Annotated in this window: 53 protein-coding genes and 1 other RNA gene (1 of these 54 running past the window's edge); 42 read left to right on the top strand and 12 right to left on the bottom strand. The window is 63.6% G+C overall.

The window, feature by feature from the left end; genetic code table 11:
- From ubiE to PBR20603_RS00195, 16 genes are all read left to right on the top strand, one after another.
- Positions 1 to 614, top strand: the 3' portion of a protein-coding gene (gene ubiE / locus PBR20603_RS00270; protein WP_039369785.1) for a bifunctional demethylmenaquinone methyltransferase/2-methoxy-6-polyprenyl-1,4-benzoquinol methylase UbiE. Its footprint begins 121 nt before the window's first position; only the last 614 of its 735 coding nucleotides appear in the window; the start codon falls outside the window, past its left edge; it ends in the stop codon at positions 612 to 614.
- A 221-nt stretch (positions 615 to 835) separates the two neighbouring features.
- On the top strand, positions 836 to 1822 hold the full coding sequence (locus tag PBR20603_RS00265; protein ID WP_150557572.1) for a Tim44 domain-containing protein: 987 nt from the start codon (positions 836 to 838) through the stop codon (positions 1820 to 1822).
- Positions 1823 to 1968: 146 nt separating this feature from the next.
- Positions 1969 to 2604: a ubiquinone biosynthesis accessory factor UbiJ gene (locus PBR20603_RS00260; protein WP_174977727.1), complete on the top strand. Its 636-nt coding sequence runs from the start codon at positions 1969 to 1971 to the stop codon at positions 2602 to 2604.
- A gap of 3 nt (positions 2605 to 2607) precedes the next feature.
- Complete coding sequence (gene ubiB / locus PBR20603_RS00255) at positions 2608 to 4167, top strand: ubiquinone biosynthesis regulatory protein kinase UbiB (protein WP_150557570.1); 1560 nt, start codon at positions 2608 to 2610, stop codon at positions 4165 to 4167.
- The gene (locus tag PBR20603_RS00250; protein WP_425495780.1) at positions 4107 to 4871 is read left to right on the top strand and encodes a methyltransferase domain-containing protein; all 765 of its coding nucleotides are present in this window, start codon (positions 4107 to 4109) and stop codon (positions 4869 to 4871) included. The genes ubiB and PBR20603_RS00250 overlap by 61 nt, the downstream gene beginning before the upstream one ends.
- 373 nt (positions 4872 to 5244) lie before the next feature.
- On the top strand, positions 5245 to 6690 hold the full coding sequence (locus PBR20603_RS00245; RefSeq protein WP_150557568.1) for a high affinity choline transporter 1: 1446 nt from the start codon (positions 5245 to 5247) through the stop codon (positions 6688 to 6690).
- Positions 6691 to 6853: 163 nt separating this feature from the next.
- The gene (locus PBR20603_RS00240) at positions 6854 to 7192 is read left to right on the top strand and encodes an FmdB family zinc ribbon protein (RefSeq protein ID WP_150557567.1); all 339 of its coding nucleotides are present in this window, start codon (positions 6854 to 6856) and stop codon (positions 7190 to 7192) included.
- Between the two features lie 114 nt (positions 7193 to 7306).
- Positions 7307 to 7951: a DUF502 domain-containing protein gene (locus PBR20603_RS00235; protein ID WP_150557566.1), complete on the top strand. Its 645-nt coding sequence runs from the start codon at positions 7307 to 7309 to the stop codon at positions 7949 to 7951.
- Positions 7952 to 7998: 47 nt separating this feature from the next.
- Positions 7999 to 9801 carry an aspartate--tRNA ligase gene (gene aspS / locus PBR20603_RS00230; RefSeq protein ID WP_150557565.1) on the top strand — a complete coding sequence of 601 codons (1803 nt, stop codon included), beginning with the start codon at positions 7999 to 8001 and terminating at the stop codon, positions 9799 to 9801.
- 306 nt (positions 9802 to 10107) lie between these two features.
- Positions 10108 to 10572: a dihydroneopterin triphosphate diphosphatase gene (nudB, locus tag PBR20603_RS00225; RefSeq protein WP_150557564.1), complete on the top strand. Its 465-nt coding sequence runs from the start codon at positions 10108 to 10110 to the stop codon at positions 10570 to 10572.
- 18 nt (positions 10573 to 10590) lie between these two features.
- On the top strand, positions 10591 to 11748 hold the full coding sequence (gene clsB / locus PBR20603_RS00220; RefSeq protein ID WP_150557563.1) for a cardiolipin synthase ClsB: 1158 nt from the start codon (positions 10591 to 10593) through the stop codon (positions 11746 to 11748).
- A gap of 213 nt (positions 11749 to 11961) precedes the next feature.
- Positions 11962 to 12555, top strand: a complete 594-nt coding sequence (locus PBR20603_RS00215) for a TetR/AcrR family transcriptional regulator (protein ID WP_042114608.1) — start codon at positions 11962 to 11964, stop codon at positions 12553 to 12555.
- Between the two features lie 48 nt (positions 12556 to 12603).
- On the top strand, positions 12604 to 14391 hold the full coding sequence (locus PBR20603_RS00210) for an acyl-CoA dehydrogenase C-terminal domain-containing protein (protein ID WP_150557562.1): 1788 nt from the start codon (positions 12604 to 12606) through the stop codon (positions 14389 to 14391).
- Positions 14392 to 14408: 17 nt separating this feature from the next.
- Positions 14409 to 16853, top strand: a complete 2445-nt coding sequence (locus tag PBR20603_RS00205; protein WP_150557561.1) for a 3-hydroxyacyl-CoA dehydrogenase/enoyl-CoA hydratase family protein — start codon at positions 14409 to 14411, stop codon at positions 16851 to 16853.
- Positions 16854 to 16870: 17 nt separating this feature from the next.
- Positions 16871 to 18070 (top strand): acetyl-CoA C-acyltransferase, encoded by a 1200-nt coding sequence (locus tag PBR20603_RS00200; RefSeq protein WP_150557560.1) that lies wholly within the window; start codon positions 16871 to 16873, stop codon positions 18068 to 18070.
- A 152-nt stretch (positions 18071 to 18222) separates the two neighbouring features.
- Positions 18223 to 18990 carry an enoyl-CoA hydratase gene (locus PBR20603_RS00195; RefSeq protein ID WP_150557559.1) on the top strand — a complete coding sequence of 256 codons (768 nt, stop codon included), beginning with the start codon at positions 18223 to 18225 and terminating at the stop codon, positions 18988 to 18990.
- A 95-nt stretch (positions 18991 to 19085) separates the two neighbouring features.
- On the opposite strand, the gene PBR20603_RS00190 is transcribed toward PBR20603_RS00195, so the two are convergent.
- Positions 19086 to 19505, bottom strand: coding sequence for an acyl-CoA thioesterase (locus PBR20603_RS00190; protein WP_150557558.1), 420 nt, complete (start codon positions 19503 to 19505; stop codon positions 19086 to 19088).
- Between the two features lie 195 nt (positions 19506 to 19700).
- On the opposite strand from PBR20603_RS00190, the gene PBR20603_RS00185 reads away from it, so the two are divergent.
- The 7 genes from PBR20603_RS00185 to PBR20603_RS00155 all read left to right on the top strand — a co-directional run bounded on the left by PBR20603_RS00185 (position 19701) and on the right by PBR20603_RS00155 (position 27657).
- Complete coding sequence (locus PBR20603_RS00185) at positions 19701 to 21605, top strand: ABCB family ABC transporter ATP-binding protein/permease (protein WP_150557557.1); 1905 nt, start codon at positions 19701 to 19703, stop codon at positions 21603 to 21605.
- A gap of 176 nt (positions 21606 to 21781) precedes the next feature.
- A complete protein-coding gene (locus PBR20603_RS00180; RefSeq protein ID WP_150557556.1) occupies positions 21782 to 22738 on the top strand; it encodes a LysR family transcriptional regulator in 957 nt (318 codons plus the stop codon).
- Between the two features lie 285 nt (positions 22739 to 23023).
- Positions 23024 to 24310 carry a Glu/Leu/Phe/Val family dehydrogenase gene (locus PBR20603_RS00175; protein ID WP_150557555.1) on the top strand — a complete coding sequence of 429 codons (1287 nt, stop codon included), beginning with the start codon at positions 23024 to 23026 and terminating at the stop codon, positions 24308 to 24310.
- Between the two features lie 165 nt (positions 24311 to 24475).
- On the top strand, positions 24476 to 25384 hold the full coding sequence (locus PBR20603_RS00170; RefSeq protein WP_150557554.1) for a glutamate/aspartate ABC transporter substrate-binding protein: 909 nt from the start codon (positions 24476 to 24478) through the stop codon (positions 25382 to 25384).
- A 109-nt stretch (positions 25385 to 25493) separates the two neighbouring features.
- Positions 25494 to 26234 (top strand): amino acid ABC transporter permease, encoded by a 741-nt coding sequence (locus tag PBR20603_RS00165; RefSeq protein ID WP_150557553.1) that lies wholly within the window; start codon positions 25494 to 25496, stop codon positions 26232 to 26234.
- Positions 26234 to 26914, top strand: a complete 681-nt coding sequence (gltK, locus tag PBR20603_RS00160; RefSeq protein WP_150557552.1) for a glutamate/aspartate ABC transporter permease GltK — start codon at positions 26234 to 26236, stop codon at positions 26912 to 26914. Before PBR20603_RS00165 ends, gltK begins: the two co-directional genes overlap by 1 nt.
- A complete protein-coding gene (locus PBR20603_RS00155) occupies positions 26911 to 27657 on the top strand; it encodes an amino acid ABC transporter ATP-binding protein (RefSeq protein WP_150557551.1) in 747 nt (248 codons plus the stop codon). Before gltK ends, PBR20603_RS00155 begins: the two co-directional genes overlap by 4 nt.
- A 92-nt stretch (positions 27658 to 27749) precedes the next feature.
- Here PBR20603_RS00155 and PBR20603_RS00150 read toward each other — a convergent pair whose 3' ends face one another.
- Positions 27750 to 28580 (bottom strand): class II glutamine amidotransferase, encoded by an 831-nt coding sequence (locus PBR20603_RS00150; RefSeq protein WP_010805087.1) that lies wholly within the window; start codon positions 28578 to 28580, stop codon positions 27750 to 27752.
- A 193-nt stretch (positions 28581 to 28773) separates the two neighbouring features.
- Here PBR20603_RS00150 and pyrC point away from each other — a divergent pair, with 193 nt between their 5' ends.
- The 3 genes from pyrC (at position 28774) to rnpB (ending at position 31139) form a co-directional block, all read left to right on the top strand.
- Positions 28774 to 29811: a dihydroorotase gene (gene pyrC, locus PBR20603_RS00145; RefSeq protein WP_150557550.1), complete on the top strand. Its 1038-nt coding sequence runs from the start codon at positions 28774 to 28776 to the stop codon at positions 29809 to 29811.
- Between the two features lie 26 nt (positions 29812 to 29837).
- Positions 29838 to 30638, top strand: coding sequence for a DUF3025 domain-containing protein (locus tag PBR20603_RS00140; protein ID WP_246174299.1), 801 nt, complete (start codon positions 29838 to 29840; stop codon positions 30636 to 30638).
- A gap of 91 nt (positions 30639 to 30729) precedes the next feature.
- Positions 30730 to 31139, top strand: an RNA gene (gene rnpB / locus PBR20603_RS00135) — RNase P RNA component class A.
- A gap of 68 nt (positions 31140 to 31207) precedes the next feature.
- On the opposite strand, the gene PBR20603_RS00130 is transcribed toward rnpB, so the two are convergent.
- Positions 31208 to 31630 (bottom strand): OsmC family protein, encoded by a 423-nt coding sequence (locus PBR20603_RS00130; RefSeq protein WP_150557549.1) that lies wholly within the window; start codon positions 31628 to 31630, stop codon positions 31208 to 31210.
- A 652-nt stretch (positions 31631 to 32282) separates the two neighbouring features.
- Here PBR20603_RS00130 and rplM point away from each other — a divergent pair.
- From rplM to erpA, 4 genes are all read left to right on the top strand, one after another.
- Entirely contained in the window at positions 32283 to 32711 is a 429-nt protein-coding gene (gene rplM, locus PBR20603_RS00125) for a 50S ribosomal protein L13 (RefSeq protein ID WP_010805091.1), read from the top strand.
- Between the two features lie 9 nt (positions 32712 to 32720).
- Positions 32721 to 33116, top strand: a complete 396-nt coding sequence (gene rpsI, locus PBR20603_RS00120) for a 30S ribosomal protein S9 (protein ID WP_010805092.1) — start codon at positions 32721 to 32723, stop codon at positions 33114 to 33116.
- Between the two features lie 182 nt (positions 33117 to 33298).
- Positions 33299 to 34342 carry an N-acetyl-gamma-glutamyl-phosphate reductase gene (gene argC / locus PBR20603_RS00115; RefSeq protein WP_150557548.1) on the top strand — a complete coding sequence of 348 codons (1044 nt, stop codon included), beginning with the start codon at positions 33299 to 33301 and terminating at the stop codon, positions 34340 to 34342.
- A 97-nt stretch (positions 34343 to 34439) separates the two neighbouring features.
- The gene (erpA, locus tag PBR20603_RS00110) at positions 34440 to 34805 is read left to right on the top strand and encodes an iron-sulfur cluster insertion protein ErpA (protein WP_010805094.1); all 366 of its coding nucleotides are present in this window, start codon (positions 34440 to 34442) and stop codon (positions 34803 to 34805) included.
- 104 nt (positions 34806 to 34909) lie between these two features.
- Here the strand turns inward: erpA and PBR20603_RS00105 are convergent, their stop codons facing one another.
- Positions 34910 to 36094 carry an anhydro-N-acetylmuramic acid kinase gene (locus PBR20603_RS00105; RefSeq protein WP_150557547.1) on the bottom strand — a complete coding sequence of 395 codons (1185 nt, stop codon included), beginning with the start codon at positions 36092 to 36094 and terminating at the stop codon, positions 34910 to 34912.
- 101 nt (positions 36095 to 36195) lie between these two features.
- Complete coding sequence (locus PBR20603_RS00100; protein WP_150557546.1) at positions 36196 to 37566, bottom strand: M23 family metallopeptidase; 1371 nt, start codon at positions 37564 to 37566, stop codon at positions 36196 to 36198.
- Positions 37567 to 37765: 199 nt separating this feature from the next.
- Here PBR20603_RS00100 and tyrS point away from each other — a divergent pair, with 199 nt between their 5' ends.
- The 4 genes from tyrS (at position 37766) to PBR20603_RS00080 (ending at position 41072) form a co-directional block, all read left to right on the top strand.
- Positions 37766 to 39010 carry a tyrosine--tRNA ligase gene (gene tyrS, locus PBR20603_RS00095; RefSeq protein WP_150557545.1) on the top strand — a complete coding sequence of 415 codons (1245 nt, stop codon included), beginning with the start codon at positions 37766 to 37768 and terminating at the stop codon, positions 39008 to 39010.
- Between the two features lie 40 nt (positions 39011 to 39050).
- On the top strand, positions 39051 to 39518 hold the full coding sequence (dtd, locus tag PBR20603_RS00090; protein ID WP_150557544.1) for a D-aminoacyl-tRNA deacylase: 468 nt from the start codon (positions 39051 to 39053) through the stop codon (positions 39516 to 39518).
- Between the two features lie 151 nt (positions 39519 to 39669).
- Positions 39670 to 40296 (top strand): YbhB/YbcL family Raf kinase inhibitor-like protein, encoded by a 627-nt coding sequence (locus tag PBR20603_RS00085; protein ID WP_150557543.1) that lies wholly within the window; start codon positions 39670 to 39672, stop codon positions 40294 to 40296.
- Positions 40297 to 40355: 59 nt separating this feature from the next.
- Entirely contained in the window at positions 40356 to 41072 is a 717-nt protein-coding gene (locus tag PBR20603_RS00080; RefSeq protein ID WP_150557542.1) for a histidine phosphatase family protein, read from the top strand.
- 66 nt (positions 41073 to 41138) lie between these two features.
- On the opposite strand, the gene PBR20603_RS00075 is transcribed toward PBR20603_RS00080, so the two are convergent.
- The 3 genes from PBR20603_RS00075 to ruvC form a co-directional block, all read right to left on the bottom strand.
- Positions 41139 to 42125, bottom strand: coding sequence for an oxygenase MpaB family protein (locus PBR20603_RS00075; RefSeq protein WP_425495774.1), 987 nt, complete (start codon positions 42123 to 42125; stop codon positions 41139 to 41141).
- 30 nt (positions 42126 to 42155) lie between these two features.
- Positions 42156 to 43226 (bottom strand): Holliday junction branch migration DNA helicase RuvB, encoded by a 1071-nt coding sequence (ruvB, locus tag PBR20603_RS00070; protein WP_150557541.1) that lies wholly within the window; start codon positions 43224 to 43226, stop codon positions 42156 to 42158.
- Positions 43227 to 43305: 79 nt separating this feature from the next.
- A complete protein-coding gene (ruvC, locus tag PBR20603_RS00065; protein ID WP_150557540.1) occupies positions 43306 to 43848 on the bottom strand; it encodes a crossover junction endodeoxyribonuclease RuvC in 543 nt (180 codons plus the stop codon).
- 297 nt (positions 43849 to 44145) lie between these two features.
- Here ruvC and PBR20603_RS00060 point away from each other — a divergent pair, with 297 nt between their 5' ends.
- From PBR20603_RS00060 to PBR20603_RS00050, 3 genes are all read left to right on the top strand, one after another.
- Positions 44146 to 44562 (top strand): CopD family protein, encoded by a 417-nt coding sequence (locus tag PBR20603_RS00060; protein ID WP_150557539.1) that lies wholly within the window; start codon positions 44146 to 44148, stop codon positions 44560 to 44562.
- A gap of 80 nt (positions 44563 to 44642) precedes the next feature.
- The gene (locus PBR20603_RS00055) at positions 44643 to 45263 is read left to right on the top strand and encodes a 2-hydroxychromene-2-carboxylate isomerase (protein WP_150557538.1); all 621 of its coding nucleotides are present in this window, start codon (positions 44643 to 44645) and stop codon (positions 45261 to 45263) included.
- Positions 45264 to 45335: 72 nt separating this feature from the next.
- Positions 45336 to 46316, top strand: a complete 981-nt coding sequence (locus PBR20603_RS00050) for an NAD(P)-dependent oxidoreductase (protein ID WP_150557537.1) — start codon at positions 45336 to 45338, stop codon at positions 46314 to 46316.
- Positions 46317 to 46382: 66 nt separating this feature from the next.
- Here PBR20603_RS00050 and PBR20603_RS00045 read toward each other — a convergent pair whose 3' ends face one another.
- Positions 46383 to 47228: a MurR/RpiR family transcriptional regulator gene (locus tag PBR20603_RS00045; protein WP_150557536.1), complete on the bottom strand. Its 846-nt coding sequence runs from the start codon at positions 47226 to 47228 to the stop codon at positions 46383 to 46385.
- Positions 47229 to 47632: 404 nt separating this feature from the next.
- On the opposite strand from PBR20603_RS00045, the gene edd reads away from it, so the two are divergent.
- From edd to PBR20603_RS00020, 5 genes are all read left to right on the top strand, one after another.
- Entirely contained in the window at positions 47633 to 49468 is a 1836-nt protein-coding gene (gene edd / locus PBR20603_RS00040) for a phosphogluconate dehydratase (protein WP_150557535.1), read from the top strand.
- A gap of 36 nt (positions 49469 to 49504) precedes the next feature.
- Positions 49505 to 50131, top strand: a complete 627-nt coding sequence (eda, locus tag PBR20603_RS00035; RefSeq protein ID WP_150557534.1) for a bifunctional 4-hydroxy-2-oxoglutarate aldolase/2-dehydro-3-deoxy-phosphogluconate aldolase — start codon at positions 49505 to 49507, stop codon at positions 50129 to 50131.
- A gap of 114 nt (positions 50132 to 50245) precedes the next feature.
- A complete protein-coding gene (locus PBR20603_RS00030; RefSeq protein ID WP_150557533.1) occupies positions 50246 to 51601 on the top strand; it encodes a GntP family permease in 1356 nt (451 codons plus the stop codon).
- 78 nt (positions 51602 to 51679) lie between these two features.
- Positions 51680 to 52213, top strand: a complete 534-nt coding sequence (locus PBR20603_RS00025) for a gluconokinase (RefSeq protein WP_150557532.1) — start codon at positions 51680 to 51682, stop codon at positions 52211 to 52213.
- Between the two features lie 49 nt (positions 52214 to 52262).
- Positions 52263 to 53603 carry a THUMP domain-containing class I SAM-dependent RNA methyltransferase gene (locus tag PBR20603_RS00020; RefSeq protein ID WP_150557531.1) on the top strand — a complete coding sequence of 447 codons (1341 nt, stop codon included), beginning with the start codon at positions 52263 to 52265 and terminating at the stop codon, positions 53601 to 53603.
- Between the two features lie 78 nt (positions 53604 to 53681).
- Here PBR20603_RS00020 and PBR20603_RS00015 read toward each other — a convergent pair whose 3' ends face one another.
- From PBR20603_RS00015 to PBR20603_RS00005, 3 genes are all read right to left on the bottom strand, one after another.
- On the bottom strand, positions 53682 to 54818 hold the full coding sequence (locus tag PBR20603_RS00015; protein WP_150557530.1) for a hypothetical protein: 1137 nt from the start codon (positions 54816 to 54818) through the stop codon (positions 53682 to 53684).
- 163 nt (positions 54819 to 54981) lie between these two features.
- Positions 54982 to 55743 carry a 5'-methylthioadenosine/adenosylhomocysteine nucleosidase gene (locus tag PBR20603_RS00010; RefSeq protein WP_150557529.1) on the bottom strand — a complete coding sequence of 254 codons (762 nt, stop codon included), beginning with the start codon at positions 55741 to 55743 and terminating at the stop codon, positions 54982 to 54984.
- A 101-nt stretch (positions 55744 to 55844) separates the two neighbouring features.
- Positions 55845 to 56030, bottom strand: a 186-nt coding sequence (locus PBR20603_RS00005; protein WP_150557528.1) for an NAD(P)(+) transhydrogenase (Re/Si-specific) subunit beta, incomplete at its 5' end; no start/stop codon positions are given.

The raw sequence follows: 56030 nt of genomic DNA, 5'->3' as shown, positions 1-56030 counted from the left end.
GCGGCCTGCACCGGATCTGGAAGGCTTTCACGATCGGACGCGCCGCCGTGCGCCCCGGCTTCAAGGTGCTCGACATCGCCGGCGGCACCGGCGACCTCTCGAAGGCATTCGCCCGCGCCGCCGGCCCGACTGGCGAAGTCTGGCTCACCGACATCAACGAATCGATGCTGCGCGTGGGCCGCGATCGCCTGCTCGACGCGGGCATCGTCACCCCGGCCCTGCTGTGCGACGCCGAGAAACTGCCATTCCCGTCGAACTATTTCGATGTGGTCACCGTGGCGTTCGGCCTGCGCAACATGACCCACAAAGACGCCGCCCTCGCGGAAATGCGCCGTGTCATCAAGCCGGGCGGCAAGGTGATGGTGCTGGAGTTCTCGAAAGTCTGGCAACCGCTGGAAAAGGCGTATGACGCCTATTCGTTCAAGGTGCTGCCGTGGCTGGGCTCGCGCATTGCAGGCGACGCCGAGAGCTACCGCTATCTGGCTGAGTCGATCCGCATGCACCCGGACCAGGAAACGCTCAAGACGATGATGGAAGAGGTCGGTCTGGAGCGCGTGGAATACCACAACCTGACCGCCGGTGTGGTCGCGTTGCATATCGGACGCAAGTTCTGACGCGTTGGGAAACTAAGCGCTCACTTACCTGATTCGGCCCAGCGCCCCGGGTTGCGGAAAAATGCCGCGCCGGGGCGTTTCTCTAAGTACAAGCTAATTCTGCTGTGGCAGAATCGGTCGTCGCCTTGCCTGGTTTCAGTACGTAAAAAAATACGCTGAACCATTCGGGTTGACGCCTGTCTGTAGACAGCAACCTATAACTCCACGGAGAGACCAGAACGATGTTCCAGTTCCTGAAAAACAAGCTGTTGTTGGGCGTAGTGGCCGGCGTATTGGCGGTCGGCATGACGATCGCGGACGCCGATGCCAAGCGCGTTGGCGGCGGCCGGAGCATCGGCAAGCAGTCCAACACCGTGACGCAACGTCAGCAAACGCCGCAACAACCGACGCAAGCCGCGCCGGGCGCCGCACCGCAGCAAGCCGCTCCGGCGGCGGCAGGGGCGGGGGCCGCAGGGGCAGCCGCGGCCGCCAAGCCGGCCAATCGCTGGCTCGGCCCGATCGCCGGTCTGGCCGCAGGCCTCGGTATCGCGGCGCTGCTGTCGCACTTCGGTATGGGCGGTGCGTTTGCCAGCATGATGGCTAACGTCATCATCATTGCGCTGATTGCTTTCGCTGTCATGTGGCTCATCCGCCGTTTCCGCGGCAATAAGTCGCAGTCGCAGACGCCGGCCTATGCAGGCGCGGGCAACGACGCGTCGAACAACGCCCTGCGTCAGTCGTGGGACAGCCAGCAGCCGCCGTCGTCGCAACCGGCGCCGTCGGCTCAGCCGCCGCTGTCGGCCGTGCCGGCAGCCGCTGCCGGTGCCGCAGCCGCCGCGCCTGCCGCCCCGTTCGGCGTGCCGGCCGGGTTCGACGCTGAGGGTTTCCTGCGCAGCGCCAAGGTGTACTTCAACCGTCTGCAAGCCGCATGGGACAAGGGCGATCAGGCCGATATCAACGAGTTCACCACGCCGCAGATGTTCGCGGAAATCAAGATGGACCTCGAAGAGCGCGGCAAGTCGACCAACCGTACGGACGTCGTGCAACTCGACGCTGAACTGCTCGGCATCGAGCAGTCGGCCACCGAGTACATGGCAAGCGTTCGCTTCTCGGGCCTGATCCGCGAAGCCGAAGGCGCACCGGCCGAGCCGTTCAACGAGGTGTGGAACCTGACCAAGCCTGTGGCTGGCAGCGGCGGATGGGTGCTCGCCGGCATTCAGCAGCTCTAAGCCTAGCGACGTTTTTGGCGTAACCTGCCTTACAATGAGAGCCCGCGTTCGAAGCGCGGGCTCTTTTGTTTTTGCCGTCCGTAATTCATTGCCGGGCGGCGTCTTTCGGTGCGACCGGTGTTCAGCGCCGGCCGGCCGCCAAGCCCATGACCGTAGCCGCCAAAGCCTTTGCCGCCACCGTGAACCATTTGCTTGCCCGTGAACCGTGGGCACGCGAACGTTTGCGCCATCATATCGGTGCGTCTGCCCGGCTCGCGATGTCGGCGATCGACCTGCGCCTGCGCGTGGGCGACGACGGCTATCTCGCCGCCGCCGAAGCCGATCTGCCTTGTGACGTCAGCATCTCGGTGCCACCGGCGGCGCTTGCCGATTTCGCCGGCGGGGGGCAGGCCGCCGTCATGCGTCACGTCAAGATCGAAGGCGATGCCGAGTTTGCCAACACGGTGTCGTATCTTGCCCAGCACCTGCGCTGGGAGGTGGCCGAAGACTTGAGCAAGGTGATCGGCGACGCCGCCGCCCATCGGGTGACGCAGACCGGCAAGGCCGTCGTGGCCAGCGCCCGGCGCACGGGCGACACGCTGGCTCGGTCGCTTGCCGATTACCTCGTAGAAGAGAATCCGCTGCTCGTGGCGCGCCCGCGCCTGGACGCGATGCGCGCCGACATCGGCACGTTGCGCGACGACCTCGCGCGGCTGGAGAAGCGTATCGAGAAGCTCGAACGCCAGAAGGGCGTGCGCGATGGCGCACCTACCTCGGCATCCCGCACTCAAGGAGGCCGCTGACCGATGCGTCTCCTGCGCCTTATCAAGATCTTTTTCGTCTGCTACCGATACGGGCTCGACGAGCTGGTGCTCTCCAGCATTCCCCATCCCTTGGCGCGCGGGCTGCTGCGTGTACTGTCGTTCGGACGCAGCGGGCTGAAAGCCCCGCGCGGCGAGCGCTTGCGTCTCGCGCTCGAATCGCTGGGCCCCATCTTCGTGAAGTTCGGGCAGGTACTCTCGACGCGTCGCGACCTGATGCCGCCCGATATCGCCCAGGAGTTGGCGCGTCTGCAGGATCAGGTGCCGCCGTTCGATCCCGAGGTGGCGCGCGCCACGATCGAGAAGTCGTTGGGGCGACCGCTAGAAGAGGTGTTCGTCGAGTTCGAGCGCACGCCGGTCGCAAGCGCATCGATAGCCCAGGTGCATTTCGCACGCATTCGTCATGGCGAACATGCGGGCAAGGAGGTTGCCGTCAAGGTGCTGCGCCCGAACATGCTCGGCGTGATCGACAGCGATCTGGCACTCATGCGCGATCTGGCCGGCTGGGTGGAACGGCTGTGGCCGGACGGCAAGCGTCTGAAGCCGCGTGAAGTCGTCGCCGAGTTCGACAAGTATCTGCATGACGAACTGGACCTGATGCGCGAAGCCGCCAACGCGGCGCAGCTTCGTCGCAACTTCATCGACTCGGGCATGCTCATGGTGCCCGAGATCTACTGGGAGTTCAGTTCCAGCTTCGTCCTCGTGATGGAGCGTATGCACGGCGTGCCGATCAGCCAGATCGACGTGCTGCGCGAGGCGGGCGTGGATCTGAAGAAACTCGCCCGTGAGGGCGTCGAGATATTCTTCACGCAGTTCCTGCGCGACGGCTTTTTCCACGCCGACATGCACCCGGGCAATATTCTGGTCAGCCTCGACCCCGCAACGTTCGGCCGCTATATCGCGCTCGACTGCGGCATCGTGGGTGCGCTCTCCGAATTCGATAAGAACTATCTCGCGCAGAACTTCCTCGCGTTCTTCCGTCGTGACTACCATCGGGTGGCGTCGCTGCATCTGGAATCGGGCTGGGTGCCGCCGGACACGCGCGTCGAAGAACTGGAAGGGGCGATTCGCGCCGTATGCGAGCCGTATTTCGACCGACCGCTCAAGGAGATATCGCTCGGGCTGGTGCTCATGCGTCTGTTCCAGACGTCGCGCCGCTTCAATGTCGAGATTCAGCCGCAACTCGTGCTGCTGCAAAAGACGCTGCTCAATATCGAAGGGCTCGGTCGTCAACTCGATCCGGATCTGGATCTGTGGAAGACAGCCAAGCCGTTCCTGGAGCGATGGATGGCCGAACAGATCGGCCCGCGCGGCTGGCTCGAACGCCTGAAGGCCGAAGTGCCCCAGTGGAGCAAGACCATGCCGCAACTGCCGCGCCTCATCCATCAGGCGCTCGCGGCGCATGCACGTCCGCAGGACGACACGCTGCTGCTTGCCTTGCTGCACGAGCAACGCCGCACCAACCGGCTGCTGACGGGCGCGTTCTGTCTGGTGGGCGGGGTCGCCATCGGCGTGCTGACGGCGTTCGTCTGGCTCTACGGTTGATTCTCGAACAGGAGCCGCCTGTGCCCGCCGCTCGAAAGATACACTTCACACCCGCCGCGCCTCGCGGCGATGACCGCCCGGATGCGGGCGGTGGACTGGCGCCGCCGGTGCCGTCATTTTCCCATCGCGATCCGTCGCGCGCGGAATTCTGGGACGAGCGGTTCGCAAACGCGTTCATGCCCTGGGATGCCGCGGGCGTGCCTCAGGCGCTGCGTGACTTCGTGGCGGCCGAGGGGGCGCCGCGCGCCACACTGATCCCCGGCTGCGGTGCGGCCTACGAAGCCGCCTGGCTCGATGCCCAGGGCTGGCCCGTGCGGGCGATCGACTTCGCGCCGGTCGCCGTTGCGTCGGCACAGGCCCAATTGGGGCCGCGTGCGTCGCTCGTGGAACAGGCCGATTTCTTCACCTACACACCGCCGTTCGCGCTCGACGTGGTCTACGAGCGCGCGTTTCTCTGTGCCTTGCCCCGCACGCTCTGGCAGGACTACGCCCGCCGCATGGCGCAACTGCTGCCGCAGGGGGCGCGTCTGGCCGGGTTCTTCTTCCTCAAGGAAACGCAGAGGGGCCCGCCGTTCGGTATCGCGCCCCAAGCGCTCGATGCACTGCTGACCCAGGATTTTGTCTGCGAAGCGGATCGGAAGGTCGACGACTCGGTGCCGGTCTTCGCCGGGGCCGAACATTGGATGGTCTGGCGCCGCCGCTGATCCGCAACCTGCTGTTGTGTTGGCGTGAGCGCAACCAAACGCTTACGACAACTGCACGTAAGTCATCCGAGACGCTGGGTATTTCCCGATATTTGCCACGATCCGCGAGGGGAATTGTGATTTTTTCCCCGCGCGTCTCGCACGCCGCTATAATCGGCCGAAAATTTTTTCGCCAGGTGGCAAAAACGGGCGCCCCCGAGCGCTGAATCGCATCAGCCCCGTCATGCACGACCTGATTTTCTGTTGCCCGGAAGGCTGCGGCCCAAGGCTCGGTATCGTTAGCTCGCGCGGCGGCTTCATGCGGCCGGATCGCGCCCGCGTCTGACGCCGCCACGCCCTGACCGTCGCCCTGGGGCTTGGCTGGGGCCGCGTTATGCTGATCTGGTTTGTCATTCTGTATTGGGTCATTTCGGTGGCCATCGGGCTGTTGGCCGCCCTCAAGGTCCGCAATACCAAAGATTTCACTGTCGCTGGCCGCCGTCTGCCCTACGGTATGGTCGTGGCCGTCGTGTTTGCCACATGGTTCGGCTCGGAGGCGGTGCTCGGCATTCCCGCCACCTTTATCGGCGAGGGGCTGCGCGGCGTGGTCGCCGACCCGTTCGGTTCGTCGATGTGTCTGGTCCTCGTGGGCATGTTCTTCGCCCGCAAGCTGTATCGCATGAACCTCATGACGATCGGCGACTTCTACAAGCTCAAGTACAACCGCACGGTCGAATTGGTGACGAGTATCGCCATCGTGATTTCGTATCTCGGCTGGGTCGGCGCGCAGATCAAGGCGCTGGGTCTCGTATTCCACACGGTCTCGGGCGGTGCGATGTCGGAGCCCACGGGCATGATCATCGGCGCGGTTTCGGTGCTGGCCTACACGTTGCTCGGCGGCATGATCTCGGTGGCGGTGACCGACTTCATTCAGATGATCATCATCGTGGTGGGGCTGGTATATATCGCCGTGGTCGTCTCGGGCATGGTGCCCGGCGGGGCAAGTGCCGTGATCGCGCACGCGTCCGAGGCCGGCAAGTTCGTATTCCTGCCGGAGATGAATCCTGCTGACGTGCTGGCGTTCATCGCGGCCGGCGTCACCATGATGTTCGGGTCGATTCCGCAGCAGGACGTGTTCCAGCGCGTGATGTCATCCAAGTCCGAGAACATCGCGGTCTCCGGCTCGGTGACGGGCGGTGTGCTCTACTTCTTCTTCACGTTCATCCCGATCTTCCTCGCCTACTCGGCGCTGCTGATCGCCCCGTCGATGGTGCAGAAGTATATTGGCACCGACCCGCAACAGATTCTTCCGCAGTTGGTGCTCACTAGTGTTCCTATCGTTGCGCAGGTGATGTTCTTCGGGGCGTTGCTCTCGGCGATCAAGAGCTGCGCGTCGGCTACGCTGCTGGCCCCGTCGGTGACGTTTGCCGAGAACATCATTCGCCCGATGCTCAAGGGCCGCATCGACGACAAGCACCTGCTGCGCCTCATGCGTATCGTCGTGCTGTGCTTCACGGCGCTCGTGCTGGTGTACGCACTGAATTCGAAGGCGTCGATTTTCCAGATGGTCGAGAGCGCATACAAGGTCACGCTCGTGTGCTGCTTCGTGCCGCTGGCTTTCGGTCTTTACTGGAAGCGCTCAAGCTCGTTGGGCGGTACGCTGGCCGTATTCTGCGGGCTGATCGTCTGGATCGCCTGCGAAGCCCTGGCGCCCGAGGCGCTGGTGCCGCCGCAACTGGCCGGTCTGCTGGCGTCGATCACCGGCATGGTGGTCGGCTCGCTCCTGCAACCCGCGTCGGAGCGTGGCCAGCCGCCGGAGCAGCAGATTTCGACGATCTGACGGTGTCCGGCGACAGGATGCGTGCCCGCTACGCCAAATGCGGGCACGCGTCCTGTCTTGATCTTGCGCGTCTGCGGCCCCATATATCTCCGACAAATCCCGAAAGCCTTGTGAAGCGGTTATAATTCAAGGCTTTGCGCGCCTTTTTTCGTCGGAAAGAATCATGCCTATCTACGCCTATCGTTGCGAAACATGCGGTTTCGCGAAGGATGTGCTGCAAAAAATGAGCGATGACCCGCTCTCCCAATGCCCGGAATGCGGCAAGGACACGTTCCGCAAGCAGGTCACTGCGGCCGGGTTCCAGCTCAAGGGATCGGGATGGTATGTGACTGACTTCCGCGGTGGATCGGGCGGCGCGAGTGCGCCGGCTGCGGGCGCGGCGTCGACGTCGCCGGCGCCGGCGGCTTCGTCGGGCGAGGGCGCCTCGTCGGCATCGTCGTCCGGCGGCGAGTCGTCGAGCACCCCGGCGGCTAGCTGTGGCGGCGGTTGCGCCTGCCACTGAGCGAGAACATGACAGTGCACGCCGAGCCTGGCGGCCTGGCGTGCGATAGTACCGATAGCCTCACCGTTGCACCCCGCTGATAACCCGTAGCCGCCAATATTCGCGAGTCCTGCCATGAGCGTTAGAAAACCCGCGCTGAAGACGATTTTCCTCACCGGCCTGCTGGTGCTGGTGCCGCTCGCCATCACGCTGTGGGTATTGGGCCTGATTATCGGCACGATGGATCAGACCCTGCTGCTGCTGCCGGATGGATGGCAGCCGTCGCACCTCATCGGCATGCGTGTGCCGGGCTTCGGCGTGGTGGTCACGCTGGCGTTCGTTTTCGTCGTCGGTCTTCTGGCGCATAATTTCATCGGCCAGAAGCTGGTCGGCTGGTGGGAGGCCGTTCTGACGCGCATTCCCATCGTTGGACCGTTGTATGGCAGCGTCAAGCAGGTATCCGACACATTGCTCTCGAGCAGCGGCAACGCGTTTCGCAAGGCGTTGCTGGTGCGCTATCCGCACGCGGATTCCTGGACCATCGCCTTCCTGACCGGCGCGCCGGGCGGCGATGTGGTCAATCACTTGCAGGGCGATTACGTGAGCGTCTATGTCCCGACGACGCCGAACCCGACGTCAGGCTTCTTCCTGATGATGCGGGCGAGCGATGTCGTTGAACTCGACATGTCGGTCGACGCCGCCCTCAAGTACATCGTATCGATGGGCGTGGTGGCGCCCGCCCACAACCCGCGCCAGCAACGTCCCGGTCCGCTCCTTTGAGCCACCGGGAATCGCCGGCGCCATTTTTTGAAAATCGGAACAGCAAAATGTCCATGCGTACCTCCTACTGCGGTCTGGTGACCGAGCAACAACTGGGCCAAACGGTCAAGCTTTGTGGCTGGGTCAATCGCCGCCGTGATCACGGCGGGGTCATCTTCATCGACCTGCGCGATCGCGAGGGTCTGGTGCAGGTCGTGTGCGATCCGGACCGCGCAGAGATGTTCAAGGCCGCTGAAGGCCTGCGCAATGAGTTCTGCGTGCAGATCACGGGCCTGGTGCGCAGCCGTCCGGCCGGCACCGAGAACGCCAACCTGACGAGCGGCAAGATCGAAGTGCTGTGCCACGCGCTGGAAGTGCTCAACCCGTCGGTCACGCCCCCGTTCCAGCTCGACGACGAAAACCTGTCGGAAACCACGCGCCTCACGCATCGCGTGCTGGATCTGCGTCGTCCGCAGATGCAATACAACCTGCGCCTGCGTTACAAGGTGGCGATGGAAGTGCGCAAGTATCTCGACGCGCAAGGCTTCATCGACATCGAAACGCCGATGCTCACGAAGAGCACCCCGGAAGGCGCGCGTGACTATCTGGTGCCCTCGCGTGTGAACGCCGGCATGTTCTTCGCGCTGCCGCAGTCGCCGCAGCTCTTCAAGCAATTGCTGATGGTGGCCGGCTTCGACCGTTACTACCAGATCACCAAGTGCTTCCGCGACGAAGACCTGCGCGCTGACCGTCAACCGGAATTCACGCAGATCGACTGCGAAACCTCGTTCCTGTCGGAGCAGGAAATCCGCGATCTGTTCGAGAACATGATCCGCCACGTGTTCAAGGAAGCGATCGACGTGGATCTGGACGCCAAGGTGCCGGTCATGGAGTACTCGGAAGCGATGCGTCGCTTCGGCTCGGACAAGCCCGATCTGCGCGTGAAGCTCGAGTTCACCGAGTTGACCGACGTGATGGGCGACGTGGACTTCAAGGTGTTCTCGGTGCCGGCCACGACCGAAGGCGGCCGCGTGGTTGCGCTGCGCGTGCCGGGCGGCGCAGAGATCTCGCGTAGCGAAATCGACGCTTACACCGAGTTCGTGAAGATCTACGGCGCGAAGGGGCTGGCCTGGATCAAGGTCAACGAAGTCGCCAAGGGCCGCGACGGTCTGCAAAGCCCGATCGTCAAGAACCTGCACGACGCTGCGATTGCCTCGATTCTCGAGCGCACCGGTGCGCAAGACGGCGACATCATTTTCTTCGGCGCCGACAAGGCCAAGGTCGTCAACGACGGTATCGGCGCGCTGCGTCTGAAGATCGGTCACTCGGAATTCGGCAAGAGCCACGGCCTGTTCGAAGCCGGCTGGCGTCCGCTGTGGGTCGTCGACTTCCCGATGTTCGAGTACGACGAGGAAGATGCCCGCTGGGTCGCTTGCCACCACCCGTTCACGAGCCCGAAGGACGAGCACATCGACTACCTCGAGACCGATCCGGGCAAGTGCCTGGCGAAGGCCTACGATATGGTGCTGAACGGCTGGGAAATCGGCGGCGGTTCGGTCCGTATCTTCCAGGAAGACGTGCAGAGCAAGGTGTTCCGCGCGCTCAAGCTGGGTGAGGAAGAAGCGCGTGCGAAGTTCGGCTTCCTGCTCGACGCGCTTCAGTACGGTGCGCCGCCGCACGGTGGTATCGCCTTCGGCCTGGACCGTATCATCACGATGATGGCCGGCGCCGATTCGATCCGCGACGTGATCGCGTTCCCGAAGACGCAACGTGCGCAGGATCTGCTCACGCAGGCACCGTCGCCGGTCGACGAGCGTCAACTGCGCGAGCTGCACATCCGTCTGCGTCAACCGGAAGCGCCGAAGGCCTGATAGCCGTACCGCACCGCACGGCAAGCCGGCTAGCGCCGGCGTGCCGACGATCTCGAACCCCCTTGTCCGAAAGGCGAGGGGGTTTTCGTTTTGGGGCGTGAAAAGGACTGTCAGTGCCAACGCGCATTTTGCGACGGGGCGACGAGACGACGAGGCGGCACGGTGCTGACCCCCCCGTCCGGATTGATACGCGGCATTGGAGTAACGAGACCGCACCATTGCCCATTACAATGAGGCGCTCGAGCCGGATCTCGTGTCGCCGGTTTCCCGTTGTTCAAGAGTCGATTTCAAGCCACCGCCGCCTGCATGAAGCCCTTCAAGATTCCCGAATCCGTGCTCGTCGTGATTTATACGCCCGCGCTCGACGTCCTGCTCATCGAACGTGCCGATGCCGAGAATTTCTGGCAGTCGGTCACCGGCAGCAAGGATCGGCTCGATGAGCCGCTGGTCGAGACGGCTGCGCGCGAGGTTTTCGAAGAGACCGGCATCCGCGTGGCGGACGGGACGGCAGTGCCCTCGACCGCCCTGACCGACTGGCATCACGAAATTCAGTACAACATCTATCCGCGCTGGGCGCATCGCTATGCGCCGGGCGTTACGCGCAACACGGAACACTGGTTCGGTCTGTGCGTGCCCGAGAACACCGCAGTGACGCTCGCTGCGCGCGAACATGTCGCCTATGAGTGGCTACCGTGGGAGGCGGCTGCCGCCCGCTGTTTCTCACCTTCGAACGGCGATGCCATTCGGCAGTTGCCGTTGCGCGTGCGCTAGCCGCTGCATCGCGCGCCAATGAGCAAGTATCTTCCGTTCTCCCACGATAACGACCTGACGCTGCTCTATCTCGGTCAGAACTACTTCACTGCGCTTGTCGCGGCGATCGACAACGCTACGCGCGAAGTGGCGCTCGAGACGTACATCTTCGAGGCCGATGAGGCCGGGCAGCATGTCTCTGCCGCGTTGCAACGCGCCGCGCAACGCGGCGTCGCGGTGCATGTGATCACCGATGGCATTGGCACCAGCCGCCGCCTGCCGCTTTTTACCGACTGGCGAGAGAGCGGGGTGATGCATCGAATCTACAATCCGCGTTTGTTCGGCAAGTTCGGTTTCTCGCGTACGCACCGCAAGCTCGCCATCGTCGATCGCGAGGTGGCGTTCGTCGGCGGCATCAACATCATCGACGACTTCAACGGCGGGGGTGGCACCCGGATGAGCGACCCGCGTTGGGACTTTGCCGTGCAATGCCGCGGCCCCATCGTGGCCGAGATCGCCATCGCGTTTCACATTCAGTGGCTGCGCCTCGCGCCGGGATATCTGGGCACGCCGTTTCGTCACAGGCGCCACGGGCAACGTGGACGCCTGAATGCCCCTTACGCGGGTCAGGCCGCGTTCGTCGCGCGCGACAATCTGCATAATCGCCGCGCGGTCGAAAAGGCCTATCTGATGGCCCTGGGGCGCGCGCGTCATGAGGTGTGGCTGGCGAACCCCTACTTCGTGCCCGGCCGGCGGCTGCGACGCGCACTGACACAGGCGGCAGAACGCGGCGTGTCGGTGCATCTGCTGATCGGTCGCAAGGAGTTCCGTCTGCTCGATACGGCTGTGCCGTGGTTGTACGCCAAGCTGCTCGACGCCGGCGTGCGCATCGGCGAGTACGACATGCGTCAACTGCATGGCAAAGTGGCCGTGGTCGACGATGTCTGGGCGACCGTCGGCTCTTCCAATCTCGACGCCTTGTCCCTGTTCCTGAATCACGAGGCCAATGTGGTCGTGCTCGACGACCCGGTGGTCATCGAGCTGCGCGACCATATCCGCAAGGCCTTCGCCGAGGCGCGTCTCATCGACCCCGACCGGTATGGCGGACGCTCGCGCTGGCGGCGCTTCCGTCAGTGGACGGCCTATCGGCTCTACCGCCTCGTGATGAAGGTGCTCACGCGCGGCAAGTACGACTGATTCCTGAGCGTCTGCCGCGCGGCTTCCCGTTGGCCTGCGCCCCCGGCCAGCCCTTGCGCAGACGCCGCCGAAGCCCCGCCCGCCAAGGATACCGATTAGGTATTCCGATCTAATAAATTCCTTGTTCGCCCATGGGTGTCCCCCAATAATAGGACGGCCGTTCGATTTTTTGGTTAGCATCGGGGAACGGATAACGATAGCGATGCCATACACATGCGAAAGGGTGAACAAACACGTGCCGCAATCCTGAATGCCGCGCTGGAGCTGGCGGGGCGGGATGGACTCGAGGGGCTGACGATCGGCTTGCTGGCCGACCGTATGCAAATGAGCAAAAGCGGCGTCTTCGCGCACTTCGGTTCGCGCGAAGACTTGCAGATCGAGGTGCTGATGGAATACCACCGGCGTTTCGAGGAAGAGGTGTTCGCTCCCAGCATGGAAGCGCCACGCGGCCTGCCGCGACTCAGAGCGCTGGTGGATCGCTGGATGGACAAGCGCATTCGCGAAGTGACGACGGGCTGCATCTATATCAGCGGTGCCGTCGAGTACGACGATCGCGCGGCCAGTCCGGTGCGTGAAGCCTTGGTGAAGAGCGTGCGGTTGTGGCGATCGGCCCTGCTGCGCGCCATCACGCAAGCGAAGGAGGAGGGACATCTGCGTGCGGACACCGATCCGCGCCTGATGCTCTTTGAAATGTACAGCCTGACACTCGGCCTGCATCACGACGCGCGCTTCCTCCGGGAGCCAGGTGCCGTCGACATGACCCGGGTGGCACTGGAAAAACTGATTTCGTCTTATCAGCGCGGGTGAGGCGCGAGCCGTCCGCGATTCAATTCGATTTGTTCGGAGGAGTAGGTCATGGGACAGTACAACGCGCCGCTGCGCGACATGCAATTCGTGATGCACGAACTGCTGGGCGTGGAAAACGAATTGAAGGCATTGCCGAAGCACGCGGACATCGATGCCGACACCATCAATCAGGTGCTGGAAGAGGCTGGCAAGTTCTGTAGCGAAGTGGTCTTCCCGCTGAATCAGGTGGGCGATCGCGAGGGTTGCAAGTACGAGGGCGACGGTGTCGTCACCACGCCGACCGGTTTCAAACAGGCTTATCAACAGTACGTCGAGGCCGGCTGGCCCGCACTGGCGTGCGATCCCGCGTTTGGCGGGCAAGGCCTGCCGCAGGTCATCAACAATGCCCTGTATGAAATGCTCAACTCGGCCAATCAGGCATGGACGATGTATCCCGGCCTGTCGCACGGCGCCTACGAGTGCCTGCACGCCCACGGCACCCCTGAGCAACAAGCGACCTATCTGCCGAAGATCGTCTCCGGCGAGTGGACCGGCACGATGTGCCTGACCGAGCCGCATTGCGGCACCGATCTGGGCATGCTGCGCACGAAGGCCGAGCCGAACGGCGATGGCTCGTACGCCATCTCCGGCACGAAGATCTTCATCTCCGCTGGCGAGCACGACATGGCCGCCAACATCATCCACCTTGTGCTGGCGCGTCTGCCGGATGCGCCGCCGGGAACGAAGGGCATCTCGCTGTTCGTCGTGCCGAAGTTCATCCCCGACGCGAATGGCGCCCCGGGTGAGCGTAACGGTATCAAGTGCGGCTCCATCGAGCACAAGATGGGCATTCATGGCAATGCCACCTGTGTGATGAACCTCGACGGCGCGAAGGGCTGGCTGGTCGGCGAACCGAACAAGGGCCTGAACGCCATGTTCGTCATGATGAACGCCGCGCGTCAGGGCGTTGGCATGCAGGGGCTGGGGCTGACGGAAGTCGCTTATCAGAACTCGCTGGTCTACGCGAAAGAGCGTATTCAGATGCGCTCGCTCACCGGCCCGAAGGCACCGGACAAGCCGGCCGACCCGATCATCGTGCATCCCGACGTGCGTCGCATGCTGCTCACGCAAAAGGCCTATGTGGAAGGTGGCCGTGCTTTCTCGTACTGGACTGCGCTGCACATCGACAAGGAACTGTCGCACGGCGACGAAGCCGAGCGTCGCGAAGCCGCAGATCTGGTCGCGCTGCTCACGCCGATCATCAAGGCTTTCCTGACCGACAACGCCTTCGAATGCACGAACCACGCGATGCAGATTTACGGTGGCCACGGCTTCATCTCCGAGTGGGGCATGGAACAGTACGTGCGCGATGCGCGTATCAACATGATCTACGAAGGCACCAACTCGATTCAGGCACTCGACCTGCTTGGCCGCAAGGTGCTCGGCGACATGGGCGCAAAGCTCAAGAAGTTCGGCAAGCTCGTGCAGGACTTCGTCGAGGCCGAAGGCACGAAGGAAGAGATGCAGGAGTTCATCAATCCGCTCGCGGATATCGGTGACAAGGTCCAGAAGCTGACGATGGAAATCGGCATGAAGGCGATGGCCAATCCCGACGAAGTGGGCGCCGCGTCCGTGCCGTATCAGCGCGTGGTCGGTCATCTCGTGTTCGCCTACTTCTGGGCACGCATGGCGCGTATCGCGCTCGACAAGCAAGGCAGCGGCGACAAGTTCTACGAATCGAAGCTCGCCACGGCGCGTTTCTACTTCGCCAAGTTGCTGCCCGAGACCGCGTCGCAAATTCGCATGGCCCGTGCCGGTGCGAAGACGCTGATGGAAGTCGACGTCGACCTGTTCTGAGAGCGGAGGAGATCACCGTGAGCCAAACCAACAAACCCCTGGTAGTACGCAAGGTCGCCGTGCTGGGCGCCGGCGTGATGGGTGCGCAAATCGCCGCGCACCTCGTCAACGCGAAAGTGCCCGTTGTCCTGTTCGATCTGCCGGCCAAAGAAGGCCCGAAGAACGGCATCGTCACGCGCGCTATCGACGGCCTGAAGAAGCTGAGTCCTGCGCCGTTTGCCGACAAGGCCGACGCGCAATACATCGAAACGGCGAACTACGAGGATGACCTCGAGAAGCTCGCCGGCTGCGACGTGGTGATCGAAGCGATCGCCGAGCGCATGGACTGGAAGCACGACCTGTACAAGAAGGTCTCGCCGCATCTGGCCAAGCATGCGATCTTTGCATCGAACACGTCGGGTCTGTCGATCACCGAACTCTCGGAAGGCTTCGACGCCGACCTGAAGTCGCGCTTCTGCGGCGTGCACTTCTTCAACCCGCCGCGTTACATGCATCTGGTCGAGCTGATTCCGACCGCGACGACGGCGCCGGCGATTCTCGATCAACTCGAAACGTTCCTCACGTCCACGCTCGGCAAGGGCGTGGTGCGCGCGAAGGACACGCCGAACTTCATCGCCAACCGCGTTGGCGTGTTCTCGATCCTGGCGGTGTTCGCCGAAGCGCAAAAATACGGCATTCCGTTCGATGTCGTTGACGACCTGACCGGCAGCAAGCTCGGCCGCGCCAAGTCGGCCACGTTCCGCACGGCCGACGTGGTCGGTCTGGACACGATGGCGCACGTCATCAAGACGATGCAGGACGGCCTCAAGGACGATCCGTTCGCCCCGACGTACGCTACCCCGCCCGTGCTCAAGGCACTCGTGGAGAAGGGCGCGCTGGGTCAGAAGACGGGCGCCGGTTTCTACAAGAAGGAAGGCAAGGTCATCAAGGTGCTCGATCCGCAATCGGGCGAGTACGTGGAGTCGGGCAAGAAGGCCGACGAGATGGTCGTGCGCATTCTGAAGAAGGCGCCGGCCGAGCGCCTGCGTCTGCTGCGCGAATCGACCAATCCGCAAGCCCAGTTCCTGTGGGCCGTATTCCGTGACGTGTTCCACTACATCGGCGTGTATCTCGAGCAGATCGCCGACAATGCGCGCGAAGTTGACTTCGCGATTCGCTGGGGCTTCGGCTGGAGCACCGGTCCGTTCGAAGACTGGCAGGCTGCCGGCTGGAAGGACATCGCACAGTGGGTGCAAGAGGATATCGACGCGGGCAAGGCCCTGTCTAACGCGCCGCTGCCCAAGTGGGTCACGTCCGGCAAGGTTGCCGAGGCAGGCGGTGTCCACACCGCTGAGGGTTCGTATGCCCCGGCCAAGGACGCTTTCGTGCCGCGCAGCACGCTGCCGGTGTATCAGCGCCAGGTGTTCCCTGCATCGCTCGTGGGCGACGCCAGCGCCGATCCGCGCAAGTTCGGCAAGACCATCGAAGAGAACGACGCCGTGCGCCTGTGGGTCGACGAGACCCCGGGCCAGGACGATGTGCTTATCGTCTCTTTCAAGACGAAGATGAATACCATCGGGCCGGCCGTCATTGACGGTCTGACCCGCGCTATCGATCTGGCCGAGCAGCAATATCGCGGCGTGGTCGTGTGGCAGCCGACATCGCTCAAACTCGGCGCGCCGGGGGGGGCGTTCTCTGCCGGCGCCGATCTGGAAGCGGCCATGCCCGCGTTCATGATGGGCGGCGCGAAGGGGATCGAGCCTTTCATCAAGAAATTCCAGGACGGCATGATGCGCGTGAAGTACGCGCAGGTGCCGGTCGTCTCGGCGGTCTCCGGCATTGCGCTGGGTGGCGGCTGCGAACTGCTGCTGCATAGCGCGAAGCGCGTGGCGGCGCTCGAGAGCTACATCGGCCTCGTGGAAGTCGGCGTCGGCCTCGTGCCGGGCGGCGGCGGCCTGAAAGAGGCGGCGATCCGGGCGGCCGAAGCGGCGAGCGCGGCGGGCAGCGTGCAGTATCTCCAGTTCGTGACCAAGTCGTTCACCAACGCCGCGATGGCGAAGGTCTCCGCCTCGGCGCTCGACGCCCGCGACATGGGTTATCTGAAGCCGACGGACACGATCGTCTACAACGTACACGAACTGCTGTCCGTCGCCCGCAACGAAGCGCGTGCGCTGGCCATCTCCGGCTATCGTCCGCCGCTCAAGCCGGCCGGCATTCCCGTCGCCGGTCGTTCGGGTGTTTCGACGATCAAGGCGTCGCTCGTGAACATGCGTGACGGCAACTTCATTTCGGCGCACGACTTCCTGATCGCCTCGCGCATTGCCGAAGCCGTGTGCGGCGGCGACGTGGAAGCCGGCAGCCTCGTGAACGAAGAATGGCTGCTGGCGCTCGAGCGTCGTGCCTTCATCGAATTGCTGGGCACGTCGAAGACCCAGGAACGCATCATGGGCATGCTGCAAACCGGCAAGCCGGTGCGCAACTAAGCCGATCGGAGACTGACATGAGCAAACAACTGCAAGACGCCTACATCGTTGCCGCCACGCGTGCGCCGATCGGCAAGGCACCCAAGGGCAGCTACAAGAACACCCGTCCGGACGATCTGCTCGCGACCATCCTCAAGAGCACGCTCGCACAGGTGCCGGATCTCGATCCGAAGGTGATCGAAGACGCGATCATCGGCTGCGCCATTCCCGAAGCCCAGCAAGGCCTGAACGTGGCGCGCATCGGTGCGCTGCTCTCGGGGCTGCCGAACACGGTGGGTGGGGTGACCGTCAACCGTTTCTGCGCCTCGGGCCTGACGGCGCTCGCCATGGCCGCTGACCGTATTCGTGTGGGCGAAGCCGACGCGATGTTCGCCGGCGGCGTGGAAAGCATGAGCATGGTGCCGATGATGGGCAATACGCCGTCGCTCTCACCGTCGATCTTCGAGCGCGACGAGAACGTGGGCATCGCCTACGGCATGGGGCTGACGGCCGAGAAGGTCGCGCAACAGTGGGGTGTGACGCGCGACGCGCAGGACGCCTTCGCTCTGGCCTCGCACCAGAAGGCGATCAAGGCCCAGCAGGCGGGCGAGTTCACGAACGAAATCACGCCGATCGAGATCGTCGAACGATTCCCGAATCTGGCGACGGGCGAAGTGTCGATCAAGACACGCACGCTGTCGCTCGACGAAGGCCCGCGTCCGGATACGTCGATCGAAGGGCTGGGCAAACTGCGTCCCGTGTTCGCGAACAAGGGCTCGGTCACGGCCGGCAATAGCTCGCAGACGTCGGATGGCGCGGGCGCGCTGCTCGTCGTGAGCGAAAAGATCCTCAAGCAGTTCAACCTCACGCCGCTCGCACGCTTCGTGTCGTTCGCCGTGCGCGGTGTGCCGCCGGAGATCATGGGCATCGGTCCGAAGGAAGCCATTCCGGCCGCGCTGCGCGCCGCAGGCCTCACACAGGACCAGATGGACTGGATCGAACTGAACGAAGCGTTTGCGGCGCAGGCGCTGGCCGTCATCAAGGATCTGGATCTCGACACCAGCAAGGTCAACCCGATGGGCGGTGCGATTGCGCTGGGCCACCCGCTGGGCGCGACCGGCGCGATCCGGGCAGCGACCGTGGTGCACGCGCTGCGCCGTCACAACCTGAAGTACGGCATGGTGACGATGTGCGTGGGGACCGGCATGGGCGCTGCGGGGATTCTCGAGCGCATGTAAGCGGGGACGTCGTCGGCAGATAGCTTGCAGACAACGGCTCAAGGCGCCGGGGTGCGGTTTCGCAAATGCGTGGCCGCCCCCGGCGTTGTCATCTACAGCGGGCGATGATCCGGCTTGTCCGGATTCGCGGCAAACCCGAGGAGACACAAACGATGGAAGACGTATTGGTGCAGCGTCAGGGCGCCGTGCAGGTGCTGACCTTCAATCGAGCACACAAGAAAAACGCGATTACCGCGGCGATGTATCAGGCCCTCGCCGAGGGCATTGCCCAAGCGGAGGCCGATCCGTCGCTACGCGTGATCCTGATTCAGGGGCAGCCGGAGGCCTTTTCGGCAGGCAACGATCTCGAGGATTTCCTGAAGCACCCGCCGAAGGACGAGAATGCGCCGGTATTCCAGTTCCTGCGTGCGATCAGCCAGGCGACCAAGCCGATCGTCGCGGCCGTGGCGGGTAATGCGGTCGGTGTCGGCACGACGCTGCTGCTGCACTGCGACGTGGTGTACGCGGCCGAAACGGCGCGATTCTCGTTGCCGTTCTCACAACTGGCGCTGTGTCCTGAGGCGGCGTCGAGCTGGCTGTTGCCGCGCGTGGCGGGTTACCAGCGTGCCGCCGAGAAGCTGCTCTTCGGCGAGCCGTTCGACGTGAACGAGGCGGTGGCGATGGGTTTCGTCAATCGTATCGTGCCAGCGGCCGAACTGGCGGACTACGCTGCGAAGCGCGCCGCGCAGTTGGCCGCCATGCCGGCGGGATCGCTGCGCGTCACCAAGCAGTTGATGAAGGGCGACAGCGCACGCGACGTACAGCAGCGTATTCAAGAGGAAGCGCTGGAGTTCGGCAAACGGCTTGTTTCGCCCGAAGCGCGCGAAGCCTTTACGGCGTTCTTCGAGAAGCGTAAGCCCGATTTCAGCCAGTTCTCGTAACCGAGGCCACCGCCGGGCACATCGGCTGGGTGGCAAAAGCATGAGCGCCGCACGTCTCGTTTCGCGAGGCGGCGGCGCTTTTCGTTGGCGCTGGTTCAACCCAGCGTTTCGAGCTTGGGCAGCGGACGCGGCCGGCGGTCTTCGTCGGTCGCCACGTAGGTCACCATGGCTTCGGTGACTTTGACGATCTCGTGCGACAAACGCATGCGCTGCGCATACGCCTCGACGTAGACGGTGATCGAGGTATTGCCCGTCTTCACGATTGTGGCGTAGAAGCTCAACAGATCGCCGACGAACACCGGCTCCTTGAACAGGAACGAGTTGACGGCGATGGTCGCCACGCGGCCGTTGGCGCGCTGGGCGGCGGGGATCGAGCCGGCAATGTCGACCTGCGACATGATCCAGCCACCGAACACGTCCCCATGGGCGTTGGCGTCGGCGGGCATTGGCAGCACGCGCAACGCCAGTTCTTTTTCTTCGGGCAGGGCCGTGAGGGCAGGGGTCGGGGTACTCATGAGATTCCTTGCGTGAGCCGGAAACAGCGCGGAAGACGGGCATTGGCAGGTGGCACCGGTCATTCCGAGGGCCTCCACGGGCGGGAGGGCCGCCCGGCGTCGGCTCAGCATGAGACGCCGGGTTCTGCGAAAATACGCCATCGACGATTTTAGCGGAAAGCCCTCTCGCGAGCCGGACGCCGCCCCAACTCCATCATGAGACGTTTCACTCCGGCCGAGCCTGCGCCGGCGGCTTCGGGTGCCTCGAAGCCGCCTCGCGGCGACTGGCAAGTCATCAAGTCGCTGTTTCCCTACCTGCTCGAATTCCGCGGACGCGTCACGCTGGCCCTGTCGTGCCTCATTCTGGCCAAGGTGGCCAACCTCGGTGTGCCGATCATCATGAAGCACATCGTCGATGCGCTCGGCCCCGTGGCGTCGCTCTCGGCGACGGCCCGCGCGACGGGCGATCCGAGTCTGATCGTGGTGGGCAGTCTCGGCCTGCTGGTCGTCGCTTACGGGATCGTGCGCCTGTCCACATCGCTCTTCACCGAGTTGCGGGAAATCCTGTTTTCGAAGGTCACGGAGAGCGCCGTGCGGCAAATCGCGCTCAAGGTGTTCCGTCACCTTCACGCGTTGTCGCTGCGTTTTCACCTGGAGCGCCAGACAGGCGGCATGAGTCGCGATATCGAGCGAGGCACGCGAGGCATCCAGTCGATGATCTCGTATTCGCTCTACAGCATTCTGCCGACGCTCATCGAAGTGACGCTCGTCCTCGGCTTCTTCGTCGTGCGTTACGACGCTTTTTACGCCATTGTCACGCTAGTGGCGCTGGTGTTCTACATCGTATTCACGGTGAAGGTCACGGAGTGGCGAACGCACTTTCGCCGCACGATGAACGAACTCGACTCGAAGGCCAATGCCCGCGCCATCGATTCGCTCATCAATTACGAGACGGTGAAGTACTTCGGTAACGAAGCGTTCGAAACGCAGCGTTACGACGAGAATCTCAAGCGCTATCGCGCCGCAGCGATTCGCTCGCAGAACTCGCTTTCCGTGCTGAATTTCGGGCAGCAGGTCATTATCGCGAGCGGGCTCATTCTGATTCTCTGGCATGCCACTCAGGGGGTAATGAGCGGACGCATGACGCTTGGCGATCTGGTGCTCGTCAACACGTTCATGTTGCAGCTCTACATTCCGCTGAACTTCCTCGGTGTCATCTACCGCGAACTCAAGCAGGCGATGACCGACATGGATCGCATGTTCACGCTGCTCGACGTCAACCGCGAAGTGGCCGATCCGCCGGGCGCGCAGCCGCTTGTCTGCCACGGCAGCACCGTGCGCTTCGATCACGTGAATTTTGGCTATGAGGCGTCGCGCCAGATCCTGCATGACGTCGATTTCACTGTCGCGGCAGGCACCACCACGGCCGTCGTCGGACATAGCGGCTCGGGCAAATCGACGCTCTCTCGTCTGTTGTTCCGCTTCTACGACGTCGGCTTTCCCGGCGTGCCCGCAGGGCGCATCACCATCGACGGTCAGGACATTCGCGATGTGACGCAGGATTCGTTGCGCGCGGCCATCGGCATCGTGCCGCAAGACACGGTGCTGTTCAACGACACCATTTACTACAACATCGCGTATGGCAATCCGTCCGCCTCGCGCGAGGAAGTGATGGCGGCGGCGCGCGCGGCGCACATTCACGATTTCATCGAAAGCCTGCCGGCCGGTTACGAGTCGATGGTCGGTGAGCGCGGCCTCAAGCTCTCCGGGGGAGAGAAGCAACGCGTGGCGATCGCCCGCACCATCCTCAAGAATCCGCACATTCTGATTTTCGACGAAGCGACCTCGGCACTGGATTCGCGCTCCGAGCAGGCGATTCAGTCGGAGCTGCGCAACATTGCCCGCGAGCGCACGACGCTGGTCATCGCACACCGCCTCTCGACGGTCGTGCACGCGGCGCAGATCATCGTGCTCGACAAGGGACGTATCGTGGAGCGCGGCACGCACGACGAGCTGCTGCGCGCCGAGGGGCTGTATGCGCAGATGTGGGCGTTGCAGCAGCAACGTCGAGGCGGGGAAGGGGATGCCGAGGCGTCGCATTTTGCCACGGTCGTTTCCTGAGCCCCGGCGGGACGAAGACGAACGAGGCGAAGGGCTGCGAAGGGCTGCGAGGGGCGGCGAGGGGCGGCGAGGGGGGCGAGGCGTCGGTGCAGCGCCGGATGATGGGCGCAGGCCTGTCATCCGGGCGGGCGATTGAGTAGACTAGCGCGCTGACATCGCCGACGCGGGAGTACCGCATGGAAATCAAATGGCTCGAGGACTTCGTGTCGCTCGCCAAGACGAACAGTTTCAGCCGTTCGGCCGAGTTGCGTCATGTGACGCAGCCGGCGTTCTCGCGCCGTATTCAGTCGCTCGAGGCGTGGCTCGGCAGCGAACTCATCGACCGTTCCAGCTACCCGACGCGCCTCACCCCGGCCGGTGAGGTGTTCTACGAGCAGGCGCTCGCACTGCTCTCTCAGGCGCAGGAAGCCCGCGCCTTGCTGCGCGAACAGCGGTCGGCCGATCATTCGGTGCTCGATTTCGCCGTGCCGCACACGCTGTCGATGACCTTCTTCCCTCGCTGGCTCAAGACGCTGGAAAAGCGCTTGGGCCTGCTGCGCAGCCGTCTGCGCGCGCTCAATGTGCACGATGCGGCCATGTCGCTGACCGACGGCGGCTGCGATCTGCTGATGTGCTACTACCACCCGAGCCAGCCGCTGCAACTCGATGCGGCACGCTACGAGATGATCGTGCTCGGCAGCGAACGCTTCAGCCCCTACAGCGCCCCAACGCCGCAAAAGCGCGCCCGGTTCAAGCTGCCCGGCACGCCCGACGCCCCGGTGCCCTACCTCGCTTACACGTCAAATGCCTATCTGGGACGCATGGCCGATCTGCTCGCCGGCGACGCGTCGAGTCCGCCGCATCTGGACAAGGTATATGAGACGGATATGGCCGAGGCGCTCAAGGCGATGGTGCTGGCCGGACACGGCGTCGCCTTTCTGCCGGAAAGCGCAGTGGTCGACTCTGTCGCACGGAACGAACTGATCGATCTCGCCCCGCCGGGCAAGGCGGCGGCGCCGTGGCATCTGGATATGGAAATCCGCCTGTACCGCGACCGTCTGGCCTATACCGACGCCAGCAATCGGCGCGAGCGCGCCAAGCGCGACGTCGTCGAAGCGTTCTGGCAGGCTGTGCGCGATCAGGTCAAAAGCTGACGCCGCGTCGGTCCCAGGGCTTTGCCCCGGGGCATTTCCCATCCTTGCCGGGAAAGCCCTGTCCCAAAGCCGGGGCTCGCCGATGCCCGGCCGTTTGACCGTTTTCGCAGGCATTCGCGTGGCATAAGGGCGAAATAGCCGTCAGGTCAAAACTATGCACGAAATGCATAGATGCATGTTTATTCGGCATTGGATTGTTCTTTGGGGTTCTTTGTAAAGTGCGAGCCATTCGTGTCGCAAGCACGTGTGTGCGTGCGGCGCTGATTGAAGCCGGAGAATCCAACGATGTCGCAAACGTCACATGCCTTGCCTTCTTACCTCGACGCCGAGCACCTCGGCCCGTGGGGTAACTACCTTCAACAGGTCGATCGCGTCACCCCCTATCTGGGTTCGCTCTCGCGCTGGGTCGAAACCCTCAAGCGCCCGAAGCGTATCCTGATCGTCGACTGCCCCATCGAACTCGACAACGGCACCATCGCCCATTTCGAGGGCTATCGTGTCCAGCACAACACCTCGCGCGGCCCCGGCAAGGGCGGCGTGCGCTTCCACCAGGACGTCACGCTTTCCGAAGTCATGGCCCTGTCGGCCTGGATGTCGGTCAAGAACGCGGCCGTGAACGTGCCGTACGGCGGCGCCAAGGGGGGTATCCGTGTCGACCCGCGCAAGCTCTCGCGCGGCGAACTCGAGCGCCTGACGCGTCGTTACACCAGCGAAATCAACATCATCATCGGGCCGACGAAGGATATTCCGGCGCCGGACGTCAACACCAATGAGCAGATCATGGCGTGGATGATGGACACCTACTCGATGAACGAGGGGTCCACCGCCACGGGCGTTGTGACTGGCAAGCCGATCTCGCTGGGCGGCTCGCTCGGCCGTCGCGAAGCGACCGGCCGCGGCGTGTTCGTGGTGAGCTGCGAAGCGGCTCGCCGCCTGGGCATGGACGTGCGCGGTGCGCGAGTGATTGTGCAGGGCTTCGGCAACGTGGGCGGTATCGCCGCCCGTCTGTTCCATGAGGCGGGCGCGCATGTCATCGGTGTGCAAGATCACACCGGCACCATCTACAAGTCGGACGGCCTCGATGTCGCGAACCTGCTCAAGCACGTGGCCGAGACCGGCGGTGTGGGCGGCTTCCCGGCAGCCGAGACCATCAAGGACGACGAGTTCTGGTCGCTCGACTGCGAATTCCTGATTCCCGCGGCGCTGGAAAACCAGATCACCGAGAAAAACGCCGACAAGATCCGTGCGAAGGTCGTGGTCGAAGGCGCCAACGGCCCGACGACGACGGCTGCCGACGATATTCTGCGCAGCAAGAACATTCTTGTCGTGCCGGACGTCGTGGCCAACGCTGGCGGCGTGACGGTCTCGTACTTCGAGTGGGTGCAGGACTTCTCGAGCTTCTTCTGGACCGAAGAAGAGATCAACCACCGTCTGGAGCGCATCATGCGCGAGGCGTTCGATGGGGTGTGGAACGTGGCGCAGGAACACAAGGTTTCGCTGCGCACCGCCGCATTCATCGTGGCGTGTACCCGTATTCTGCAAGCCCGTGAGATGCGCGGCCTGTACCCCTGATCGGGCGGTGCTGTCGAGCTAAGTAGTAATACGCATTAATGCGTAAAAACAGAATGTTCGGGGCGATTTACGTCAAAAAAGACGTACGTTCCGGACATTCGAGAATAAAAAAATGGGCAAATGCAGTGCTAAAATGCATTCGTTTTGTGCCAAGGAGACCAAGGAATGACCCTCTCGAAAATTGCGTTGGCGATGTGCTGCGTGGGCCTGATGGCAGGTGCTGCTCAGGCGCAGGAAAGCGGTACCCTCAAAAAAATCAAGGACACAGGCATTATCTCGCTGGGAAACCGCGAGTCGTCGATCCCGTTCTCGTTCTATGACAACAACCACAATGTCGTCGGCTACGCCAACGACGTGGCCATGGCCATCGTGGCTGAAGTCAAGAAAGAACTGAAGCTGCCGAAGCTGGACGTCAAGCAGACCCCGATCACGTCGCAGAACCGCATTCCGCTGGTTCAGAACGGCACGATCGACATCGAGTGCGGTTCGACCACGAACAACGCCGAGCGTCAGAAGCAGGCTGCGTTCTCGAACACGTTCTTCATCATCGGCACGCGTTTGCTGGCGAAGAACAGCTCGGGCATCAAGGATTTCGCCGATCTCAAGGGCAAGAACGTCGTGACCACGGCGGGCACGACCTCTGAGCGTCTGCTGCGCGAGATGAACCAGAAAGAAAACCTGGGCATGAACATCATCAGCGCCAAGGACCACGGCGAAGCCGCCATCACGCTGCACTCGGGCCGCGCCGTTGCCTTCATGATGGATGACGCCCTGCTCGCCGGTGAGCGTGCCAAGTTCAAGGACGCCAAGGACTACAGCATCGTCGGCAAGCCGCAATCGTACGAAGCCTACGGCTGCATGATGCGCAAGGACGATCCGGCCTTCAAGAAGCTGGTCGACAAGGCTGTTGCTGACTACCAGAAGTCGGGCCAGGCGCAAAAGGACTACGCTAAGTGGTTCCAGCAACCGATTCCGGCACTGGGTGGCGTGAACATGGACTTCCCGCCGTCGGCCGAAATGGGCGCCCTGTGGAAGTCGCCGAACGACAACGCTGACGTTCAGGGCGCCAAGTAAGCCCGACGGGCTTGATGGATCGCTGAGCACAGTCAGTGCGTAATGCCGAAGCGGAAGGAGTCAATCCTTCCGCTTCTTTTTAAGCAAGACAAGTAGAAAAGGGGAGATCATGGCTCTCGGTCTCGATTTCAGTTTTTTCTTCCAGCCGGTAGCGACCGGTGAGGGGACGACCTACTTCGGGTGGTTGCTCTCAGGCTTCAAGCTCACGCTTGCGGTCGGCCTAGGTGGCTGGATCATTGCGCTCATCGTGGGCTCCGTGCTCGGCGTGATGCGTACCGTTCCCAACAAATGGATTTCCGGCTTCGCAGCAAGTTACGTGGAGCTATTCCGGAACATCCCGCTGCTCGTGCAGTTGTTCTTCTGGTATTACGTGGCGCCCGACTTCCTGCCGGAAGGCGTTCGCCAGTGGCTGTTCTCGCTGAATCCGGCGAGCGTTTCGCTGCTCACCGGCGTGATCGGCCTGGGGCTCTTTACCGCAGCCCGGGTGTGTGAACAGGTGCGTTCCGGTATCAATTCTCTGCCCAAAGGCCAGAAAAATGCAGGTCTGGCAATGGGGCTCACGCTGCCGCAGACCTATCGCTTCGTGCTGCTGCCGGTGGCTTTCCGCGTGGTGATCCCGCCGATCACGTCGGAATTCGTCAACATCTTCAAGAACTCGGCCGTGATCTCGACGGTGAACCTGCTCGAACTGACGGGGCAGGGCAAACAGCTCATCGATTACACGGCGCATAGCTACGAGTCGTTTATCGCAGTCACGCTCGCGTACATGATCATCAACATCGTCGTGCTCACGTTCATGCGTTGGCTCGAATCGAAGACCCGCCTGCCGGGCTACATCGGGGGCAAATAATGGGTGAAATCTTCGCTTGGGGCGGCGCCATCGACGCGATGCCGCTGCTCGTCAAGGGCATGATCACCACGCTGCAGGTCACGGCGCTCGCCGTGGTCGTGGGCATCGTCTGGGGCACATTGCTCGCGATGATGCGCCTGTCCGGCGTGACGGTGCTCAAGTGGTTCGCGGATCTGTATGTGAACGTGTTCCGCTCGATCCCGCTGCTGATGGTGCTGCTGTGGTTCTTCCTGATCGTGCCGCAAGTGCTGCGTACGCTGCTCGACGTGCCGCCGACGTGGGACATCCGGATGGTCTCGGCGCTCGTCGCCTTCTCGCTGTTTGAGGCGGCGTATTATTCCGAAATCATCCGTGCGGGTATCCAGAGCGTGTCGCGCGGGCAGATGTCCGCCGCCTTCGCGCTGGGCATGTCGTACTGGCAGGCCATGGGCCTGGTGGTGCTGCCGCAGGCGTTCCGCAACATGGTGCCGCTGCTGCTGACGCAGGGCATCATTCTGTTCCAGGATACTTCGCTCGTGTACGCGATCGCCTTGTCCGATTTCTTCGGCATGGCGTATCAGGTGGGCCAGCGTGACGGCACGCTGCCTGCGATGATTGTGTTTGCCGGAGCAGTCTACTTCGTGATCTGCTTCTCGGTTTCGATGTTGGTTAAACGTCTTCAAAAGAGGTTGGCGAAATGATTACCCTTAAAAACGTCTCCAAGTGGTACGGCCAGTTCCAGGTGCTCACGGACTGCTCCACTGAAGTCAAGAAGGGTGAAGTCGTGGTGGTGTGCGGCCCGTCGGGTTCGGGCAAGTCCACGCTCATCAAGACCGTCAACGGTCTGGAGCCGATCCAGCAAGGCGAGATCATCGTCGATGGCACGTCGGTCGCAGACCCGAAGACGAACCTGGCCAAGCTGCGCTCGCGCGTGGGGATGGTGTTCCAGCACTTCGAACTGTTCCCGCACCTGTCGATCACCGAAAACCTGACGCTCGCGCAGATCAAGGTGCTGGGCCGCAGCAAGGACGCCGCCCGTGACAAGGGCCTGAAGCTGCTCGAGCGCGTGGGCCTGAAGGCGCATGCCCACAAGTTCCCGGGCCAGCTCTCGGGCGGTCAGCAACAGCGTGTGGCCATCGCCCGTGCCCTGTGCATGGACCCGATCGCCATGCTGTTCGACGAGCCGACCTCGGCACTCGATCCGGAAATGATCAACGAAGTGCTCGACGTGATGGTCGAACTGGCGCAGGAAGGCATGACCATGATGGTGGTCACGCACGAAATGGGCTTCGCCAAGAAAGTCGCGAATCGTGTGATCTTCATGGATCAGGGCATCATCGTCGAAGACGACAAGAAGGATGAGTTCTTCGCGAATCCGAAATCGGACCGCGCCAAGGACTTCCTGGCCAAGATCCTGCACTGCTTCCGGTCAGCGCTGGAATGAAAAGGCGTGCCTTCGGGCACGCTTTTTTTATGGGCGTCGCAGCAGACGGGAGCCTGCTGCGCGTTGCCAGCCCTACTCAGCCCTACTCAGCCCTACTGGCAGGCGGTGTTCTGCGCGTTGCGCAGGCGCACGGCTTCCGGGATCGGTACCACCGCGCGCAGCGACGGCGCGCCCTTCTCGAACAGGATCAATTCGCCTGGCTCGAAGGTTGTCCAGACTTCGTTGTCCGTGAGCGGCGCGGTCGCGATCACCGCGACGCGATCGGCCGGGGTGGTGAACTTGGCGAAATCGATTTCCCAGTCGGCGTCGATCAGATGCGCCTTCGCGAATGGCCACTGCCGGGCAATGAAGTGCAAGCGCGTCGAACAGTGGGCAATGAGTGCCTGGCCGTTCGAGAGAACGAAGTTGAATACGCCGTGGCGCGTGATCGTGCGCGTAATGTCCTCAACGGCGTGGAACAACTCGTCCAGCGGCGGCTGCGAGCCTGGGAAGCGCTTGCGCAGGCCCTGCATGATGTCGCAGAAGGCGCGCTCGCTGTCGGTCGTCCCCACCGGCTGGTAGACGCCCGAGAGGAACGGGTCGTAGTCGTGCAGATCGCCGTTGTGCGCGAAGATCCAGTGGCGTCCCCACAGCTCGCGCTGGAACGGATGGCAGTTCTCCAGCTCAACGATGCCTTGCGTCGCTTTGCGGATATGCGCGATGACGTTTTTGGACTTGATCGGGTACTTCTTCACCAGTTCGGCGATGGGCGAGTTCGCCGCTGCCTGGTGATCGATGAAAAGACGGCAGGCTTTGTCCTCGAAAAACGCAATGCCCCAGCCGTCCGCATGGTGATCCGTCCCCCCTCCGCGCGCCGCGAAACCGGTAAATGAGAACGTGATATCGGTCGGTTCCGCGCAATTCATTGCGAGCAGTTGGCACATGGGACGGGCAAATCGAAGATTGGCTGCGCACGTCGTGTCTGAGCGCCGCTGCCGTTACAATATGGGGTTGCACAAGCATAGCACCGGCCTCTGTGCACGTACATTCCCGCCCAAGAAGTCCGTCGCGCTGACGCGTCACCACGCCGCCGCGGTTTCATGGGTCAGCCGTCTCTCCAGCCCCCGGAAAACGCCCATGACCACCGAACTGACTATCACCCGTCCCGATGACTGGCACTTGCATGTGCGCGATGGCGCCGTGCTCAAGAGCGTGTTGCCCGACACCGCCCGCCAGTTCGGCCGCGCGATCATCATGCCGAACCTCAAGCCGCCAGTCACCACGACCGAGCATGCAGCGGCGTATCGCGAGCGCATTCTCGCGGCGCGCCCGGCCGGCAACACGTTCGAGCCGCTGATGACCCTGTACCTGACCGACAACACGCCCGCCGACGAGATCCGTCGCGCGAAAGCGTCGGGCTTCGTGCACGGCGTGAAGCTGTATCCGGCCGGGGCAACGACGAATTCGGATGCCGGCGTGACCGATCTGGCCAAGTGCCGCGGCGCGCTCGAGGCGATGCAGGACGTCGGGCTGCCGCTGCTAGTACACGGTGAAGTGACGAGTTCCGACATCGACATCTTCGACCGTGAGAAGGTCTTCATCGACAAGGTGATGTCGCCGCTGCGCCGCGATTTCCCCGGCCTCAAGGTCGTGTTCGAGCACATTACGACGAAGGATGCCGCCGAATACGTCGCCCAGGCAGAAGGCCCCATTGCCGCGACGATCACCGCACATCACCTGCTGTACAACCGTAACGCCATCTTCACGGGCGGGATTCGTCCGCATTACTACTGCCTGCCGGTGCTCAAGCGCGAGACGCATCGCGAGGCGCTCGTGAAGGCGGCAACCTCGGGCAGCGCACGCTTCTTCCTGGGCACCGACAGCGCACCGCACGCGCGTGGCGTGAAGGAAGCCGCGTGCGGCTGCGCGGGCTGCTACACGGCATTGCACGCGGTGGAGTTGTACGCCGAGGCGTTCGACAAAGCCGGTGCGCTCGACAAGTTCGAGGCGTTCGCGAGCTTCTACGGCCCGGATTTCTACGAACTGCCGCGCAACGCCGACAAGATCACGCTGGTGCGCGAAGACTGGGAATTGCCGGCCGAATTGCCGATGGGCGACGAGACCGTCGTGCCGCTGCGTGCGGGCGAAATCATCGGCTGGAAACTCAAGGGGTGAGTGTGGACGGCGCCCTGGCGCCTTCAGTGTCCACGCCTTCCGGCCTGCCGGAGATCGATTGGCGGGCACCGTGGTTCGACGCCGTATCGGAACGAGGGCAGGCCGCGTTGGCCGGCGGCGACTGGCGCGAGGCGCTGTCAGCGCAAGCCGCCGCAGCCGGTCTGGTGAGCGGGCAGGGAAGGGCGCTTCGATTCGTCGCGCAGGAGGCGCTTCCCGCCGCCACGGCTTACGAGGCGTTCATCGCGTCCACGGGCGGCGTGCCCACGCGCCAGAACTTGCATGACTTCTTCAACGCGCTGATCTGGTTGACCTATCCGCGCGGCAAGGCGGCGCTCAACGCGCGTCAGGCGGCGGCCATCGCGGCCGAAGGCGTGCAGGCGACACGGGGCGCCGCACGCGACGCGGCGACCGTGTTCGATGAGAATGCCATCCTCTTCGCTTGCAGCGACGCCGCCCTCGGCGAGGCCCTGCGAACGTTCGACTGGCGTACGCTCTTCGTGACGCGTCGTGCCGACTGGGGACGCGCCTGCGAAGTGCAGCCCTTCGGCCACGCTTTGCTGGAAAAGCTTGTCGCACCCTACAAATCGGTGACGGCACACGCCTGGATCGTGGACGTTCCCCGCGCGTATTTCGGCTGGACGCCACCTGAGCGTCGCGCCTGGCTCGACCGCCAGATCGCGCCGGTGCTCATCGACGCCCCGTGGACCACGCGAGACTTCGCGCCCTTGCCGGTGCTGGGCGTTCCCGGCTGGTGGCAGGCCAACGACGAACCTTCGTACTATCTGGACCTGTCGGTATTTCGGCCCGGGCGGCGGCAAAAGGGCTGAGGGGCTGAGGGGCTGACGGCAGCGCCGGGACGCGGTTCGGACATGCTGTCCTGCGGGCAGCGACCCCGGCGCGTGATACACTTCGGCCCGCAGAGTCGGCCAGACAATCGCCGCCTCCCTTTGGGAGGGGGAGGAAAGTCCGGACTCCATAGGGCAGGGTGATGGCTAACGGCCATCCGTCGTGAGACGCGGAACAGGGCAACAGAGAACAGACCGCCGATGGCCCCTGGCGCAAGCCAGGCGGATCAGGTAAGGGTGAAACGGTGCGGTAAGAGCGCACCGCGGCGTGCGGCAACGCACACGGCACGGTAACCTCCACCCGGAGCAATTCCAAATAGGCAGGTGAGCGGCATTCGCCTCGTGCGGGTGCCGGCAACGGGGCCCCCGGGAGCCTGCGGGTAGGAAGCTTGAGCGGCGCAGTGATGCGTCGCCTAGAGGAATGATTGTCAGGCGCGGCGCGAGTCGCGTTCACAGAATCCGGCTTATCGGCTGGCTCTGCATCCCAACAAAACGCAAAAGGCTCCCGGTGGGAGCCTTTTGTGCTTCTTCAGCCCAAAGCGGTGCGAACCTTAGCCTTCGACGATCTCGACGCTATGCGTGAGTTCTGCCGTCTTGGCGAGCATGATCGACGCGGAGCAGTACTTGTCGTGGGAGAGCGTCACGGCACGCTCCACGGTGGCGGGGTTGAGGTTGCGGCCCGTGACGGTGAAGTGGAAGTGAATCTTAGTGAAGACCTTCGGGTCTTCGCTCGCGCGCTCAGCCTTGAGCGTGACGCTGCAGCCCTTCACTTCGGCACGGCTCTTCTTGAGAATGAGCACCACGTCGTAGGCGGTGCAGCCGCCAGTGCCGACCAGCAGCATTTCCATCGGACGCGGTGCCTGATTATGGCCGCCGCCTTCCGGCGCACCATCCATCGCGACGATGTGGCCGCTGCCCGTCTGTGCGACGAAGGCCATGCCGTCCTGGCCCATCCAACTCACCTTGCAATCCATATTTCGAAACCCCGATATCCCGTTCAAGCAAAAATTGTAGCGGCTTCCGCAAACCTGCGTACGATGCCGCCCGCAAACCCTGGAAGCCACCCAAGTCGGCTTCGGTTGCTGCGACGCAATATTGGCGCTTTTTTGATCGGGTTTTCAGCGGGATAAACCCTAAATTTAGGCGTTGGGCTCTAGTTGTCCGAGTCACATGCCTATGAATATCAGCATAAGTGATTGATTTTTATTGATGTATTTGGGTATTGCCTATCTTCTGTGCATTTCATATTGTGGTGTTGTATTTCGCACTATAAATTTTCTTGCGCCGCACCAACTGATTTGCTAGACTGCAGTCATTGGTTGTTGTGCTTCACAGCAATCCTGCAAGTGTCTCCTCCACCCTCCTCCTTTGGTGGATTTAACCCGGACCCATGAGGTTCGGGTTTTTTTTTGTTCGGCCGGAAATCGCCGTTTACCGGCGGCGGTTTACCGGTGGGTGGTTTTTTCTGTATAATCAACGGCTTTTCCGGAAATGCCCACGGAAAAAGCATCAGGGAGAGCCTGCAAGCACAGGACTGCGCCATGCGACGCAACTCGTAAGGACGCGGCCGGCAGACAAGCAGGAAGTTGGTGTTAATGGGGCAAATGCATTTTATTTGGATCGATCATGAAGACGTTTTCCGCTAAGCCGGCAGAGGTGACGCGCGAATGGTTTGTGATTGACGCGACGGACAAAGTCCTCGGCCGTGTCGCCAGCGAAGTGGCACGCCGTCTGCGCGGCAAACACAAACCGGAATTCACGCCGCACGTTGACACGGGTGATTACATCATCATCGTCAATGCTGCCAAGCTGAAAGTTACGGGCGCAAAGCAAACCGACAAGAAGTACTACCGTCACACGGGTTACCCGGGCGGTATCTACGAAACCACGTTTGGCAAGATGCAAGAGCGTTTCCCGGGCCGTGCGCTCGAGAAAGCCGTGAAGGGCATGCTGCCGAAGGGTCCGCTGGGCTACGCGATGATCAAGAAGCTGAAGGTGTACGCCGACGGTAATCATCCGCACGAAGCGCAGCAACCGAAGTCGCTCGAGATCTAAGGGCCAGCCATGTTCAAAAACGATTGGAATTACGGCACCGGCCGTCGCAAGAGCGCTGTTGCTCGTGTGTTCATCAAGGCTGGCAAGGGCGACATCGTCGTCAATGGCAAGCCGATCAAAGAGTACTTCGCTCGTGAAACGTCGCTGATGATCGTTCGTCAGCCGCTCGAGCTGACCAACCACGCTGAAACGTTCGACATCAAGGTCAACGTTTCGGGCGGCGGTGAAACGGGTCAGGCCGGTGCGGTTCGTCACGGTATCACCCGCGCACTGATCGACTACGATGCGACGCTCAAGCCGACGCTGTCGACCGCAGGCTTCGTGACGCGCGATGCCCGTGAAGTCGAACGTAAGAAGGTGGGTCTGCACAAGGCCCGCCGTCGCAAGCAATTCTCGAAGCGTTAATCGCCCGAGTGCTTGTTGGCATCTGCCTCTGGTGGATGCAGAGAAAGGCCGCCTCGCGCGGCCTTTTTTCTTTTTTCGTCGCGTTTTGCACGCATGGCGGGCAGAGACGTCCGGTGCGTTACCGTCTCACGCGTGTCGTGGAAGCTTGATAGAATCGCGATTCCGATTGAAAGGGGTAGGACATGGTCAAGGTGGGTATCGTAGGCGGCACCGGCTATACCGGTGTGGAGCTGCTCCGTTTGCTGGCGCAGCATCCGGAGGTGAAGTTGACGGCGATTACCTCGCGAAAGGAAGCGGGCACGCCGGTCGCCGATATGTATCCGAACCTGCGAGGCCGTGTCGACCTGGCGTTTTGCACGCCCGATGATGCCCGTCTGACCGATTGCGACGTGGTGTTCTTTGCCACGCCGCACGGCGTTGCCATGGCGCAGGCGCGCGAGTTGCTCGCTGCTGGCGTGCGCGTGATCGATCTGGCGGCGGACTTCCGCCTGAAGGACATCGCCACGTTCGAGAAGTGGTACGGCATGCCGCATGCTTGCCCGGACATTCTCGAGGAGGCCGTGTACGGCCTGCCCGAGATCAATCGCGAACAGATCAAGAGCGCCCGGGTGATCGGCCTGCCGGGTTGCTATCCGACGTCCGTGCAACTGGGCTACGCGCCGCTGTTTGCCGGTGGCCGCAAGCTGGTCGATCCGAAGCACCTGATCGCAGACGCCAAGTCGGGCGCAAGCGGTGCAGGCCGCAAGGGCGAGACGTCGCTGATCCTCGCGGAGACGGCCGACAACTTCAAGGCTTACGGAGTGAAGGGCCATCGCCATCACCCGGAAATCAAGCAGGGTCTCGAGGCGATTGCGGGCTACGATGTGGGCCTGACGTTCGTGCCGCACCTGCTGCCGACGATCCGTGGCATTCACTCGACGCTGTACGCGACGATTCTGCCTGAAGCGCGCGATACCGACTTCCAGGCGCTGTTCGAGACGTATTACGCGGGCGAGCCGTTCGTGGACGTGCTGCCGGCGGGCTCGATGCCGGAAACGCGTTGGGTGCGTGCATCGAACTATGTCCGCATGGCGGTGCATCGCCCGGGCAACGAAGACACGCTGGTGATCCTCGTGGTCGAGGACAATCTGGTCAAGGGCGCGTCCGGTCAGGGCGTGCAGTGTATGAACCTGATGTTCGGCTTGCCGGAGAATATGGGGCTGACCCATATTCCCGTACTGCCGTAACGGTATTTATCGTCCCTAAGCCCTTGATTTTCCGACCATCGGCACGATTTTGGAATAGGGACTAGAATGATACCGAACCGATTTATGGAGATTTGCGATGAACGCACCGCTTGAGGCTGCCGTCACGGAAATGCCCGCATTCCTGGTCTTTACTGACAGCGCTGCGGACAAGGTCAAGCAACTGATCGACGAAGAAGGCAACGCCGAGCTGAAACTGCGCGTTTTCGTGCAGGGTGGCGGTTGCTCCGGCTTTCAGTATGGTTTCACCTTCGATGAAGATGTCAACGAAGACGATACCGTGCTCGACAAGAACGGCGTGTCGCTGCTGATCGACTCGATGAGCTATCAATACCTCGTCGGCGCCGAGATTGACTACAAGGAAGACATCAATGGCGCGCAGTTCGTGATCAAGAACCCGAACGCAACCACCACGTGTGGCTGCGGTTCTTCGTTCTCGGTCTGAGCGACACGAAAGCCGTTACTGTCCGCAGTATGAGAAAGGGCCCGCAAGGGCCCTTTTCTCGTTAACCTGCCGTTCGCGCGGTTCCCGCAGGGTTGGCGCTTCGCTCAATGCGGGTAGATCGCGCCCAGAATGCGGGGATGCTTCGCGCCGGTGACAGACGGCAGATTCCCCGGTTGCCGTGCCAGGCATCGTTGAGCGAGCCAGGCGAAGGCGCGAGCCTCGACCTGATGCGGCGGCACACCGAGGACTTCGGTCGTCGCGACGGTCACACCGGGCAGACGTGTGGCGATGGCTTGCATGAGGGCATGGTTGCGCGTGCCGCCGCCGCAGGCGTAAAAACCCCGGCAATCGGGGGCATAACGTAATACGTCGTCGGCAACGCACTGTGCCGTCAGTGCGACGAGCGTGGCCTGAATATCCACCGGCGGCACGCCCGGGAACGCTGCCAAATGCGCGCCGAGCCATTCGGCGTGGAACAGGTCGCGCCCGGTGCTCTTCGGAGGCGTCTGGCGGAAGTAGGGTTCGCTCAGCAGGGCGGCGAGCAGCGCGTCGTTGACGCGTCCGCTGGCGCCCCAGGCACCGCCATCGTCGTAGGACTTGCCAAGATGGCGCGCGGCCCAGCCGTCGAGCAGCGCGTTACCCGGCCCGCAATCGAAGCCGGAAACCGGCTGGCCGGACGCCGCCGAAGGCAGAATGGTCACGTTGCTGATGCCGCCGAGATTACAAACGACGCGCGTTTGCCCCGCCTCAGAGAACATTGCCTGATGGTAGGCCGGCACAAGTGGCGCGCCCTGTCCGCCGGCCGCGATGTCTCGGCTGCGAATATCTGCGACCACATCGATGCCGGTCAATTCGGCGAGCAGCGCGGGGGCATTGAGCTGGCGCGTATAGCCAATGCCGTCGAATTCACCCGGGCGATGGCGGATCGTCTGCCCGTGTGCGCCAATGGCCGCGACGGCCGATGCGGGAAGCCCTGCGGTACTCAGCAACTCACGCACGCACTCGGCATAGACGCGCACCAACGCGTTTGCCGCCAGCGCCTCACGATGCAATTCGTTTTCCGAAGGGGCTTGCAGCACCATCAACGTCTCGCGCAAATCGCCCGGGAACGGGAGATAGGCCTCTGCGAGCACCCGGCCGTCTACTGACGCGACGAGCACGCCGTCGACGCCGTCGAGGCTCGTGCCGGACATCAGGCCGATGAAATGGGCGGGGGAGTTCGGGGAGTTCGGGGAGTTCGGGGAATCCGGGGAATCCGGGGAGGCGGGGTGGCGAGCGATGTCGGTCATGTGCGGGGCGCGAGCGCGAGAGCCGAAGAAATCAAATCCGCGCCGGCAGGGCAGCCATGTGGATCACATGTTGCCCCGCGCAGCGCGCTTCCCAGCATACCTCAATCGCGCTCGGCGACTTGCACGGTGCGCATCAGGTCGATGCGCTTGAGCAGGTTCTCGGCGTACATGTCGAACACCTTCAGGCGGGCGCCTGCGAGCGGTGCGACGGCCGCCACATCCGTCGAGAACGGATTGCGCGGAACGCCGTTGTAGCGCAGTTCGTAGTGCAGGTGCGGGCCGGTTGCCCAGCCGGTCTGTCCGACGAAGCCGATGACCTGGCCTTGCGTGACACGCGTGCCGGCCTTCATGCCCTGACCGAAGCCCGACAGGTGGGCGTAACGCGTCTGATAGTTGCCAGCGTGATCGATCTCCACCAGATTGCCGTAACCGTTCTGCGTGCCGACGAACTTGACGACGCCGTCACCCGCAGCAAACACGCGCGTGCCGACGGGCGCTGCCAGATCCACGCCTTCGTGCTTCTTCCACTTGTGCTGGAACGGATGCTCGCGACCGCCAAACGCCGACGAAATTCGCGAAAACTCGACCGGTGTGCGCAGGAACGCCTGCTTCAGGTTGCGGCCGTCGAAGCCGTAGTACGCCCCCTCGGGCGAGCCCTGCGGATCGGCGTACCAGATGGCCTGATGTGTCTTGCCCTGGTTGATGAACTCGATGGCCAGCACGCGACCCGTGCGAACGGTGCGGTCCTGCTGCTTGACGACTTCGTACACCATGCGGAAGCGGTCGCCGCGGCGCACGTCGCGCTGGAAATTGATGACGCCGGAGAAGATGTTCACCATCTGTGCGACCACGGCGTCGGGCACGCCGGCATCGTCCATCGCGGTGAAGAAGTTGCCCGCAATGGCGCCGGAGCGCATGGCCCATTCGGTATCGTTGGCGAGCTGGTCCATGCGTGCGCGCAGGCGGCCGTCGTCGTTGCGCTCGATCACCAGTTGCTGGGCGGTAGCGCTGCCGGTCGACAGGACCGTCGTGAGCGAGACGAGCTTGCCGTCATCGTCCGTCTCGGCCTGCACGACTTGCCCTGCGGGCACGCCGATCAGACGGCGGGCGACGGCGTTCTCACGAATGAAGCGCTCGGCGACGGGGTCCTGGATCGACAGCCGCGAGAGCATGTCGCCAAGGGTTTCGCCGCGACGCATCGCTACCTGATGGATAAAGGTCTGGGATTGCGCGTCGAGCTGCTGGATCTGTTTGGCCAGGTCGGGGAAGGTAAGCGGCAAAGTCACGCTCGCGCCGTTGCGGGCCGCTTCGGGCACCATGGGTGCCACGCCGAAAGCGGTCACCATTCCCAACGTCAGGGCCGAACCAACCGTTGCCACGATTTGCACCTTTCTGCGACGGTGCTTCGGCTGCGTGGGATCGATCAGGGTCAGCAGTTCACGCGCAAAAAAATCACGGAGTTTGGGCCACATCACGTAAAATTCTGCGCAACTTACGAAAAAAGCCCGGGCGGAGCGACATGCTTCGAGATTGCCCGCCGGAATTCCGGGGCAACCCGGCGTCGCTTCGGCCCGAGCCGAGAATTGAGCGGCGATTATAGCAGACCCGCCGCTGCCTCCGCCTTTACTGGCTGCCTAAGGGAAACCCTGAAGCAGTCTGGACAATGATGTTATGACAAGTGAACACGCACTCACCTCGGAAAAGAAGTACCCCGTGACCGACGCCACGCGGGCCGCTCTGGCGATCGCCAAGCGCGGTTGCGATGAGCTTCTCGTGGAAGAGGAGTTCCTGCAAAAGCTGGCGCGCAGCGAAGCGACCGGCAAGCCGCTGCGTATCAAGCTGGGGCTGGACCCGACGGCCCCCGACATCCACATCGGCCACACCGTGGTGCTCAACAAGATGCGCCAGTTGCAGGATCTGGGGCATACGGTCATTTTCCTGATCGGCGATTTCACGTCGCTCATCGGCGATCCGTCGGGCCGTAACAGCACGCGCCCGCCGCTCACTCGTGAGCAGATCGAGTCGAACGCCAAGACCTATTTCGAGCAGGCCGCGCTCGTGCTCGACCGCAGCAAGACCGAAATCCGCTACAACAGCGAATGGTCGATGAAGCTGGGCGCCGATGGCATGATCAAGCTCGCGTCGCGTTACACCATGGCGCGCATGCTCGAGCGCGAGGACTTCACGAAGCGCTTCCAGGGCGGCGTGCCCATCGCCATTCACGAATTCCTCTACCCGCTCATGCAGGGTTACGACTCGGTGGCGCTGGAGTCGGATCTGGAGCTTGGCGGCACGGACCAGAAGTTCAACCTGCTCGTGGGCCGCGAACTGCAAAAGCAGTACGGTCAGGAGCCGCAGTGCATTCTGACGATGCCGCTGCTCGAAGGGCTGGACGGCGTCGAGAAGATGTCGAAGTCCAAGGGCAACTACGTGGGCATCAGCGAGAAGCCGAGCGAAATGTTCGGCAAGCTCATGAGCATCTCGGACGATCTGATGTGGCGCTACTACGAGCTGCTCTCGTTCCGATCGCTCGAAGCGATCGCCCAACTGCGCAAGGATGTCGAAGGCGGGCGCAATCCGCGCGATGTGAAGGTGCTGCTCGCGCAGGAGATCGTGGCGCGTTTCCACTCGCAGGCCGACGCCGAGCGCGCACTCGAGGACTTCAACGCACGTGCCAAGGGTGGCGTGCCGGACGACATTCCGGAAGTCTCGCTCGACGGCGCCCCGCTGGGTATCGCGCAATTGCTCAAGCAGGCGGGCCTGGTGCCGTCGACGTCGGAAGCCAACCGCAACATCGAACAGGGCGGTGTGCGCATCGACGGCGAGGCCGTGTCCGACAAGGGCGCGAAAATCGAAGCCGGCACCTACGTCGTGCAAGTGGGCAAACGCCGCTTCGCCCGCGTGACGCTCGCCTGAGCGTCGCCGGTCGAGTGGCCTCACGACTGAACCCCTCGCGATGATCGCGCTCATCCAACGTGTGCTCGAAGCCGCGGTGACGGTCGAAGGCCGCACCGTCGGCGCCATCGGGCCGGGTCTGCTCGCGCTCGTATGCGCCGAACGTGGCGACACCGAGGCGAGTGCGGACAAGCTGCTCGCGAAGCTGCTCGGCTACCGTGTGTTCTCGGACGACGCGGGCAAGATGAACCGCAGCGTGTCGAGTCTCGACGGTAACGGGGCGGCGGGCGGTCTGCTGCTCGTCTCGCAGTTCACGCTGGCGGCCGACACCAACAGCGGCACCCGTCCGAGTTTCACCCCGGCAGCGAGTCCGGCGGACGGCAAACGGCTCTTCGATCATTTCGTCAAGCAGGCGCGCGCGCGCCATCCCATCGTGCAAACCGGCGAGTTCGGCGCACACATGCGCGTCTCGCTCGTGAACGACGGACCGGTCACGTTCTGGCTTCAGACACGTCCCGACACTGTCTGAGGCGTCCGCGGTGGCACGGCGCCGCTCGTGCCACTCGTCTTATCCCGAAAATCGCTCGGATTCGTCCTGATGTGCGTGGCCTATTGCACGGGATTCGCCTCGGTGTGATACCGTCGTCGGGTTCCGAAATGACAATGCTTGGGAGAATCTGATGAAAGTCTGGAGTGACTCGTTTGCCGGTAATGCGGCGATGGATGCACAGTTCGCCTTCGGCAAACCGGATGCGCAGTCGCACGTGGCGCTGTCGCAGAACAAGAATCCCCATCTGGCCTGGTCCGACGTGCCCGCCGGTACGCGTTCGTTTGTCGTGATCTGCACCGACAGCGACGTGCCGAGCCAGGGCGACGACGTCAACAAGGAAGGCCGCGAAGTGCCGGCGGATCTGCCGCGCGTCGATTTCTATCACTGGGTGCTCGTCGACGTGCCGGCATCGGTCTCCGAGATCCCTGCGGCGAGCCATAGCAATCACGTCACGCCGCGTGGCAAGTTCGGCCCGGACGCACTCGACGGCATGCGTCACGGGGTGAACGACTACACCGCGTGGTTCGCGGGCGACGAGAGCATGAAGGGCGATTACTACGGCTACGACGGCCCGTGCCCGCCGTGGAACGACACGATCGTGCACCACTACCACTTCACCGTGTATGCGCTCGACGTCGCCCGCGTTCCGCTCGAAGGCCGCTTCGGTGGCGACGACGTGCTCGCCGCGATCAAGCCGCACGTGCTCGGCAGTGCCAGCGTAACCGGCACCTACACGCTCAATCCGAAGGTCGCCTGACGGCAACCCCGCCCGCTTGCCGTTTTTCCCCTGGACTCACGCAAAACGTATTCGCATCGATGACCGGCACGACGACTACCCTCACTTTGATTCGCCACGGCGAAACCGACTGGAACCGCGTCAGACGGATTCAGGGGCACACGGACATCCCGCTGTCGACCGAGGGTGAGCGTCAGGCGGTGTTGCTGGGAGCGCGTATCGCGCGCGAGGTCGCCGCACATGGACGTGTATTCGATCGCGTGCTCACGAGCGATCTGCAGCGTGCTGTGCAGACGGCGGCACCCGTCGCGCACGCGTGCGGCGTGCCGCTCGTGCGCACGGCGAGTCTGCGGGAGCGTCACTACGGGATCTTCGAAACTCGGGTGCCCGACGAGATTCAGGCGGAATTTCCGCAGGACTATTCGCGCTGGCAGAGCCGCGATCCCGATTTCGTGATTCCCGGCGGCGAGTCGACGCGGGGTTTTTACACGCGCATCACGGATTTCATCGCACACCTCGTGCGCGACGCCATGGGCCAGCATCTCGCACTGGTGGCGCATGGCGGCGTGCTCGACTGCTGCTATCGACTGGCGACGGGACTTGCGCTGAACGAACCGCGTTCCTATCCATTGCTCAATGCGAGCGTGAACCGTCTGGCCTACGACGGCGAGCGTTGGCATGTGCTGAGCTGGGGGGATGTCACGCACCTGGACGATGCCGTGCGCGACGAAAGCAACGACAAGCCGGCAGACGTCGGTGCTGCGGCCACGGATCGCGTTGATCCCAGGGTGGTGTAAGCCGTCTGACTTAGGCCTCTCGCCCCGGGCGGCGAAACGACAATTCGATGCGCGATCAGCGCTCGATCAGCGCTCCAGCGATGGCTGCACGACAGTGACATCGGGGGTGGCCAACGCACGGCGCTGCGCCCGGTGGGCCACGCTGTTGCGCATCGACCAGCGGGCGACCTGTGCCATGTGACGCACGGCAGGCCGCAGCGTGAGACGGCGCACCATCGACTGCGCTTCGAAACCGAGCATCGCCTGTGACCAGTCTGGCAGCAGGTCGATACCTGCCCGGAACAACAATCCGCTGAACACGCGCGCGCCAGCGAACGGTGCCGGTAAGTTGCGCAAGACGCGCACGACTTCTTCGGTGCGCTCGCTCGCGCACAACGACGGACGCATTGCGGCGAGATAGTCGTCGATCTGCGACACACTCATCGGCACATCGCGTGCGCCAAGCGCCACGGCAATGCGCGAGACTTCCGAGTAGTAGCGATCCTGCTCGCCGCGCGTGAACGCCGGATTCTTGTAGACGAGATAGCTGCGCAGGAAGCTCGATGTCTCTGCCACATGAACCCACGTCAACAGGTCGGGATCGTAGGCGGCATAGGGGCGGCCATCGGGCGCGGTGCCCTTGACCTGCAGGTGGATGCGTCGCACGCGTTCGAGCAGCGCCTCGGCGTCGGCGGTGTTCCCGAACGTTGTGCCGCCGATGAACGTCGCTGTGCGGCGCAAGCGGCCGATCACGTCCTGCCGGAAGGTCGAATGATCCCAGACACCGGCCATCGCGAGCGGGTGCAGCGACTGCATCAGCAGCGCACTGATGCCGCCGATCATCATCGAGGTGAAGTCGCCATGGACATGCCAGCAGGCAGCGCCGGGGCCGAACAGGCCGGGGTCGCCCGCCGGAGTGTCGTAATTCAGACGCGGTGCACCGGGGCCTGATGTCAGGCTCACCAGCCGCATGGCGATAGCGTGCCGTACGTGTCCCGACACACCCGTCACCGGTCCGGCGGGCCGCAAAGGCGTTGCCGGAGGTGGTGTCGGGAGGTCGTCGTGAGAGGACATGTGTCGTTCAGCGTGACGTGACGGCGGGCGTTATTTGCCGGTGGCGTCCGGGGACCAGAGCGAACCGCTCTCCGGCGCGCTGCCGGGGGCGGTCAGGCCGAAGTGACGGAACGCTGCGAGGGTCGCGACGCGTCCGCGAGGGGTGCGTTGCAGGAAGCCCTGCTGGATCAGATACGGCTCGATCACGTCTTCGATCGTGTCGCGCTCTTCGCCGATGGCGGCGGCGAGGTTGTCCACACCCACCGGGCCGCCGTCGAACTTGTGCAGCACGGCCTCGAGCAGCTTGCGGTCCATCACGTCGAAGCCGACCGGGTCGACATCGAGCATCAGCAGCGCGGCGTCGGCAACGGCGGCGGTGATGCGTCCGTCGGCCTTCACTTCGGCGAAATCGCGCACGCGTCGCAGCAAGCGGTTGGCGATACGCGGCGTGCCGCGCGCACGGCGGGCGATCTCATAGGCGCCATCGTCGGCGATGACCGCACCGAGCAGGCCGGCGGAACGGCGCACAATGCCTGCCAGTTCCTCGGCTGAATAGAACTCCAGACGCGCCACGATGCCGAAGCGGTCGCGCAGCGGGTTCGTCAGCATGCCCGCGCGCGTGGTGGCGCCCACAAGCGTGAACGGTTGCAGATCGAGCTTGACGCTGCGCGCAGCGGGGCCCTCGCCGATCATGATGTCGATCTGATAGTCCTCGAGCGCCGGATACAGAATTTCCTCGACGACCGGCGAGAGCCGGTGAATTTCGTCGATGAACAGCACGTCGTTGGCTTCGAGATTGGTCAGCAGTGCGGCGAGGTCGCCCGGGCGCTCGAGTACGGGGCCCGACGTTTGGCGCAGATGCACACCCATTTCGCGGGCGATGATGTGGGCAAGTGTCGTCTTGCCCAGACCCGGCGGCCCGAACAGCAGCACGTGGTCGAGCGGTTCCGAGCGCTTGCGGGCCGCCTCGATGAAGATTTCCAACTGCTCGCGCACCTTGCGCTGACCGACGTATTCGTCGAGCAGCTTGGGGCGCAGCGCGCGCTCGAAGGCTTCTTCGTTGGGCGAGGCCGGGGTGGGCGCAATGATGCGCTCGGCGGCGAGTTTGTCGGTTTCGATCATGGCTGCATTGTAGCGCTTCGGACGTCGCTTGCCGGGGCAGGGCGACGGGATTTCCCGCGACGCACGACGCGGGCGGCGCTCAACCGATCAGGCGTCCGCGCCGCACGCGCAGGCCCTTGGCCGCCAGAGTGGGGGAGACCTCGGCCAGCGCCGCGAAGGTCTCGCCGCTATGCGCGTGACAGATGGCCACGCCCAAGGCGTCGGACGCGTCTTTGCCCGGTGTGCCGGTGAGTGTGAGCAGACGCGTGACCATCTCCTGCACCTGTTCCTTTCGGGCGCGTCCGTAGCCGACCACCGCCTGCTTGAGCTGCATCGGCGTGTATTCAAAGACTTCGAGTCCGCCGACCGACAGTGCAGTAATCGCGGCACCGCGCGCCTGTCCGAGCAGGAGCGTGGATTGCGGATTGACGTTGACGAACACTTTTTCGATGGCGGCCTGATCGGGCCGATAGGTGTCGACCAGTTCCGCCACGCTTTCGAAGATGATGCGCAGCCGCGCGGGCAGCGTGCCTTCGCCGGTGCGGATGACGCCGCTGGTCACATACTGCAGACGGGTGCCGTGCTTTTCGAGCACGCCGAAGCCGGTGACGCGCAGCCCGGGGTCGATGCCAAGAATTCTCATGCGGGGGCCAATGTTCGGCGCACAGGCCGATGCGGGCAAAGAAGCCAATATGGCCTGTATTCTGGCACAGCCGCACGGGGGCGTCGCCGAAGTTGCGTTTCATCGGGCGAGACGCGCTCATGTCGTGCTCCTGAGCGTTGCCCCGCTGCGCCGGACGGCCGCGCGTGCCCGGCGCGTCGATATGCCGCAGGCGTCGCGCCCGAAGGGGGCAGGGTTGCACATCGCGACACGGCGGATTGTTGTACATTGCTTGCTGTTCAAAATATTCGACGGCCTGCGTGCGGGCCACTGTCCCCGATGCTCTGGATCAAAGCGCTTCACATCGTTTTCGTCGCCTCGTGGTTCGCCGGGCTGTTCTATCTGCCGCGCATTTTCGTCAACCTCGCAATGGAGAGCGATCCCGCCGCCACGCAACGGCTGCTGCTCATGGCGCGCAAGCTGTATCGCTTCATGACGATTCTGGCCGTGCCGGCGCTCGCTTTCGGACTGGTCCTCTGGCTGTACTACGGCATCGGACGCCACGGCGGCTGGTTGCACGCCAAGCTGCTCATCGTGGTGCTGCTGCTGGGCTATCACCATGCGTGCGGCCGTCTGCTGCGCAAGTTCGAGACCGGCCGCAATACGCATTCGCATCGCTGGTACCGCTATTTCAACGAATTCCCCGTGCTGGGACTGCTCGCCGCGGTGATTCTCGCGGTCGTCAAGCCGTTCTAACGGGCGTATTCCCACACGTCGTCACGTCATTCAAGCGCTACGCATGCGCGCCAACCACCGATAGCCAAGAGGAGTCCGCCGTGAATCTGACCTGTGATTATTTTGTGGCGCCGCCATCGCCCTTTGTGTACATGGGACATGCGCGCTTCGTCGAACTGGCGCGCCGCTATGACGTGCGGATCCAGTTAAAGCCGATGGATCTCGGTCGAATCTTCGCGGGGTCGGGCGGACTGCCGCTGGCCAAGCGTACGCCGCAACGGCAGGCGTATCGTCTGGTCGAACTGGCGCGCTGGTCGAAGTACCTCGGCATGCCGCTCAACCTGCAACCGAAGTTCTTCCCGGTGGCGGGCGATCCGGCCGCGCGTTTGATCGTTGCCACGCAACTCGCGCACGGCACGGACAAGGCACTCGACCTGTTGGCCGCAATCTCGAAGGCGCTCTGGGCCGAGGAACGCAACATCGCAGACGACGCCACGTTGCAGGCCATTGCCGAGAGCCTGTCGCTCGACGGCAAGTCGCTGCTCGCGGCCTCGAACGGCGCGAGCGTGCAGGCGGCCTACGACGCCAACACCGACGAAGCCGCGAGTGCGGGCGCGTTCGGCGCACCGTGGTTCATTTTCGAGGGCCAGCCTTATTGGGGACAGGACCGCCTCGACTTTCTCGAACGGGCTTTTGCCGAAGCGCACGGCGCAAAGCGCTGACCCGTCAAGCCGATGATTTCGTCCGCTGCCTGCAGGTGCTGGTGGCGGCAACCCCCCCCAGGAGTGAACAGAATGAGTCGTCCGGAAGTGGTGTTGTACAAGGGCGTGCCGCCAGACGTGCGCGCGCGGTTGGCCGAGTCATTCACGCTCACCGAGTTCAAGGGGGTGAACGACGGCAATCGGGCGGAATTCGCGGCGGCGCTGGGTCGTGCCGATGGCGCTATCGGTGTGGGCCTGAACGTGACGCCTGCGCTGCTCGATGCGGCGCCGAAGCTCAAGGCTTGGGCCACCATTTCAGTGGGCTACGATCAGTTCGATGTGCCCGATCTCACGCGTCGCGGCATTGTGCTGATGAATACGCCGGACGTGCTGACGGAGACCACCGCGGATACCGTCTTCTCGCTGATTCTGTCGAGCGCCCGGCGCGTGGTCGAGCTTGCCGAACTGGTGAAGGCGGGCGGCTGGAAGTCGAGCCTCGGTGAAGAATATTTCGGCACCGACGTGCAGGGCAAGACGCTGGGCATCGTCGGCATGGGCCGCATTGGCGGGGCTGTCGCACGCCGCGCGGCACTCGGCTTCGGCATGAAGGTGCTGTACAGCAATCGGTCGCGCAACGAAGCGGCGGAGCAGGCTTACGGTGCCGAATACCGGACGCTGCCGGCGTTGCTCGCGCAAGCCGATTTCGTCGTGACGCTGGTGCCGCTGTCGCCGGCCACCGAACGTTTGATCGGCGCCAGCGAATTCGCGCAGATGAAGCGGGGCGCGATTTTCATCAACGCGGCGCGCGGCATGGTGATCGACGAAGCGGCGCTGATCGACGCATTGGCGTCTGGTCATCTGCGTGCGGCCGGTCTCGACGTGTTCGAGCGCGAGCCGGTGGCGGTCGATTCGCCGTTGCTGAAGATGAAGAACGTGGTGGCGCTGCCGCACATTGGCTCCGCGACGCACGAGACGCGCCACGCGATGGCATCGTGCGCAGCGGACAACCTGATTGCCGCGCTCACCGGCAAGCCGCTGCAAAATGTGGTGAATCCGCAGGCGCAGCAGCGCTGATCGAGCAACGCTCGCCAGTGGTGCGTGAGGGGTGAGATTCGGTGGCGCGGGCGAATGCCGCCGCCGCTATCGCCCATCGTTCGCCGTTCTGCGACGATTGATGACTTCCTTCGCGCGGGCGAGTTGTGCGGGCAAGCGATCGCCAAGACGCAGCGCCATGCCCACGGCGAGCACGTCGCCAATGGCCAGATGAGCGATGCGTGAGGTCAGGGGCGAGTACACGTCGGTATCTTCGTCGACGTCGGCAAACAGCGCCACACTCGCCAGACGCGACAGCGGCGAGTTGCTGTGCGTGATCGCAATCACGCTGGCCCCTGCCGCGCGCGCCAGTTGCGCGGCTTCGAGCAGATCCTGCGTGCGCCCGGTGTTGGAGATTGCCACCACCACATCCCCTTCGCGCAGCAACGCGGCCGACATGCCATAGACGTGCGGATCGTTGTACGCCACCGCCGGCACACCAAGCCGGAAGAACTTGTGCTGCATGTCCTGGGCAGCAATCCCCGACGCACCGGCCCCGTAGAACTCGATACGCCGCGCACCCGCGAGCAGGTCGATGGCTTGTCCGATGCTGTCGGGCGACAGGTTGTTGCGAACCTGCATGAGGCTGCCGATGGTGCGGTCTAGCACCTTGCTGGCGATGCCGGGGACCGGCTCGTCGGGCCGGACGTCACGGTGAACGAACGGTACCCCTTGCGCAATGCCCTGTGCCAGCCGGATCTTGAATTCTCGATAGCCGCTGCACCCGACCGCCTGACAGAACCGGGCGATCGTGGGTTGGCTGACGTTGGCGCGTTCGGCGAGTTCGTTCATCGACAGATCGACGACTTCGCGCGGGGCGTCCAGCACATAGGTCGCGAGCTTGCGCTCGGACGGGCGCAATTGAGTCAGCGTGGCTTCGATTCGGTTAAGCATGGCAGGCAGGCACCAACAAAAGCAGAGGCGCGTAGCGGACATCGCCACGCGCCATTCCCCTATTCCCCATAAAGCCGCGATCTCGCGCGCCCCGTCGTGCGGGCCTGCGCCGGGTCAGGCGGGTCAGGCGCCCACTATAGCACCCGAAAGCCATGGCGCTTCGGGGGGGGAAGCGGGCGTCTCGGCACATTGATTACGGCGGGAATGTACAAAAACTACAGAAATTCAAGATTTCATATTATGGATTGGTATTTCTTTATACGGTAACTATTCGTGTAACTCATGGAAATTACTAAGTAAAACCCCGGACGCCGATGGCTTTTGATTGATGGGATGTAGAATTTCTACTAAACTCCGCTCCCAATCGCACCTACCCTAGGTGCGTCGCAATCCAGTTCCCCGGCATGACGTCAGAGCAAACGAAGCCCCTGCACCCGACCGTAATGGCAGTCACCGCGCGCATCGCCGCGCGCAGCCGCGACACGCGTGCGGCGTATCTGGCCCGCATCGAGGCGAGCGCTGGCCGCTTCCCGCAGCGCGGTGCGCTGTCCTGCGCCAATCTGGCGCACGGCTTCGCCGCCATGCCGGCCAACGACAAGCTCATCTTGCGCGAGCAGCGCCGTCCGAACGTGGGCATCGTCACGGCCTACAACGACATGCTCTCGGCGCACCAGCCGTATGAACAGTACCCGGCGCGTCTGCGCGAGGCCGCCCGCAAACTTGGTGCGACGGCGCAAGTCGCTGGCGGCGTGCCGGCAATGTGCGACGGCGTCACGCAAGGCAACGCGGGCATGGAGCTGTCGCTGTTCTCGCGAGACATCATCGCGATGAGCACGGCCGTTGCGCTCTCGCACAACATGTTCGACGCCGCCCTGATGCTCGGCGTGTGCGACAAGATCGTGCCGGGCCTCGTGATCGGCGCGTTGCAGTTCGGTCATCTGCCGACGATCTTCGTGCCGGCCGGGCCAATGGCGAGCGGCCTGTCGAACGACGAAAAGGCCAAGATCCGCCAGTGGTACGCGACCGGCAAAGTTGGCCGCGACGCGCTTCTCGAATCGGAATCGCAGGCGTATCACAGTGCGGGCACGTGCACCTTCTACGGCACGGCCAACAGCAATCAGCTCCTGATGGAAATCATGGGCCTGCATCTGCCGGGCGCGGCCTTTGTGCATCCGCATATGCCGTTGCGCGACGCGCTGACCGACGCCGCCCTCGCGCGCGTGCTGGCCATTGGCGCGGATACTCCCGAATACACCCCCATCGGCCATGTGGTCGACGAGCGTGCCGTCGTCAACGGCATTGTGGGTCTGCTCGCCACGGGGGGCTCGACCAATCACACGCTGCATCTCGTGGCGATGGCCCGCGCGGCGGGTGTCGTCATCGATTGGGACGACTTCGACGCGTTGTCCGCCGTGGTCCCGCTCATGGCGCGCGTCTACCCGAATGGCAAAGCCGATGTGAATCATTTCCACGCGGCCGGCGGCATGGGCTTCCTGATCGGCGAATTGCTCGATGCGGGCCTGCTGCACGGCGACGTGACGACCGTGGCCGGCCCCGGCCTCGCCCGTTACCGCGCGGAGCCGTGGCTCTCGCCCGAGGGGCTGGCGTGGCGCACCGGCAGCGCCTACAGTGGTGATCGTGACGTCTTGCGCGGCCATGCCGAGCCGTTCGCCCCCGATGGCGGACTGCGGCTCATGCACGGCAATCTGGGGCGCGGCGTCATCAAGGTCTCGGCAGTCAAGCCGGAACATCGGCGCGTGGCGGCAACGGCACGCGTATTTACTTCGCAGGAAGCGGTTCAGGCCGCGTTCGATGCCGGCGAGCTGCATCGCGACGTGGTCGTGGTGCTGCGTGGCCAGGGGCCGCGCGCCAATGGCATGCCCGAGCTGCATCGCCTCACCCCGCTGCTCGGTGTCTTGCAGGACGAAGGGTTCGCCGTGGCACTCGTGACCGACGGCCGGATGTCCGGTGCATCGGGCAAGGTGCCGGCCGTGATTCATGTGTCGCCCGAGGCGGCCGGCGGTGGCCCGATCGCCCGTGTGCGCGACGGCGATCTGATCGTGCTCGACGCAAACGCCGGCATGTTGCACGCCGAGGTGGCGCCGCAGGCATGGGCGGACCGCGCGATCGAACCGGTGCCGGTCTCGGGCGACGACACCGGGCGTGTGCTGTTCGGCCATATGCGCGCGGCAGTGGGTGCGGCGGAAACCGGCGCTTCCGTGTTCTTCGGTACTGAGTGACGTGCAGCACACGTCACGGCATTCAAGGAAAACGTAATGGACATCAATGACATCGTTCGTGCCGGCCCCGTGGTTCCGGTGCTCCAGTTCGACAGCGTCGAGCAGGGCGAGCAAGTCTCGCGCGCGTTGCTCGCGGGCGGCGTGCGGGTGCTCGAAATCACGCTGCGCACACCGGCGGCGATGGACGTCATTCGCCACGTGGCAGGGCTGTCCGACGAACTGATCGTTGGCGTGGGCACACTCACGCGTCCGGAGGAGATGGCGCAGGCGGTGGCTGCCGGCGCGCGCTTCGGTGTCTCGCCGGGCTACACGCCTGCGCTGGGCGCTGCGGCCAAGGCCGCCGGTCTGCCGCTGCTGCCGGGCGTGGTCACACCGTCCGACATTCTCGCGGCGCTCGCCGACGGCTACGAGACAGTGAAGTTCTTCCCGGCCGAGCCGTCGGGTGGCGTGCCGATGCTCAAGGCGTTGTACGGTCCGTTCCGTCAGGTGCGTTTCTGTCCGACGGGCGGCATCAGCGCAGAGTCGGCGCCGTCGTACCTCGCACAACCGAACGTGGTGTGCGTGGGCGGCTCGTGGTTGACCCCGAAGGCGCTGGTCGACGCGAAGGACTGGGACAGCATCACGCGTCTGGCCCGCGCGGCCACGGCATTGCCGCGCGGCTGAGTGACACAACCGCAAGGCGGCGAGGCAACGCCGGTTTTACCCATAACAGGATTCCAATAATCGGGCGTAAGCCCATCGGGCATCCGCCCAACTAGCCAAACGAGGAGACCCCCCATGGTCGCGGTGCAAGGCAACTTGCTGCTGGTGTACGCGCTTGTCGCGGTAGTCGCGCTGATTGTGCTGATCGCGCGCTTCAAACTGAATCCGTTCATCACGCTGATCGTCGTCTCGCTCGTCCTCGGGCTGGCGGTGGGCATGCCCATGGGCGGTATCGTCAAGGCATTCGAGACGGGCGTGGGCAATACGCTGGGGCATATCGCGCTCGTGGTGGGCCTTGGCACGATGCTCGGCAAGATGATGGCCGAGTCAGGTGGCGCCGAGCGCATTGCGCGCACGCTCATCGGCTTCTTCGGCGAGAAGAACGTGCACTGGGCGATGGTCGTGATCGCGTTCATCGTCGGTCTGCCGGTGTTCTTCGAAGTCGGCTTCGTGTTGCTGATTCCGATTGCGTTCAACGTGGCCAAGCGTACCGGTACGTCGATGGTGCTCGTGGGCATTCCGATGGTCGCGGGTCTGTCGGTCGTGCATGGTCTGATTCCGCCGCACCCGGCCGCCTTGCTGGCCGTGACGGCCTACAACGCGGACATCGGCCATACCATCATGTACGCGCTGATCGTCGGTATTCCGACGGCCGCGATTGCCGGTCCGCTCTTCGCGAAGCTGATGTCGCGTTACGTGGTGCCGAATCCGGACAATCCGCTGTTGGCCCAGTTCGTGGAAAAGGACCGTCAGCTCAACGAACTGCCGGGCTTCGGCATCACGCTGTTCACGATTTTGCTGCCGGTGATTCTGATGCTCATCGGTAGCTGGGCCGATCTGTTCTTCGCGCCGAAGACGTTTGCCAACGACTTTCTGCGTCTTATCGGCAACTCGGTGATGGCGCTGCTCATCGCCACGCTCGTGAGTTTCTTCACGTTCGGCAAGCGGCGCGGTTTCAATCGCGACCAGATCCTGAAATTCACCAACGAATGTCTGGCGCCGATTGCCACGATCACGCTGGTGGTGGGGGCGGGTGGCGGTTTCGGGCGTATTCTGATGGACAGCGGTGTGTCGAAGGCGATCGTCGATGTGGCCACGCACGCGAACCTCTCGCCGCTGCTGCTGGGCTGGCTGGTGGCGGTGCTGATCCGTATCGCGACGGGCTCGGCCACGGTGGCGATGACCACCGCATGCGGCATCGTCGCGCCGATCGCGGCGGCCGCTGGCGCCACGGTCAAGCCTGAGTTGATGGTGCTGGCCACGGGCGCGGGTTCACTGATTCTGTCGCACGTGAATGACGGCGGCTTCTGGCTGGTCAAGGAGTACTTCAACATGACCGTGCCGCAGACGTTCAAGACCTGGACGGTTTGCGAGACGATCATTTCGGTAGTGGCGTTGCTGCTCACGCTTGGTCTTGCGACGGTGGTCTGAGCTCAGGATGCAGGCAGCGCAACGCCAGCAACACGCTGACGCAGGTCAGCAGGTCGGTAAGTGATAAGGAGGCGAGCCATGATCGTCGTGGTAATGGGCGTATCGGGCAGCGGCAAGAGCACGGTCGGGCAGCAACTTGCCGACCGTCTGGGCTGCGGGTTTTCCGACGCGGATTCGTTTCACAGTCCCGCGAACATAGAGAAGATGCGTCGCGGCGAGGCGCTCAACGATAACGACCGCGCACCGTGGCTTGCCGCGATTCGTGAGGCCATCGTCGCGCGCCGGGTGGCGGGGCGTCATCATGTGTTCGCCTGTTCGGCATTGCGCTCGCGGTATCGCGATGTGCTGGGCGAGCACGACGGCGACGTCGTGTTCGTCTACCTGAAGGGAGCCCCCGAAGTGATCGGCGAGCGCCTGGCGTCGCGCTCGGGGCATTTCTTCGATCCGGCGTTGCTGCAAAGCCAGTTCGACACGCTCGAAGAGCCGCGCGACGCGCTGGTCATCGACATTCGTGAGTCGCCCGACGCCATCGTCGAGACGCTGCTGCACAAACTTGCCGCGTGCCCCGGTGGCTTGCCGCTGACGTCGGCCGGGCCGGCGCGCGTACAATAGCGGTTTATTCCCTCCGCCGGCACTTCGCGTGCCGGTCGTACGCATCGAAATGGCTTCCTTCGAATTCTTCGCGCCCTGTCCTCGCGGACTGGAAGAGGCGCTTGCCGCCGAACTGGCTGAACTGGGGCGTCTGGCTCCCGTGTCGGTCGGCAAACAGGTGCCTGGTGGCGTGCATTTCGCCGGTCCGTGGGCGGCCGGCATGGCCGCCAACCTGCATTCGCGCATCGCGAGCCGTGTCCTGCTGCGCGTGGCCCAGCAGGGCTATCGCACGGAACAGGACATCTACGAATTCGCCCTGCGTCAGCGCTGGGAAGAGTGGTTCGGCTATCAGCAGACCCTGCGTGTGGATGTCACCGGTATCAAGGCGCCGGTGCGCAGCCTCGAGTTCGTCACCCTGCGCATCAAGGACGCCGTGTGCGATCGCCTGCGCGAGAAGACTGGCTCGCGGCCGAACATCGATACGTCGGAGCCTGATGTTCGCGTGTTCGCCTTCCTGACGGCGACCGACGCCACGCTGTATCTCGACACCTCGGGCGAAGCGCTGTTCAAACGCGGCTGGCGTCTGGACAAGGGCGCCGCGCCGTTGCGCGAGAATCTGGCCGCCGGCATTCTGCGGCTGGCCGGCTGGCGCACCGACACAGCCGCCGACATGGTGCTGTACGACCCGATGTGCGGCAGCGGCACATTCCTCGCGGAGGCCGCACAGATCGCCCTGGGCGTGCCTGCGGGCGCGGGCCGCCGCTTCGGCTTCGAGAAGCTCAAGGGCTACGACATCACGGCGTGGCAGACGCTGAAAGTGCAGGCGATGGACGCGCAACGCGATGCGCGCGTGCGTGGTGTGCCGTCGACGATTTTCGGCAGCGATATTTCGGGCGACATGCTGGTCAAGGCGCGTGCCAATCTGGAGCGTGCAGGCGTGGGCGACATCGGCCTGAAGCAGGTCGATGCACGTGACATGTCGCCGCCGGTGGATCGTCCGGGAATCATCGTGGCGAACCCGCCGTACGGCGAGCGTATCGAAGTGCGCGGGCGCCGTGCGCCGCGTGATGGACGTGATGCGCGTGACGGTCGCGATGACGACGAGCGTTATTCTCCCGACGTGCAAGGCAATCGGGGCGGGTTTCAGCGTAACCAGCCGGATGGCGTGGATGCGGAGTTCTTCCGTGCCTTCGGCGACGCCCTCAAGCAACGCTTCACCGGCTGGAGCGCCTATCTGCTGACGGCCGACATGAGCCTGCCGGGCCAGATGCGTCTGCGCGAATCGCGCCGCACACCGCTGTACAACGGTGCGCTCGAATGCCGCTTGTTCCGCTTCGACCTGATTGCCGGTTCGGTGCGCAAGCGTGGCGATAGCGAAGGCAAGGGCGAAGACAGCGCACCGCAAGCGTAAGCGCGTCGTTGCTCGAGGGTAAAAAAGACCGGTGATTGCCGGTCTTTTTGCTTTCCGGGCGACGCGAATCGGGCGAGCTTACCGGCTATCGTCGGAGGAACCCGTGAGCCGATAACCGGGGGCCGGGGATATGGCCAGCGATGCGTTTGCCGACGCGTTTGCCGATGAGTTTAGCGATAGGGTCGGCGGCGGCGGCGCGACGCGCACTGCCCGTCGCCGGGATGGCGACGCCTCGCGGCGATCCCGCAACTCGCTCGGCCGGATGGGCGCTTGTGCCGGATCGAACGTCAGGTTGTCGGGGTCGGATAGATCGCTGTCGTAGTCGGGGCCGGTGCGGGCAGGATGGCCCGCAAGGTCGAGGTAACCGATCAGCGTCACGTTCCTGAGCCAACGCTCCGTTTCGCAGGTGACAGGATTGTGGGACACGATGTCGTCGCGGAAGGTCGCACCGCGCGGGTCCGGTGATATTTCCCAGAGACCATTACGCACCTCCCAATGGGGCCAGACCTGCCCGGTGGTGCCGTGATGCGTGTGCGCCAAAGCCTGATACGCCCGGCGGCAGGCGTCGCGCACGCAGTCGTCGTCCGTCCGATCCATGGTCGCGATTTCAAGCAGTTCCCTGAGACTTCCCGTCTCACTCGTCGACGCGCTGTAGAAATACACCCATTTGTTGGTGACATCGAATGACCACGGCACGGCGACGTCATGACCGAAGGCCTGCAGGATGCGTAGTGTCAGGACGTCGTCGGCGACATGCACGGTCTCGTCTCGCTCCAGCACTGATCGTGCCCACGCGTTGAGATTCGGCGTCAACACTAGCCGCTCGAAGATCGTCCATTGCGTCGGACGCGCGAGCAGCCGTTGCAGGAGGTCGACGGCAATCGCCTCCGGCAGGCCGGCGTCTCTGAGCAAGTCCACCGTTACCTCATGGTCCTCCAGCACCGCAAGCCGGCGCAGCGCCAGTCGTTGTTGCGCATCGCGTGCGAACTCGCCGATGGGGGTCTTGCCAATGTAAGGCTCGATTTCGCGTCCGAACACGCTATCCGGATGCTCGGCGGCGAGTGCGACCGCCTCTTTTGTCGGATTGCATTTGGGATTGAGGGCCCGGATCTGAACCACGTCGCTCCAACTGAGCGACCGGTAGATCGGCTCGAGGGCCAACGCATTCAGGTGCGCCGCCGTGCCTGGCGCGACGTGACAGTTTCCAACGTTCATCGACAGTTTTCCTTCCGACAATGTGAGAGGAGGCATTGTCGGGAAGGATGCCCGCGCATGATGTCGAGATCGCGCGCCGGAATTGTCGAAACGGGGCGGGTGATGCGCACGCCGTGTTCCGGCGCGGATGCCGCGAGGCGCCGCCGATGGCGTGCTCGCCTGCCTACGCCGGCTTTGCCGTCAGAAAGCGGCGGAGGATACCGTGCGAGTAGTGGCTGGCCACTTCGCGCAGAAAGCGTGCGAAGTCGATGTGGGCGTCGTCGTCGGCCGCATCGGAGAGCGTGCGCATGACCGCGAACGGGATGCCGTACTCGTGACACACCTGTGCCACGGCCGCACCTTCCATCTCCACGGCGAGTGCCTCGGGCAACGCCGCGCGCAGGCGGTCGACTTCCTGCGCACTTGAGACGAACCGGTCGCCACTCGCGATCTGGCCGATGTGCACGCGCGGCGTGGTCATCTGCAACTCGTCGCGCAACGTGGATGACACCTGTGCCGCCATCTCATCGGCGAGCCATTCGCGCGTGGCCTGTGCGAGCGCGTCGCGCAGTGCGGGTGTGGTGTCGAAGGCGGCACGGCCGAGCAGCGGGATTTCGTAGCGAGGAAAGAGGGGGCTGGCGTCCATGTCGTGCTGCACGAACGTGTCCGCTATCACCACGTCGCCGGCTGACAACCCGTGGGCGAGACCGCCCGCCAAACCGGTGAAGACGATTTCATCGACGTTGAACCGGTGGATGAGTGCGGTGGTGGTGGCCGCCGCCGCGACCTTGCCGATGCGTGCAAGCACGATGACACAGTCGTGTCCGTGCAGTGTGCCCACATGGTAGTCGCGCATGCCGATGTGTTCGACGTGGGCCCCGGGGGCCATTTCGGCGAGCAGATCGGCGATTTCTTCATGCAGAGCAGCGACGATACCGAGCGTCATGACGCGATTCCAGCGGGCAATGAGAAGCGCGCATTGTAGCGCGGGGCTGCGCCTTGCCGTGCTATGCAGCCCCGCTTCGCCGGTGACGCCTGTGCGTCGCCTTATTCGACGGCCTTGACCATCTCTTCGACGACCTTCTTCGCGTCGCCGAACACCATCATCGTCTTGTCGAGATAGAACAATTCGTTATCCAGCCCGGCGTAGCCTGCGGCCATCGAACGCTTGTTGACGATGATCGTCTTGGCCTTGTAGGCCTCGAGAATCGGCATGCCGGCAATCGGCGATTG

This window comes from Pandoraea bronchicola (assembly GCF_902459805.1).
In the GTDB taxonomy this organism is placed as follows: Bacteria; Pseudomonadota; Gammaproteobacteria; order Burkholderiales; family Burkholderiaceae; genus Pandoraea; species Pandoraea bronchicola.
The sequence above is the reverse complement of the archived record's forward strand: the minus strand, read 5'-3'. Positions and strand labels throughout refer to the sequence as shown.

What these genes read in the sequence shown, in the direction of transcription:
- PBR20603_RS00075 (WP_425495774.1), bottom strand. Translation starts at nt 42,125, where the DNA reads ATGTCCTCTCACGACGACCTCCCGACACCACCTCCGGCAACGCCTTTG.
- ubiB (WP_150557570.1), top strand. Translation starts at nt 2,608, where the DNA reads ATGCGTCTCCTGCGCCTTATCAAGATCTTTTTCGTCTGCTACCGATAC.
- PBR20603_RS00260 (WP_174977727.1), top strand. Translation starts at nt 1,969, where the DNA reads ATGACCGTAGCCGCCAAAGCCTTTGCCGCCACCGTGAACCATTTGCTT.
- PBR20603_RS00020 (WP_150557531.1), top strand. Translation starts at nt 52,263, where the DNA reads ATGGCTTCCTTCGAATTCTTCGCGCCCTGTCCTCGCGGACTGGAAGAG.
- gltK (WP_150557552.1), top strand. Translation starts at nt 26,234, where the DNA reads ATGGGTGAAATCTTCGCTTGGGGCGGCGCCATCGACGCGATGCCGCTG.
- erpA (WP_010805094.1), top strand. Translation starts at nt 34,440, where the DNA reads ATGAACGCACCGCTTGAGGCTGCCGTCACGGAAATGCCCGCATTCCTG.
- PBR20603_RS00105 (WP_150557547.1), bottom strand. Translation starts at nt 36,094, where the DNA reads ATGACCGACATCGCTCGCCACCCCGCCTCCCCGGATTCCCCGGATTCC.
- PBR20603_RS00010 (WP_150557529.1), bottom strand. Translation starts at nt 55,743, where the DNA reads ATGACGCTCGGTATCGTCGCTGCTCTGCATGAAGAAATCGCCGATCTG.
- PBR20603_RS00170 (WP_150557554.1), top strand. Translation starts at nt 24,476, where the DNA reads ATGACCCTCTCGAAAATTGCGTTGGCGATGTGCTGCGTGGGCCTGATG.
- PBR20603_RS00165 (WP_150557553.1), top strand. Translation starts at nt 25,494, where the DNA reads ATGGCTCTCGGTCTCGATTTCAGTTTTTTCTTCCAGCCGGTAGCGACC.
- rpsI (WP_010805092.1), top strand. Translation starts at nt 32,721, where the DNA reads ATGTTCAAAAACGATTGGAATTACGGCACCGGCCGTCGCAAGAGCGCT.
- edd (WP_150557535.1), top strand. Translation starts at nt 47,633, where the DNA reads ATGACGTCAGAGCAAACGAAGCCCCTGCACCCGACCGTAATGGCAGTC.
- PBR20603_RS00235 (WP_150557566.1), top strand. Translation starts at nt 7,307, where the DNA reads ATGAGCGTTAGAAAACCCGCGCTGAAGACGATTTTCCTCACCGGCCTG.
- tyrS (WP_150557545.1), top strand. Translation starts at nt 37,766, where the DNA reads ATGACAAGTGAACACGCACTCACCTCGGAAAAGAAGTACCCCGTGACC.
- PBR20603_RS00025 (WP_150557532.1), top strand. Translation starts at nt 51,680, where the DNA reads ATGATCGTCGTGGTAATGGGCGTATCGGGCAGCGGCAAGAGCACGGTC.
- PBR20603_RS00100 (WP_150557546.1), bottom strand. Translation starts at nt 37,566, where the DNA reads ATGTGGCCCAAACTCCGTGATTTTTTTGCGCGTGAACTGCTGACCCTG.
- PBR20603_RS00130 (WP_150557549.1), bottom strand. Translation starts at nt 31,630, where the DNA reads ATGGATTGCAAGGTGAGTTGGATGGGCCAGGACGGCATGGCCTTCGTC.
- PBR20603_RS00185 (WP_150557557.1), top strand. Translation starts at nt 19,701, where the DNA reads ATGAGACGTTTCACTCCGGCCGAGCCTGCGCCGGCGGCTTCGGGTGCC.
- PBR20603_RS00060 (WP_150557539.1), top strand. Translation starts at nt 44,146, where the DNA reads ATGCTCTGGATCAAAGCGCTTCACATCGTTTTCGTCGCCTCGTGGTTC.
- ruvC (WP_150557540.1), bottom strand. Translation starts at nt 43,848, where the DNA reads ATGAGAATTCTTGGCATCGACCCCGGGCTGCGCGTCACCGGCTTCGGC.
- PBR20603_RS00180 (WP_150557556.1), top strand. Translation starts at nt 21,782, where the DNA reads ATGGAAATCAAATGGCTCGAGGACTTCGTGTCGCTCGCCAAGACGAAC.
- clsB (WP_150557563.1), top strand. Translation starts at nt 10,591, where the DNA reads ATGAGCAAGTATCTTCCGTTCTCCCACGATAACGACCTGACGCTGCTC.
- eda (WP_150557534.1), top strand. Translation starts at nt 49,505, where the DNA reads ATGGACATCAATGACATCGTTCGTGCCGGCCCCGTGGTTCCGGTGCTC.
- PBR20603_RS00080 (WP_150557542.1), top strand. Translation starts at nt 40,356, where the DNA reads ATGACCGGCACGACGACTACCCTCACTTTGATTCGCCACGGCGAAACC.
- PBR20603_RS00085 (WP_150557543.1), top strand. Translation starts at nt 39,670, where the DNA reads ATGAAAGTCTGGAGTGACTCGTTTGCCGGTAATGCGGCGATGGATGCA.
- PBR20603_RS00245 (WP_150557568.1), top strand. Translation starts at nt 5,245, where the DNA reads ATGCTGATCTGGTTTGTCATTCTGTATTGGGTCATTTCGGTGGCCATC.
- PBR20603_RS00045 (WP_150557536.1), bottom strand. Translation starts at nt 47,228, where the DNA reads ATGCTTAACCGAATCGAAGCCACGCTGACTCAATTGCGCCCGTCCGAG.
- argC (WP_150557548.1), top strand. Translation starts at nt 33,299, where the DNA reads ATGGTCAAGGTGGGTATCGTAGGCGGCACCGGCTATACCGGTGTGGAG.
- PBR20603_RS00175 (WP_150557555.1), top strand. Translation starts at nt 23,024, where the DNA reads ATGTCGCAAACGTCACATGCCTTGCCTTCTTACCTCGACGCCGAGCAC.
- PBR20603_RS00210 (WP_150557562.1), top strand. Translation starts at nt 12,604, where the DNA reads ATGGGACAGTACAACGCGCCGCTGCGCGACATGCAATTCGTGATGCAC.
- rplM (WP_010805091.1), top strand. Translation starts at nt 32,283, where the DNA reads ATGAAGACGTTTTCCGCTAAGCCGGCAGAGGTGACGCGCGAATGGTTT.
- dtd (WP_150557544.1), top strand. Translation starts at nt 39,051, where the DNA reads ATGATCGCGCTCATCCAACGTGTGCTCGAAGCCGCGGTGACGGTCGAA.
- PBR20603_RS00050 (WP_150557537.1), top strand. Translation starts at nt 45,336, where the DNA reads ATGAGTCGTCCGGAAGTGGTGTTGTACAAGGGCGTGCCGCCAGACGTG.
- nudB (WP_150557564.1), top strand. Translation starts at nt 10,108, where the DNA reads ATGAAGCCCTTCAAGATTCCCGAATCCGTGCTCGTCGTGATTTATACG.
- PBR20603_RS00200 (WP_150557560.1), top strand. Translation starts at nt 16,871, where the DNA reads ATGAGCAAACAACTGCAAGACGCCTACATCGTTGCCGCCACGCGTGCG.
- PBR20603_RS00240 (WP_150557567.1), top strand. Translation starts at nt 6,854, where the DNA reads ATGCCTATCTACGCCTATCGTTGCGAAACATGCGGTTTCGCGAAGGAT.
- pyrC (WP_150557550.1), top strand. Translation starts at nt 28,774, where the DNA reads ATGACCACCGAACTGACTATCACCCGTCCCGATGACTGGCACTTGCAT.
- ruvB (WP_150557541.1), bottom strand. Translation starts at nt 43,226, where the DNA reads ATGATCGAAACCGACAAACTCGCCGCCGAGCGCATCATTGCGCCCACC.
- PBR20603_RS00215 (WP_042114608.1), top strand. Translation starts at nt 11,962, where the DNA reads ATGCGAAAGGGTGAACAAACACGTGCCGCAATCCTGAATGCCGCGCTG.
- PBR20603_RS00155 (WP_150557551.1), top strand. Translation starts at nt 26,911, where the DNA reads ATGATTACCCTTAAAAACGTCTCCAAGTGGTACGGCCAGTTCCAGGTG.
- PBR20603_RS00015 (WP_150557530.1), bottom strand. Translation starts at nt 54,818, where the DNA reads ATGAACGTTGGAAACTGTCACGTCGCGCCAGGCACGGCGGCGCACCTG.
- PBR20603_RS00265 (WP_150557572.1), top strand. Translation starts at nt 836, where the DNA reads ATGTTCCAGTTCCTGAAAAACAAGCTGTTGTTGGGCGTAGTGGCCGGC.
- aspS (WP_150557565.1), top strand. Translation starts at nt 7,999, where the DNA reads ATGTCCATGCGTACCTCCTACTGCGGTCTGGTGACCGAGCAACAACTG.
- PBR20603_RS00195 (WP_150557559.1), top strand. Translation starts at nt 18,223, where the DNA reads ATGGAAGACGTATTGGTGCAGCGTCAGGGCGCCGTGCAGGTGCTGACC.
- PBR20603_RS00030 (WP_150557533.1), top strand. Translation starts at nt 50,246, where the DNA reads ATGGTCGCGGTGCAAGGCAACTTGCTGCTGGTGTACGCGCTTGTCGCG.
- PBR20603_RS00190 (WP_150557558.1), bottom strand. Translation starts at nt 19,505, where the DNA reads ATGAGTACCCCGACCCCTGCCCTCACGGCCCTGCCCGAAGAAAAAGAA.
- PBR20603_RS00150 (WP_010805087.1), bottom strand. Translation starts at nt 28,580, where the DNA reads ATGTGCCAACTGCTCGCAATGAATTGCGCGGAACCGACCGATATCACG.